The sequence below is a fragment of the Streptomyces deserti genome, from assembly GCF_054782695.1.
Map to the genome: position 1 here is coordinate 168,579 of NZ_BAAGRZ010000008.1, position 55,886 is coordinate 224,464.

A 55,886-nucleotide genomic window follows, 5' to 3' on the forward strand; every position below is an offset into this window, starting at 1 on the left:
TGGCCGAGGCCCTCGCCCTGCCCGAGTCGTACTTCACCGCCTTCCGCGCGGATATGCGGGCCAGGCGGGACCTGCTCGCGGCGGGCCTGGCGGAGGCCGGCTTCTCGGTGTTCCGCCCGGCGGGCACGTACTTCATCACGACCGACATCCGTCCCCTCGGGGAGTCGGACGGCGTCGCCTTCTGCCGCTCCCTGCCGGAGCGGGCAGGAGTCGTCGCCATCCCCAACGCGGTCTTCTACGACCACCGGGAGGCGGGCGCCCCGTTCGTGCGGTTCGCCTTCTGCAAGCAGACCGGGGTCCTGGAGGAGGCGGTGCGGCGGCTCAAGGGGGTCCGCGGCGCCTGAAAGGCGTACGGCGCGTACAGCGCGTACCTCTCGTACGCGCCGACGCGCCGCTGCGGGGCCCCGGGGGGCCTACTCGTCGTCCTCGGGCTTCTCCGCGTCGTTGATCTCCTGCTCCAGGCCGAGCTGCTCGACGAGCCACTTGTCGAACTCGATGGCGGCCCGCACCCAGCTGACCGTCGAGGAGACGAAGTGCTCCAGGCTGACGCCCATGCCGATCAGCATCTGCGCCTCGCCGATCAGGCGGACCGTGCCGTCGTCGTGGGTGTGGCTGTAGACCTTGGGCCACAGGGTCCGCCGGTTCCAGTCGTCGATGGACTCCAGCAGCTGCGGCTTCTCGTCGATCTGGTGGGGCCGGTCGTAGAACGTCCGCACCGAGAAGACCTGCTGGTCGCCCTCACCGCGGAACATGAAGTAGGTGCGGAACTGCTCCCACGGCGCCGCGAGGTCACCCTCGTCGTCGACGACGTACTTGAGCTCCATCTGGTCGAGGAGCTGCTTCACGAGATCCTGATCCGGGACGACGGGGCCCGCCGGTCCTTGGGGCTGCGGCTCGGGCTGGCCCCCGAAGTTCGGAATCGAGGACGGGTCGATGGTCACCGTGATTTTCCCTTCGTACGGATCCCGCCATCCTCCCTCATGCGGGGAGGGGGGTGGCAAGCCCAGCCGGATCCTGTCAGCCCTCGGCTGACAGGATCCGGCCGGTCGGGGGAGCGAGCGGCCCGTCCCGTCACGCGGCGCTCACCCGGTCAGAGGGTCTTCTCCGCCGTCGCGGGACCCACGATCAGCCCGTCCCCGAAACGGTCGACGCGGACCGTGTCGCCGTCCCGGACCTCGCCGGAGAGGATCTCCTTGGCGAGGCGGTCGCCGATGGCGGTCTGGACGAGGCGGCGCAGCGGGCGGGCGCCGTAGGCCGGGTCCAGGCCCTCCTCCGCGAGCCAGGCCAGGGCCTCGGGGGTGATGTCCAGGGTGAGGCGCCGCTCGGCGAGCCGCTGGGCCAGGCGGTCGAGCTGGAGCTTGGCGATCCGCTCCAGCTCGTGCTTGGTCAGCGCCGAGAACACCACGAAGTCGTCCAGGCGGTTGAGGAACTCCGGCTTGAAGGAGGCGCGGACCACCTCCAGGACCTGTTCCTTCTTCTGCTCCTCGCTGGTCAGCGGGTCCATCAGGAACTGGCTGCCCAGGTTCGAGGTCAGCACCAGGATCGTGTTGCGGAAGTCGACCGTGCGGCCCTGGCCGTCCGTGAGGCGGCCGTCGTCCAGCACCTGGAGCAGGATGTCGAAGACCTCGGGGTGGGCCTTCTCCACCTCGTCCAGGAGGACGACGCTGTACGGGCGCCGCCGCACGGCCTCGGTGAGCTGGCCGCCCTCCTCGTAGCCGACGTAGCCGGGCGGGGCGCCGACCAGCCGGGCCACGCTGTGCTTCTCGCTGTACTCCGACATGTCGATGCGGACCATGGCCCGCTCGTCGTCGAAGAGGAAGTCGGCCAGGGCCTTGGCCAGCTCGGTCTTGCCGACACCGGTCGGGCCGAGGAAGAGGAACGAGCCGGTGGGCCGGTCGGGGTCCGAGATGCCCGCGCGGGACCGCCGTACGGCGTCGGACACGGCCCGCACCGCCTCGCTCTGGCCGATGAGGCGCTTGCCGATCTCCTCCTCCATGCGCAGCAGCTTCTGCGTCTCGCCCTCCAGCAGGCGGCCGGCGGGGATGCCGGTCCAGGAGGCGACGACGTCCGCGATGTCGTCGGGGCCGACCTCCTCCTTGACCATGGTGTCCCTGGCGACCTCCTCCTCGGCCTCGGAGGCGGCCTCCAGCTCCTTCTCCAGGGCCGGGATCTCGCCGTAGAGCAGCTTGGAGGCGGTGTCGAAGTCGCCGTCGCGCTGGGCGCGTTCGGCCTGGCCGCGCAGGTCGTCGAGCTTCTCCTTCAGCTCACCGACGCGGTTGAGGGACTGCTTCTCCTTCTCCCAGCGGGCGGTCAGGCCGCGCAGCTCCTCCTCCTTGTCGGCGAGGTCGCGGCGCAGCTTCTCCAGGCGCTCGCGGGAGGCCGGGTCGGTCTCCTTCTCCAGCGCCAGCTCCTCCATCTTCAGCCGGTCGACGGCGCGCTGAAGTTCGTCGATCTCGACGGGGGACGAGTCGATCTCCATGCGCAGGCGGGAGGCCGCCTCGTCGACCAGGTCGATGGCCTTGTCGGGCAGGAAGCGGGAGGTGATGTAGCGGTCGGAGAGGGCGGCCGCGGCCACCAGCGCCGAGTCCGCGATCTGCACCTTGTGGTGGGCCTCGTACCGGCCCTTGAGGCCGCGCAGGATCGCGATGGTGTCCTCGACGCTCGGCTCGCCGACGAAGACCTGCTGGAAGCGGCGCTCCAGCGCCGGGTCCTTCTCGATGCGCTCGCGGTACTCGTCGAGGGTCGTCGCGCCGATCATGCGCAGTTCGCCGCGCGCCAGCATCGGCTTGAGCATGTTGCCCGCGTCCATGGCGGAGTCGCCGCCGGCGCCCGCGCCGACGACGGTGTGCAGCTCGTCGATGAAGGTGACGATCTGCCCGTCCGAGTCCTTGATCTCGGCGAGTACGGTCTTCAGCCGCTCCTCGAACTCACCGCGGTACTTGGCGCCCGCGACCATCGCGCTGATGTCCAGCGAAACCAGCCGCTTGTCCTTCAGCGACTCGGGCACGTCCCCCTTGACGATCCGCTGGGCGAGCCCCTCCACGACGGCGGTCTTGCCGACGCCGGGCTCACCGATGAGGACGGGGTTGTTCTTCGTACGGCGGGACAGCACCTGCACCACGCGCCGGATCTCCTGGTCCCGCCCGATGACCGGGTCGAGCTTGCCCTCGCGGGCGGCGGCGGTGAAGTCGGTCCCGAACTTCTCCAGGGCCTTGTACTGGCCCTCGGGGTCGGGGGTGGTCACCCGGCGCCCTCCCCTCGTCTTCTGGAAGGCCTCCAGCAGCTTCTTCGCGTCGGCCCCCTGCCGCTCCAGCACCTCGCCGGCCGCGCCGCCCTTCGCGGCGATGCCGATGAGCAGGTGCTCGGTGGAGAGGTACTCGTCGCCCAGCTCCTTCGCCCGGGCCTGCGCGTCCGCGATCACGGCGAGCAGCTCACGGTTGGGCTGCGGGGGCGCGACGGTGGACCCGGTCACGCTGGGCAGACCGGCGAGGATCTTCTCGGCACCGGCGCGCACGGCCGCCAGGTCGGCCTCGACCGAGACGAGCAGGTCGGTGATGTTCTCGTTGTCCTGCCCCTGGAGCAGAGCGAGGAGCAGGTGGGCGGGGGTGAGGTCCGGGTGGCCCTCGGTCACGGCCCGGTTGCTGGCCGCGTTGATCGCGTCCCGGCTCCGGTTGGTCAGCTCGGCGTCCACGTTCCCTGTCTCCTCCTTGCGTCAGCCGTCGTCCGCACTGACTAGAGCAACGTACATAAAGTTGAGTCTATTCCACTCAAGGTCGGCGTGGGAGCCGTACGGCAGCTAAGTTCCGGACCCATGGCCACGTACCCCCAGGACCCGGGCGCACCCGACGCGCCGTACCTCACCTTCTGGCACGAGCGGCACCTGTGCACGCTGACGACCCCACGTCCGGACGGCACGCCGCACGTCGTGCCCGTCGGCGTCACATACGACCCCGCGGCGCGACTGGCTCGGGTGATCGCGAACAAGTCGAGCACGAAGGTGAGGAACGTCCTGGCCGCCGGACCGGAGGGGGCGGCGGTCGCCGTGTGCCAGGTGGACGGCCGGCGGTGGGCGACGCTGGAGGGCCGGGCCTTCGTGCGGGCCGAACGGGACCGGGTGGCGGAGGCGGAGCGGCGGTACGCCGAGCGCTACGGACGGCAGCCGTCGCCGAACCCGTCGCGCGTGGTGATCGAGATCGAACTGACGCGGGCGATGGGGCGGGGCTGAGCGCGAGCGGGAATCCGTACCGAAGATCGACTGTTTCCGGCCACGGCACGGCCCGCCCATGTCGCGAAATGTCCCCCAAACTGCAGCGGCGTCACCGTGTTCAGGTCACGGTGACGCCGCTGCGGGGGGAAGCACCTGAGCGATCTGTTACGACGGGGGAATCGCGTCAGGCACTGCGGGGGGTGGCCGAGATAGTCCGTAGGTCGGAGGGCCGGCCCTCCGGGGAGTCCACCTGCCGGTGGTCCCGCTGGTCGAGGTTCACAAAGATCATTCCGTATCGGATGGCACACCTTACCGGCTGCGGCGCCCCCCGAGGCCGCCGCAGACACCGGTACGCCCGTACGTCCCCGTCCTCGTCCCGCGTGACGACGACCGGCTCACCGAAGACGGTCACCATCAGCGAGTCACCGCTGTGGGGAAGCGCGGTGACCAGGTCGATGAAGTGCCAGCCGGAGCGGTACGCGGAGGCCATCTCACGGCGGAAGGAGCGGTCGTCCGGTGGAGTCGTCACATCAACCCCCCGTGCCGTCCGCCGTGTCCACGGGTGCAGAGTCCACGACCACGCCAGGCCACTTACTGTCTGCCCGAATGTCGCCCTTCGTGCCGGAGGGGCCACTCAGCGCGCCGAGGGCCACAACGGCGGAGAAGGTGGCGACAAGTATCGAGCGAAGCACTCTCTTACCCATAGTCGGCTTCGTCCTCACTTGAAGGTCCCCTCTTCCCCCGTCGAGTACGACGATGGCTCATTCGGGCACGTCATGGCCACACGATCGGTGCATCATGTTCCTGCACGTTCAGGACCCTGGGGGGTGGAGATTTGGTGACGAACCGGGCTAATGCGACACATCCCCATGCGGTGACGGAGATGTGCGAGGAAGGTGGCCGACTCTATGCGAACGCTCTGCGAGCCGGACGCATCGCTCGCGAGGACGTGGAGCCGGCTCCCTGCCTCATGGAACTGGCCCTGCTCCACCCCGATCCGGACGATCCGGACTGGCTGCGCCCGGTTCCCCCGGCCCTGGCCCTCGCTCAACGGCTCACCCCGCTCGAGCGTGAAATAGCCGAGCGCCGGCGCTGGTCAATCGAACTGTCCGATGCTTTCGAGCCTTTCATGGCGCTCAGCACGCAGACGGCCTCGGCCACGCACTCCATCACGGTGCTGGAGGGCAGCGACCGGATCAACGCCGCACTCGACCTGGCCACGGCCCAGTGCCAGAACGAGATGCTCACCGTCCAGCCGAGCAATCGGTTCACCGAGCGCACCATCCGGCAGGGACTGGAGCGCGACCAGGCGCTGATCGAGCGAGGAGTGCGCATCCGGACCCTGTATCAGCACACGGTCCGCTACAACCTGGGGCAGCTGGCGTACGTCGCTCAGTTCGCCAACGGCAAGGTGGAGTACCGCACCATCGACGAGCTGGTCGAGCGTCTGATCATCTGCGACGAGGCCGTCGCCTTCATCCCGGCCCGCGACGACCAGAAGGTGGCCCTGGAACTGCGCCACCCGGGCCTCGTCCGCTACCTGATCAAGGTCTTCGAGTTCATGTGGAACCGCGCGGTCTCGCTGAGCGCCGGCGCCCCCTACGAAGCCGCTCCCGACGGCATCACGGAGATCCAGCACTCCATCGCCAAGCTTCTGGTGGAGGGCCACGTCGACGAGGCCATAGCCCGCCGCCTGGGCATGAACGTCCGCACCTGCCGGGCCCACATAGCCAAGCTGGCCTCGGCCCTGGGCAGCGGCAGCCGGGCCCAACTCGGCTACCTCATCGCGCAGTCGGGGATCCTGGAGAAGAATCACTGAAACCTGCCGCCCCTGCGGTGGCCTTGCACTCCCGCGGACCCCGGGCGCACCCCGGGTTTCTCATCGGGCGGTCGGGGATTCCCGGCCGGGAACGCCGAGCGAGCCGGCCGCGGTGCGCGGCGGGCCGTCCAGGCCGGCCTGGGCGATGCGGACGCCGAGCTGGGTACGGCTGGCGGCGCCCAGGGTCTCCGACAGGCGGGCGATGTGGGCCCGGCAGGTGCGCACGCTGATCCCCAGCCGCTCGGCGATGACCGCGTCCTGGTGGCCCTCGGCCAGCAGGGCGGCGATCGACTGCTCGCGGTGGGAGATGCCCTCGATGCCGGTGTCCGGGAGCGGGGCCGTCAGCGGGATCGCCAGGCGCCACAGGCGTTCGAAGACCGTGACCAGGTACTCCACCAGCGCCGGATGCCGCAGCTCCAGCGCCATCGTGCGGTCGGCGTTCGCGGGGATGAAGGCCACCGTCCGGTCGAACAGGATCAGCCGGTCGATCACCTCGTCCAGCGTCCGCGCCTCCACCGCGTCGCCCATGAGCTCCAGGTAGTTCAAGAGCCCCTGACCATGTCGGGCCACGTGCGTGTACAGGTCCCGCATCCGCACCCCGCGGCCGCGCAGCGCCAGCGCACGGTGCAGTCCCTCGGAGAGTTCGTGCTCGCGGCGGATGCCGCCGGGCTGCACGGTGAGCACCTCCGTCGTGCAGGCCTCGGTCGCCTCGTCCATCGCGGCCTGGATCCGGGCGAGCCCGTCCAGGACGCGGATCGCGGAGCCCTCCGACGCGGTCGGCGCGGGCGCGAGATGGCGGCCGAGACCGGCGTACCACTCGAAGGCCGCGACCGCGGAGCCCACCCGCCGCTGGCTCGCGCTGATCTCGTCGTACATCCCGCGCAGCAGCCGGGTCATGACCTCCTGCGGAGAGGTCGGCACCAGCCAGTCCATGTCGTCGGGGTCGGGATGCAGCAGGGCGAGTTCCAGCAGGCAGGGCACCGGTTCGGCGTCCCGGCGCGGCACGCGGCCCCGCCGTACGGCCCGGGAATACACGCGATCCCCGGCCTCGCACAGTCGGTCAGCACCGTGTGGATGCTCGTCCGTCCCGTGCCCGGCCATCGCCCATCCCACCCCCGATTGCACGCCTCTTTCCGCAGCGCAACTATGCGCGGAGCGGTCCTGCTCCGCAACACGGCTCTCCGCGCCGCGACCGCCGGAAACCACCGGTACGCACCGGTATGGTCCCGCCGCCGCCCGTGCCGTCGCGGTGAACCGCCGGAGCCCGTCGGAACCCGTCGGAACCCGTCGGGCGCGCCCTGAGAGCGCTTCCCGCCAGGTGCCGGACGGGTCCTCCTCCCGTGCCCCGGCGTTGAAGGAGCCATTCCTCACGTCAACTTCCGGAAATCGCCGAGTGATCGGCGCGTCACGTACCGCACTTGACGTCAGGCCATGGCGGACATGTGTGACGCGTACGCGTTGTCCGACGCGTGGGACGAGATGCTTGTGCGGCCGGGTGAGACCAGGGCCGCCTATGAGCCGGTACCGGCGGCACTTCAGCCGATCGAGCCGAGCGAACTGCGCTTCCGGGCCGACCAGATGGCCCGGGCGTTCACCGACCGGGGCGCGACCTACGCGTTCGCGGGCGAGGAGCGGCCCTGGTCGGGCGGGCCGCCGGAGGTGACGGTCGAGTCCACGCGGGTGGCATGACGGAGGGACACATTCCACCCCTGCGCCACATCTTTCACGGAAAACCCTTACAACCAACCAGTAACTCCACAGGTCATGAACGTCAGCGGCCCTGCCCTGGGCCGGCGACGATCAGGACCGAGGAATCATGAATCCAGCCAGACGGACGACCGCCGCGTTCGCCACCGGCGTCGTGCTCGCCACCGCGGGCGGACTGCTCACCGTGACCGCGGCCCCCGCCTCCGCGGCCGTGAACTGCGCCTCCCCGGTGTTCAAGCGGCAGTTCTACGCGAACACCACCTTCTCCGGCACGCCGAAGAAGACGGACTGCGACTCGAAGATCAGCCAGGACTGGGGCACGGGAGCCCCCGCCACGGGTCTGCCGAAGGACAACTTCGGCGTGCGGTGGACCGTGACCCGCGACTTCGGCTCGGGCGGCCCCTTCTCCTTCGCGGTCGCGGCCCGCGACGGCGTCCGGGTCTACCTGGACGGCGACCGCGAGATCGACATCTGGAAGAACGTCTCGACGACCCAGAAGAAGACGGTCCACGTCACCATCCCGCCCGGCAAGCACACCATCCGTGTCGACTACGTCAACTGGACCGGCGCGGCCGATGTCGCCTTCAACTACTACCCGCGCAACGGCTCGACGGTCGACAAGGTCAAACCGCTGGCGTCGACGGGTGTGTCGGTGACGTACGACAAGGCCACCGGCAAGGCCACGGTGAAGTGGGCGAAGAACAAGGAGATGGACCTCCTGGGCTACCGCGTCTACAAGCGGCTGCCGTGGCAGGACTTCCCCCGCGACTACCGGACGCAGACGACCGCGACGTCGTACACGGAGCAGCTGGAGAAGACGGGCACGGCCTACGTCTACGAGGTCCGGGCGATCGACAAGTCGGGCAACGAGTCGAAGGGCTCCGCCGACGTGTCCGTCACCACGGTCGACGAACTGCCGCCGGAGCGGCCGAACATCATCTGGACGGACCCGAGCAACAAGGCCGTCGAGGTGCGCTGGACGGCCAGTCACGGGGCGGACGGGTACGAGGTGTACCGCGCGCCGGCCCAGCAGGGCCCGTACACGCTCGTCTCCCAGCCCACCGCGAACGCCTACGACGACATCTCCGTAGAACCCAACGTGACGCACTACTACCGGGTGCGGGCGGTCGACGCCGCCGGGAACGTGTCGGGCTACTCGTACACCCGCGGAGAGTGGGACACCCTCGCGCCGCTCGTCCCGCAGAACCTCGCGGTCACCGAGGAGGACACGGGCGGGGTCACGCTGACGTGGACCCCCGTGGGCGCGCCGAAGTACCACGTCTACCGGTCCATGTCGCCCGCGTCGTACGGCGAGCTGATCGCCACGACGTCGACCGTGACCGCGGCCTACCGGGACACCACCGGTGAGCCCGGGCAGCCCTACTGGTACCGGGTGACCTCCGCGGACCTGGCCGGCAACGAGTCGGCCGCGGACGTGGTCACCGCGATGCGGCAGCCGGCTCCGGCCGAGTGAGCCGAAGGGCGTGGCCGGTCTCCCCGGCCACGCCCGTCAGGCCCGCTCTGTGCGAGCTACTCCAGGCCGGCCGCCGTGCACGCCGCCCGGTACTTCGCGGTGCAGATGTCGGACACCTTGTAGATGCCGTCGGCGACGACCGTGTCATCGATGTTGGACTTCGTCAGGGCGACCACCGGGACGAGCTGGGCGGGGATGCCCTTGTGCGTGGGGCTGTCGACCCGGTCGCGGGCGAGCGCGTCGAACTGGATGTCCCGGCCCTGGACCTTCGCCACGGCCAGCTCCGCGGCGTTCTCGGCCTCCTCCGGGTACGACTTGTACACGCTCATGTACTGCTCGCCGACCAGGATCCGCTGCACCGCCTCCAGCTCCGCGTCCTGGCCGGTGATCGGCGGCAGGTCGGTCACGCCGGCGGCCTTGAGGGCCTTGACGATGCCGCCCGCCATGCCGTCGTTGGCGGAGTACACGGCGGCGATCTCGTCCTTGCCGATCGCGGTGATCGCCTCGGTCATGTTGGCCTGGGCGTTCTCCGGCTTCCAGTCCTTGGTGTCGAAGGACTTGGCGATGGTCACCTTGCCGTTGAGCTCGGAGAGGGCACCGGCCTTGAACTGCTTGGCGTTCGGGTCGGTGGGCGAGCCGTTCATCATGACGATCTTGGGGGAGGCGCCGCCGCGGTCCCCGAGGGCCTCCAGGAGGGTGCGGCCCTGGACCTCGCCGACCAGCTCGTTGTCGAAGGAGACGTACGCGTCGATCGGGCCCTCGGCCAGCCGGTCGTAGGCGATGACGGGGATGCCGGCGTCCTTCGCCTTCTTGACGCCGTCGGCGATGGCGTGCGCGTCGACGGCGTCCAGGAGGATCACGTCGACGCGGTCGTCGATCATCTGCTGCAGCTGCTCGGCCTGCTTGCCGGCGTCCGCCTCGGCGTTGGCGTACTCGACCCGGCCCTGGTTGCGGGTGAGGGACTCGACCTTCTTCTTGATGATGGGGTAGTCGAAGTTCTCGTACCGGGTGTTGGCCTTCTCCGGGAGCAGCAGCCCGACGGTGATGTCGTTGCCCTTGGTCGGACTCGCCTCGTCGCTGCTCCCGGTCGCGTTGAGCACGCCGCAGCCTGCGAGCGTGACGGACATGGTGGCGGCGGCCACGGATATGGCGATACGACGCATTCAGGGACTCACTTCAGGTGCGTTCCGGACGTGGGCGCGTCATTGCGGCCCATGTGACTGAAAAGCCAACGCGGCAGCGGTCCCCTGAGTCAAGCGGAACCACTTAACGAGATGACAACACCACGCTCCGCAGCGCCGGTGAAGACAAGGCGGAACCCTCTCCAAGCACTCTCTACGGGCCCTCCACCCCACGGAAACCCTGCGGCGGCGACGAACCGTACAACCCATGCCTTTCCTCACGAGTCGCGCCCACGAGGGCCCTTCTCCGCCGTCCTGATTCGAGCAGAGGACCGAACGATCCCAGCCAGACGCACACTTCGCCGGAGTTCTTCGTCGGCCGCGGATCCTCCCAAGCAACGGAGAAGGGCCCGGGGTTCACACGAACCCCGGGCCCTCGATGACGCCGACGCAGTCGTCTCAGTCCGACTGCTGCTTGCGCTTGGGCGGCCGCCACACCACCAGCGCGCTGGTCTGCTGGACCTCCTGGTACGGCACCAGGTCGCGGCGGTACGACGCGTGCACCGCCGCCTCGCGCTGGCGCATCGCCGCCGCCGCGCCGTCCAGGGCGTCCTCCAGTTCGGCCACGCGGGCCTGGAGGGCGGCGACCTGGTTCTCCAGTTCGATGATGCGCTTGATGCCGGCCAGGTTGATGCCCTCGTCCTGCGACAACTGCTGCACCTGCCGGAGCAGTTCGATGTCACGGGCCGAGTAGCGGCGGCCCCGGCCCGCGGTGCGGTCCGGCGACACGAGCCCCAGGCGGTCGTACTGACGCAGCGTCTGCGGGTGCAGACCGGAGAGCTGGGCCGCCACCGAGATGACGTAGACCGGGGTCTCCTCGGTCAGTTCATACGGGTTGCGTCGACGGCCGTCCATCTCATCAAGCTCCCTTCGCGGCCTGGAACAGCTCCGCCCGCGGGTCCTCACCCGCGGTTGCCTCGCGATACGCCTCGAGCGCGTCACGAGCCTTCCCCGTCAGATCCTTCGGGACACTCACCTCGACGGTGACCAGGAGGTCGCCGCGGGTGCCGTCCTTGCGGACCGCGCCCTTGCCCCGGGCGCGCATCGTACGGCCGTTCGGCGTGCCGGGTGGCAGCTTCAGCGTGACGGGCGGGCCGCCCAGGGTCGGGACCCGGACCTCGCCGCCGAGGGCCGCCTCGGCGAACGTGACCGGCACGGTGACGGTGAGGTTGTCGCCCTTGCGGCCGAAGACGGGGTGTTCCTTGACGTGCACCACCACGTACAGGTCGCCCGCCGGGCCGCCCCGCTCGCCGGGTGCGCCCTTGCCGCGCAGCCGGATGCGCTGCCCGTCGGAGACGCCGGCCGGGATGCGGACCTGCATCGTCCGGGAGGACTTCGCCCGTCCGCTGCCCTTGCAGATGTCGCAGGGGTGCTCCGCGATCAGGCCGCGGCCCTTGCAGTCCGGGCAGGGGTCGGTGAGGGAGAAGCCACCGCCGGAACCGCGCGCGACCTGGCCGGTGCCGACGCAGGTCGGGCACACGCGCGGTGTGCCGTTCTTGTCGCCGGTGCCCGAACAGGCCTTGCAGGGCTGCTGGGACGACATCCGCAGCGGGACCGTCGCGCCCTCGATGGCCTCCGTGAAGCTGAGCGTGACCTCGGACTCGATGTCCTGGCCGCGCCGCGGCTGCGTACGCGTCCCCGCGCCCGCGCCGCCGCGGTTGAACAGGCCCCCGAAGACGTCACCGAGCCCGCCGCCGAAGCCGCCGCCGGCTCCGGCTCCGCCGGGCTGTCCCCCGAACAGGTCGCTCAGGTCGAAGTTGAACGAGCCGCCGCCCGCGCCGGGCCCCGGGCGGAAGCCGCCGTTGCCGAAGAGGGCGCGCGCCTCGTCGTACTCCTTGCGCTTCTTGGGGTCGCCGAGGACGTCGTTCGCCTCGGAGATCTCCTTGAAGCGCTCCTCCGCCTTGGCGTTGCCCTTGTTGGCGTCCGGGTGGTACTCGCGGGCGAGCTTCCGGTACGCCTTCTTGATCTCGGCCTCGGTGGCGTCCTTGGGGACGCCGAGGACCTTGTAGTAGTCCTTCTCGATGAAGTCCTTGGTGCTCATCCTCGACGCCCCTCCTCTCCTCTTTCGGTTTTGACGTCAGCCCTCCTCCGGGCCACCGTTCTCCTTGCTCTCCGCGGAGTCCGCCTTCGCCTCGGTCTGCCCGTCCTCTTCGGCCGGCTTGACCGTCTGCGCGCCCGGCTGGGGTTCGGCCACCGCCACCCGCGCGGGGCGGATGGTGCGCTCGCCGATGCGATACCCGGGCTGCAGAATCGCCACGCACGTCGTCTCGGTGACGTCCGGCGCGTAACTGTGCATCAGGGCCTCGTGGATCGTCGGGTCGAAGGGCTCGCCCTCCTTGCCGAACTGCTGCAGGCCCATCTTCGCGACGGTGGTCTCCAGCGACTCCGCGACGGACTTGAAGCCGCCGACGAGCTCGCCGTGTTCCCGCGCGCGGCCGATGTCGTCGAGCACGGGCAGGAGCTCGCTCAGGAGGTTCGCCACGGCGATCTCCTTGACCGCGATCCGGTCGCGCTCGACCCGGCGGCGGTAGTTCTGGAACTCGGCCTGGAGGCGCTGAAGGTCCGCGGTGCGCTCGCCCAGCGCCGTACGGGCCTGGTCCAGCTGGGCCACCAGGGCCGCGTTCTGGCCCGTGTCCCCGGCCGGGGCCGCCCCCTCCTCCTGCGCGGGAGCGGAGGCGGCCTTCGGCTCGGCGTCGTCGGAGGTGGCGCCGGAGGGGACGTCGGGCTGCTGCGGCTGAGCAGGCTGCTGCTGGCCCTGCTGCTGAGCCTGCTGCTGCTCGTCGAAGCCCGGGGTCTCCTCCGTCACGCGGCACCGTCCTTCCGCTCGTCGTCGACGATCTCGGCGTCGACGACGTCGTCGTCGGCCTTGGCGTCGGAGGCACCGGCGGAGGCGCCGCCGGCGGCCTGGGCGCCGGCGTCGGCGTACATGGCCTGGCCGAGCTTCTGGGAGACGGCCGCGACCTTCTCCGTGGCGGAGCGGATCTCGGCGGTGTCCTCGCCCTTGAGCTTCTCCTTCAGCTCGGCGACGGCGGCCTCGACCTCGGTCTTGATCTCGCCGGGGACCTTGTCCTCGTTGTCCTTGAGGAACTTCTCGGTCTGGTAGGCGAGCTGCTCGCCCTGGTTGCGGGCCTCGGCGGCCTCGCGGCGCTTGTGGTCCTCCTCCGCGTAGCGCTCGGCCTCCTCGCGCATGCGGTCGACCTCTTCCTTCGGGAGCGAGGAGCCGCCGGTGACGGTCATCTTCTGCTCCTTGCCGGTGCCGAGGTCCTTCGCCGTGACGTGCATGATGCCGTTGGCGTCGATGTCGAAGGACACCTCGATCTGCGGGACGCCGCGCGGCGCCGGGGGCAGACCGGTCAGCTCGAACATCCCGAGCTTCTTGTTGTACGCCGCGATCTCGCGCTCGCCCTGGTAGACCTGGATCTGCACCGACGGCTGGTTGTCCTCGGCCGTGGTGAAGATCTCCGACCGCTTGGTCGGGATGGTCGTGTTCCGCTCGATGAGCTTGGTCATGATGCCGCCCTTGGTCTCGATACCGAGGGACAGCGGGGTGACGTCCAGGAGCAGGACGTCCTTGACCTCGCCCTTGAGGACACCGGCCTGGAGCGAGGCGCCGACGGCGACGACCTCGTCCGGGTTCACGCCCTTGTTGGCCTCCTTGCCGCCGGTCAGCTCCTTGACGAGCTCGGCGACGGCCGGCATACGGGTCGAGCCACCGACGAGGACGACGTGGTCGATCTCGTTGATGGAGACGCCGGCGTCCTTGATGACGTTGTGGAACGGCACCTTGCAGCGCTCCAGCAGGTCGCTGGTGAGCTGCTGGAACTGGGCGCGGGTGAGCTTCTCGTCCAGGTGCAGCGGGCCCTCGGCGGACGCCGTGATGTAGGGCAGGTTGATCGAGGTCTCGGTGGACGAGGACAGCTCGATCTTCGCCTTCTCGGCGGCCTCGCGCAGACGCTGCAGCGCCATCTTGTCCTTGGACAGGTCCACGCCGTGGCCGGACTGGAACTGCTTGACCAGGTAGTCGACGATGCGCTGGTCCCAGTCGTCACCACCGAGGTGGTTGTCACCGTTGGTGGCCTTCACCTCGACGACACCGTCGCCGATCTCCAGCAGCGAGACGTCGAACGTACCGCCACCGAGGTCGAAGACCAGGATGGTCTGGTCCTCCTTCTCCAGGCCGTACGCCAGCGCCGCCGCGGTGGGCTCGTTGACGATGCGCAGCACGTTCAGGCCGGCGATCTCGCCGGCCTCCTTGGTGGCCTGGCGCTCGGCGTCGTTGAAGTACGCCGGGACGGTGATGACCGCGTCGGTCACCTTCTCGCCCAGGTAGGCCTCGGCGTCCCGCTTCAGCTTCTGCAGGATGAACGCGGAGATCTGCTGCGGGTTGAAGGGCTTGCCGTCGAGCTCGATCTTCCAGTCGGTGCCCATGTGGCGCTTGACGGACCGGATGGTCCGGTCCACGTTGGTGACCGCCTGGCGCTTGGCCACCTCACCCACGAGCACTTCGCCGTTCTTGGCAAAGGCGACGACGGACGGCGTGGTCCTGGCGCCCTCGGCGTTGGTGATGACGGTGGGCTCGCCGCCCTCAAGAACGCTGACGACGGAGTTAGTCGTGCCCAGGTCGATGCCGACCGCACGTGCCATTGTGATTCCTCCAGCTGACTTGAGTGGAACGGACTCAAGTGTGCCTGACGCCCAGCGTGGGGTCAACAGAGCTGAGTCGACCGGGCTCAACTCTTATCCGTTCCTTACACGCAACTGGGGCCTGACCTGGGAAGACACGGATCGGCGCACTCCACGGACACCGCGCATCCGGCCGCCGTACACCGGCACCCGCAGCAGCGCGAGCACCGCGACCGACGCCACCGCCGCCACCCACAGCGGCGCACTCCCCCCTGCCCATCCGGTGTGCGCGAGCACCCCGACGAGTACCCCGGAGAACGCCCCGACGCCGAGGAGCACGGTCGCGCCGAGCGGGGTCAGCCCCAGCCGCCGCAGCCGGTGCCCGGCATGGTCGGGGCCGCTGCGGAGCACGGGCCGCCCGGCCAGCCGACGGGAGAGCACCACGAGCACGGCGTCGGCGCACGCCACGGCGGTGAGCGCGAACAGCACGCCCGCGCCGGACCCGATCCCCTGCCCGGACTGCGTGAAGACGGCCGCCGCGGCCAGCACGAACCCGGCGAAGAGCGACCCGCAGACACCGAGCGCGACCCGCGCGGGCGGCCAGTTGTGCATGAGGAACCCGGTCAGCGCGGCGGCCAGCACGCCCATCAGCACCGCGATCCCGTCCATCACCTCGACCGCGGCACACGCCCCCACCCCGAAGGCGGTCACGACCCCCACCGTGCCCGTGAGCCCGTCGGTGTGGTCGAGCCCGAGGAAGGCGCAGGCGACGCACACGATCCACGCCACGGCGAGCACCCCGCCCAGCACCCCGGTCTCCTCGTACGGCACGACGAGCGCGGCGGCGACGGCCGTACCGGCCACCGGCACCCGCCGCCGCAGCCGCCACACGTCGGCGGCCAGCCCGAGCCCGGCGACCACCGCCCCCGCCACCAGCAGCGCGCCGACCTCGCGGCCGAGCGGCACGACCCCGGTCCAGTCCCCCGCCCACGCGACCAGCCCGGTGACGAGCACCACGGCCACGCCCCCGAACAGCGGCACGTCCCGCGGCCGCCTCCGGTCGAGCACCCCCAGCCGCAGGGCGGGGGCCCGGAGCACGGCCGTGAGCACGGCGGAGAGGAGGAATGCGGTGGCGGCTGCAGCGATCCCGTAGAGCACGGTTATAAATTAGGGCCAGATATGACAATTTCGTACGAATAACACGGCCGGTTCTCGACGGATTCTCGACCGATCGTCGATCGGTTCCCGGCCGGCTCCGGGCCTGCCCCGGGCCGCCCCTCAGGCAACCCTCAGCGACTCAGATCACCCCGCGCCCGGCTACAGTGCGACGGAAGATGGGGGTAGTCTCAGACCGAACTCATAAGTTACCGCTTAGTAATCTCGGGGTACCTCTTCAGGAGTCCCCCGACGAGACCCCTCGCAGGCCCGAGGAGCCCCTCATGCAACTCGCCGCGATCATCGTGTCGCTGGTCCTGACCGTGGTCGGCGTTGCGCTGCTCGCACGCGCGATCGGCCAGTTCGTCCGGTACTTCAGGCTGGGCCAGCCGGTCCCGGCCGGCAGCCGGACCGACAACCCCTACCAGCGCAGCGTGACGCTGGTGAAGGAGTTCCTCGGCCACACGCGCATGAACCGCTGGGGCATCGTCGGTATCGCCCACTGGTTCGTGGCGATCGGCTTCCTGACGCTGCCGCCCACGATCGTCACCGCGTACGGCCAGCTCTTCCAGGCGGACTGGACGCTCCCGGTGCTCGGCGGCTTCCTGCCGTACGAGATGTACATCGAGTTCATCGGCGCGATGACCACGCTGGGCATCGCCGTGCTGATCGTGATCCGTCTGCTGAGCCTGCCCTCGCGGCCGGGCCGCAAGTCGCGCTTCGCAGGCTCGAAGATGGGCCAGGCGTACTTCGTCGAGTACGTCATCCTCACCATCGGCCTGGCCATCTACGTGCTGCGCGGCCTGGAGGGCGCCCTGCACCACGTGGACCACTACGAGGCCTCGTACTTCGCCTCGTACCCGCTGGTCCTCGCCTTCAAGGGCCTGTCCGTCGCCACGCTGCAGAACCTGGTCTACCTGTTCGCGATGATCAAGCTGAGCACGACCATGATCTGGATGATCACGGTCTCGCTCAACACGAACATGGGTGTGGCCTGGCACCGCTTCCTCGCCTTCCCGAACATCTGGTTCAAGCGCAACGCGGACGGCTCCACCGCCCTCGGCGCGCTCCAGCCCATGACGTCCGGCGGCAAGCCGATCGACTTCACCGACCCGGGCGAGGACGACGTCTTCGGTGTCTCGCAGGTCGAGCAGTTCTCCTGGAAGGGCCTGCTGGACTTCTCCACCTGCACCGAGTGCGGGCGTTGCCAGTCGCAGTGCCCCGCCTGGAACACCGGCAAGCCGCTCTCCCCCAAGCTCCTGATCATGTCCCTGCGGGACCACGCCCACGCCAAGGCGCCGTACCTGCTCGCGGGCGGCGGCAAGACGATGGAGGGCGAGGAGAAGGCGTCCGAGGAGCAGCTGAAGGACGTCCCCGCCTCCGCCCTCGCCGAGGCCGAGCGCCCGCTGATCGGCACGGCCGAGGAGAACGGCGTCATCGACCCGGACGTCCTGTGGTCCTGCACCACCTGCGGCGCCTGCGTCGAGCAGTGCCCGGTGGACATCGAGCACGTCGACCACATCGTCGACATGCGCCGCTACCAGGTGATGATCGAGTCCAGCTTCCCCTCCGAGGCGGGCACGATGCTCAAGAACCTGGAGAAGAAGGGCAACCCCTGGGGCCTGGCGAAGAAGCAGCGCCTGGAGTGGACCAAGGAGGTCGACTTCGAGGTCCCGGTCGTCGGCAAGGACATCGAGGACCTGTCCGAGGTCGAGTACCTGTACTGGGTCGGCTGCGCGGGCGCGCTGGAAGACCGCGCGAAGAAGACCACCAAGGCCTTCGCCGAGCTCCTCCACATCGCGGGCGTGAAGTTCGCGATCATGGGCGGCGACGAGAAGTGCACCGGTGACTCCGCCCGCCGTCTCGGCAACGAGCCCCTCTTCCAGGAGCTCGGCATGGAGAACGTCATGGCCCTGAACACGGCGTTCGGCGAGGAGCTGGACGACGAGGGCAAGGTCACCCCGGAGTCGAGGAAGCCGAAGTCGGCGAAGAAGATCGTCGCCACCTGCCCGCACTGCCTCAACACGCTCGGCAACGAGTACCCGCAGCTCGGCGGCGACTACGAGGTCATCCACCACACCCAGCTGCTCCAGCACCTCGTCGACGAGGGCAAGCTGATCCCGGTCACCCCGGTCGAGGGCATCATCACGTACCACGACCCGTGCTACCTGGGCCGCCACAACAAGATCTACACGCCCCCGCGCGAGATCATCGGCAAGGTCCCGGGCCTGCGCAACGAGGAGATGCACCGCCACAAGGAGCGCGGCTTCTGCTGCGGCGCCGGCGGCGCCCGGATGTGGATGGAGGAGCGCATCGGCAAGCGCATCAACAACGAGCGCGTCGACGAGGCCCTCTCCCTCAACCCGGACATCGTCTCGACGGCCTGCCCGTTCTGCCTGGTCATGCTGACCGACTCCGTCAACGGCAAGAAGAACGACGGCAAGGCCAAGGAGTCCATCCAGGTCGTCGACGTCGCCCAGCTGCTGCTGGACTCCGTCAAGACCCCGGCCCAGGACGAGGACGAGCCCCCGGCGGGCGCGGCCGAGTCGGAGAACGAGCCGGAACCGGAGCCGGTGAAGTAACCGGTCGCCACCGCGGCTTCCGACGCCCCCTGCCCCCGACCGGGCAGGGGGCGTCAGGCGTTGTACGTGAGCCCCAGGAATTCACCGACTCACGTACAACCCTTACGCCCCACCACAGGTCTCCTGATCGCCAACCGCCCGTGAACCCTCGGAGAACCCCCGGAGAACCCCCCGGCGAACACGGACGGCCCGGCACCTCATCGTCTGCGGATGCCCGCCAGGCATCCCCGCATGCCGCAGGAGAACCCCGCATGCACCAGCACAAGCGCCCGCACGGGTCCCCGTCCACGCGCCCGTACGGGCGCCCGCACCTGCGACTCGCCCTCGCGACGGCCACCGCTGCCGCGCTGACGGGCGGTCTGCTCACGTTCGCGTCCGCGCCGGCGACGGCCGCGGACTCCACCCGCGTCGCGCAGGCCGACTTCAACGGCGACGGCAAGGGCGACGTGGCCCTCTCGGCCCAGGCCGCCTACGTCGGCGGCAAGAGGGAGGCCGGCCAGCTCGTCGTCCTCTACGGCACCGCCACCGGCGTCTCCTCCGCCAAACGCCACACCATCAGCCAGAACACCACCGGCACGCCGGGCACCGCCGAGACCGACGACGCCTTCGGCTCGGACTCCGCCTACGCCGACTTCAACGGCGACGGCTACGACGACATCGCCGTGGCCGCCCCCCTGGAGGACGTCGGCGGCGACACGGACGGCGGCGGCGTCGCCATCCTGTGGGGCTCGGCCTCCGGCATCACCGGCAAGGGCGTCACCGTCGCCGACCCGGCACCCTCCTCCCACGACTACTGGGGCAAGGTCCTGGCCGCGGGCGACTTCGACGGCGACGGCAGGGCCGACCTGGCGGTGGGGAACTCCTCCGCCACCGTCCACGTCTTCAAGGGCGGCTTCACCACCTCCGGCACACCGGGCGGCCGCTACACCGTCAAGCCCCCGATCAGGGGCACCGACGCCCTCGGCCCGCGCAACCTCACCGCCGGCGACATCAACGGCGACGGCCGCACCGATCTGGTCGTCGACGGCCACGAGACCGAGACCGACTACGGCTGGAACCGCAACTACTACGTGCCCGGCACCGCGAGCGGCCTCAGCGTCGCGGGCGTCAAGGAGCTCAAGCCCGGCGTCATCACCGCGATCGGCGACATCGACAAGGACGGCTACGGCGACATCGTCACCGGCGCCTACTGGAACGCCACCACGGAGGACGGCACCCCCGTCCCCGACGCCGCCAAGGGCGGCAAGGTGTGGGTCACCCGCGGCTCCGCCGACGGCCCCGGCTCGGTCACCGGCATCACCCAGGACACCGGCAACGTGCCCGGCACCTCCGAGAACAACGACTACTTCGGCTACGAGCTCGACCTCGGTGACATCAACGGCGACGGCTACCTCGACCTCGCGGTCGGCGTCGCCGGCGAGAACATCGGCAGCGCCACGGACACCGGCGCCGTCACGGTCATCTACGGCACGGCGAACGGCCTGAACACCGCCTCCGGCGCCCAGTCCTTCGCCCAGAGCACCGCGGGCGTCCCCGGCGGCGACGAGGACGGCGACAGGCTCGGCATGGACGTCAAGCTCGACGATGTCACCGGCGACGGCAAGGCCGACCTGGTCGCGGGCTCCGCCGAGAACGACGGCAACGGCGCGCTGCTCTACCTGCCCTCCAACGGCACACAGCTCACCACGTCCGGCTCTCGCACCGTCTCCCCGAGCACCTCGGGCGTCTCGACGACCGGCACGCCGTACTTCGGCGCCAACTTCGCCGACTGAACCGCCGTACATCCCTCCTTCGAGGCCGAACCTTCGGGCCCGTCCCCTTCCCCGTTCCCGTCCCCTTCCCCGTTCCCGTCGCCTTCCCCGTTCGCGTCCCCTTCCCCGTCTCGGAGTCCCTCCTTGCGCAAGCGCACCCTCCTCCTGGCCGCGGCCCTGACCACCGGCCTGCTCACCGCCCTGCCCACCACCAGTGCCTCCGCCGCGCCCTCCGGGCCGGTCGGCGACTTCAACGGCGACGGATACCGCGATGTCGCCCTCGGGGCTCCCCTCGCCAAGGTCGCCGGCAAGGGGCACGCCGGCTACGTCGCCGTCGTCTACGGCACCGCGAGCGGCCTCGACACCACCAAGCGCCAGATCATCAGCCAGGACACCACCGGCATCCCCGGCGTCCCGGAGACCGGTGACAACTTCGGCGAGCGCCTCACCACCGGGGACCTGGACGGCGACGGCTACACGGACATCGTCGTCGGCGTGCACGGCGAGCGGATCGGCTCGACCGACGACTTCGGCACGCTGACGGTGCTCTGGGGCGGGGCGCGCGGCATCAAGAGCGGGACCGACATCAGCTCGCCGCTGCCCGAGTTCCGCAACGAGCTCGGCTGGAGCGTGGCCACCGGCGACTTCGACGGCGACGGCGACACCGACCTGGCCGCCCTGAACAACGCCGCCCCGGGGCTGCACATCTTCCAGGGCCCGTTCACCCGCACCGGCAAGGCGACCGGGCTCACCAGCGTCGACCCCGACGAGCAGACCGGCATCCACCCCGACCAGATCGTCACGGGCGACGTCACCGGCGACGGCGCGACGGACCTGCTGGTCCTGGGTCTGGAGGAGATCACCGGCGGCTTCCGCACCCGCGGCGTCCTCTACAAGGGATCTGCGGGCGGCCTGACGCCCGGCAGCAAGCTCGCGGGCGGCTACGCGGCCGTCATCGCGGACGTGAACAAGGACGGCTACGGCGACATCGTCACCGGCAACTTCATGGAGAAGTCGGCGGACGAGCCGAACGGCGGCCTCGGCGGCGCGGTCACGGTCACCTACGGCGCCTCCACCGGCCTGTCCACCCGCACCCCGGTCCGGATCACCCAGGACACGACGGGCGTGCCGGGAGCGTCGGAGAGGAACGACGCCTTCGGCTGGAGCCTCGCCGCCGGTGACACGAACGGCGACGGCTACGCCGACATCGCGGTCGGCGTCGCGAACGAGGACCTGAACGGCAGGACGGACGCCGGCTCGGTCGTGGTCCTGCGCGGTTCGTCCTCCGGCCTGACGGGCAGCGGCGCCAAGTCCTTCTCGCAGGACACCGGCGGTGTGCCCGGCGACGCCGAGTCCTACGACTACTTCGGCCACTCGGTCTTCCTCACCGACGCCGACAAGGACGGCCGCGCGGAACTGATCGCGTCCGCCCGCGGCGAGAACAACGGCGCGGGCTGGGCCTGGGCCCTGCGCGGCACGTCCACCGGCATCACGGCCACCGGCGCCAAGTCCTTCGGCAGCACGACACTGGGCGGCCCCTCGGGTCTCGCGTACTTCGGCGACGTCCTGGCGGGCTGATCCCACCGCCCTGCCCTCCTCTCAGGAGGACCACCTCTCATAGCGCAGACGCACCGCGGGGCCCCGCCCCCCAGGGCCCCGCGACCGTCAAGGACCCTCCCGTACGGCACAACCCTGACACCCCACCGGGACAAGGCGATTGGCCCCCTTAGGGGATGTCACAGCTCGGCCGCAAAGCCGGGCCCGGACGCCCGGGCCCGGCACGTGACTCTCCGGGACCAGGTACGTTCGAAGACGTGGCTGGATTCAGGATCGGACGCGGCCGGAACAACGGCGCTCCTCACGCGCGACCGCAGCAACCCCCGTACGGACAGCAGACGCCGCAGGGGCCGTCGTACGGCTACCCGCCGGCGCCGCAGCCGTACCCGCAGCAGCCGCCGTACGGCACCGGCGGCGGCCCCGGCCCGTGGCCGCAGTCGAACGGCGGGCACGGCGGCGGTTACGGCGCCCCGGACGGGCCGGAGTACTTCGGCGACGGCGCGTACCCCCCGGGCCCGCCCGGCGGCCCCCAGGCCCCGCACGATCCGTACGCGGCCAACAACCCGGGCCACACCCAGGCCTTCGCGATCGGCGAGGACCCCTACAGCCAGGGCGAGACCTACCGCGCGGGCTCGGCCCCGCCGCCCGGCCCGATCGGCCCGCGCCTGCACTGGAAGGAACTGCTGAAGGGGATCGTCCTGTCCCCCAAGCAGACCTTCCTCCAGATGCGCGACTACACGATGTGGGGCCCGGCCCTCATCGTGACCTTCCTCTACGGCCTGCTCGCGGTCTTCGGCTTCGACGGCGCACGGGAGGACGCGATCAGCGCGACCCTCTCGAACGCGGTCCCGATCGTCCTGACGACGGCCGTCGCGATGGTGCTGAGCGCCTTCGTCCTGGGCGTGGTCACCCACACCCTGGCCCGCCAGCTCGGCGGCGACGGCGCCTGGCAGCCCACGGTCGGCCTGTCCATGCTGATCATGTCGATCACGGACGCACCCCGCCTGGTCGTCGCGATGTTCCTGGGCGGCGACGCGACCTTCGTCCAGCTGCTCGGCTGGGCCACCTGGGTCGCGGCCGGCGCCCTGCTGACCCTCATGGTCACCCGCTCCCACGACCTGCCGTGGCCGAAGGCGCTGGGCGCGTCGGCGATCCAGCTGATCGCACTGGTGTCGATCGTGAAGCTGGGCACGTTCTAGGCGTCACCGCACGAAGACGCACCGTACGGAGACGTCACCGCACGGAGAAGGGCCCCGGCTGCCGCCGGGGCCCTTCTCCGTGTCCGTGGCATCAGGCGTCGAGCACCTGCCCGGCCCGCCGGACGACGGGGGGCTGGACGGACCACGGGAAATTGATCCACTCATCGGTCCGCTTCCACACGTACTCGCACTTCACGAGCGACTGCGACTTCTCGTAGATCACGGCGGACCGCACCTCGGCCACATGCTCGACGCAGAAGTCGTGGACGAGCTTGAGCGTCTTGCCGGTGTCGGCGACGTCGTCCGCGATCAGCACCTTCTTGTCGGTGAAGTCGATGACGTTGGGAACGGGCGCGAGCATGACGGGCATCTCGAGGGTCGTCCCCACACCCGTATAGAACTCCACGTTCACGAGATGAATGTTCTTGCAGTCCAGGGCGTAGGCGAGCCCCCCGGCGACGAACACACCACCCCGGGCGATGGACAGCACGATGTCGGGCCGGTACCCGTCGTCGGCGATGGCCTGCGCGAGCTCGCGCACGGCGACCCCGAACTGCTCGTAGGACAGATTCTCGCGGACGTCACTCATGGAACTCATTCAGGAACACGTCCAGGGAACTGACGGAAGACTCGCGGAAGGCCTGTCGCCCGTCACACCTGGGTCCGATGGAAGTTGAGGTAGGACCGGGAGGCGGTCGGCCCCCGCTGCCCCTGGTACCGCGACCCGTACCGCTCACTCCCGTACGGGTGCTCGGCCGGCGAGCTGAGCCGGAACATGCACAGCTGCCCGATCTTCATGCCCGGCCACAGCTTGATCGGCAGCGTCGCCAGATTCGACAGCTCGAGCGTGACATGCCCCGAGAACCCGGGGTCGATGAACCCGGCGGTGGAGTGCGTCACGAGCCCGAGCCGCCCCAGCGAGCTCTTGCCCTCCAGCCGGGAGGCAAGATCATCAGGCAGCGTGATGACCTCGTAGGTACTGGCGAGAACGAACTCCCCGGGATGCAGGATGAACGGTTCGTCCCCCTCCGGCTCCACGAGCCGCGTGAGATCCGGCTGCTCGATGGACGGGTCGATGTGGGGGTACCGGTGATTCTCGAACACCCGGAAGAACCGGTCGAGGCGCACGTCGATACTCGACGGCTGCACCATGGAGTCGTCGTACGGATCGATCCGCACCCGCCCGGCGTCGATCTCGGCCCGGATGTCCTTGTCAGAGAGAAGCACGCCCCGAGGATACGCAAGGCGCGTGGAGCAGCCACAATCGGACGGCTCCACGCGCCTGGGCAACCCGGTGAGGCGTCTTTCTGCTGCCTCTTCCGCTTCTCCTGCCCCTACTGCTTCTCGAGGCTCACCGGCACGACACTGCGGAGCCGCGCACATCGCGGACACCGGACGAGCCGACCAGGACCGAGCCGCTCGGCCTGCTGCATCGGGAACGAAGCGGTGGTGAACACGTGCCCATCGGCACAGCGGACGACGGTGCGCTCCATCAAGTCCTCTAAGTCCCTTCCCCAAGAGCCGCGTCTGGCTGCTGCTTGCCTGACGACAAAAGCCACACTACGGGATCAAAGGGACGACCCTCCAGGCGGCACTCCGGCCCCGCCGGGACCCTCTCCCACCCCTCCACCGTACGCCCCAACTCCGGCCCCCCGCAGCCACATCACTCCACTGAAACGACCTCAGGCCCCACGGCTTGAACACCGGGAGCCTGACATGAGGTAAAGTAGCGAGCGCTCGGACACCGACTCCAGTCGGCGTCTTACGCGGGTGTAGTTTAATGGTAGAACATCAGCTTCCCAAGCTGAGAGCGCGAGTTCGATTCTCGTCACCCGCTCCACGAAGAAGGCCCAGGTCAGAGACCTGGGCCCTTTTGCTGTCCGCTGTGATCACTGGCCGCGTGCCAGATTCGTGCCAGAACGCTTCTCGGCGGCCTTCCGGGCAGCCTCTTCCCGGGCCTTCTGGACTGTGGCATCGAGGCCGGCGGCGACCTCCTCCTGTCGCTCCTCGTCGGAGTGCTGATAGATCAGCGCGGCCTTCTCGGACGACTGCCCGGCGCGCACCATCGTGTCCTTCAGGGTGGCGCCCGACCTGGTGGAGAGCGTGTGCCCGGTGTGCCGCAGGTCGTAGAACCGGAAGCCCTCCGGCATGCCGACGACCTCCCGGGCCTTGCGCCACTTCCGGGCCCGGCTCGGCGTAAGACTCCAGATGCCAGCGGAGCTCTCGACGGAGGAAGGCGGGAAGAATCACAGTCCGGGTGCCTGGTGATCTCGTCTAAGTCCAAGTCGGCGAAGGCAAACAAGTGCTTGTCGAGGAGGTAGCGGTAGAGGTCCTGCGTCAGCGGCGCGAGTTCCCGTTCCTCCACCCACTTCTCCGCGTAGGCCCGGAAGCTCACCGCGCCCGCATCGGGGTCATGCCACTCGCCACGGCGGATCTCGGTCTGTTTCTCGGCGAGCCAGTCATCCGCGTCCGCCGTCGTCTCAAACGTGAACGGCGCCGGGCGCATCATCCCGTCGGGCCCCGGATAGCGCGCCTGGTACCGGCCGGAGGGGAGCTTTCTGATCGCGCCGAAGCGGCGACGCCTGCCCCTGTTGTTGGCCATCAGGCAGCCCTTCCGTAGCGCGGCCGGGGGCGCTTCAGCGGCTCCCACCGTGCGGGACCGGATGAACTCCTCCACCGCGCTTTCCGGGATGCGCACATGCCGGCCGAGCTTCACGTATCGGATGCGCCGTTCCTCGACGAGCCGCCGGGGGAAGCGGGGAGTCGTACCGAGCAACTCGGCGACCTGGTCGACGGACAGGTAGCGGTCGTTCATGTGGTGGGCTCTCCTTCCGTTCCGGGGGCGGGTTCGAGGGATGCGGCCAGCCATTGCTCACCGGTGCTGAGGCCGGTTCCGGCGAAGACCCAGTGGGCGAGGACGAGCGTGGTTTCGCCGTCCTGGGGAGCGGCCGTGGCAGCTTGGGCGCGGCGCCATTCGGCGCGGGCGTCGCGGAGGGCGCCGAGGGTGGTGGAGTAGCGGCGGGACTTGGTGGAGAAGTGGCCGCGGAAGCCGAGCATGTGGGCCCAGGCGCGCAGGCGGAGGTGTTCGAGGTCTTTGCGTGCGCCGAGGGTCCAGGCCGTCCGGATCATGCGTCGGGCGTGGTCGGTGATCCGGGTCTGTGCCAGTTCGGCGAGGAAGCGGATCGGCCGGTCCAGGGTGCCGGTCGCTGTCTCGGCGCCTTTCGTGGCGTACTTGGCGATGTACGCCGCTACGGCCCGTTCGGTCAGCTCCTGGCCGCCGTCGAAGTCGGCGGAGCGGATGGTTCGCACGTCGAGCTGACGGCCGAAAGCGAAGGTGTGGACGCGGCCGTCGACGTGCGGTCCGTTGACGCGTGTGGCGGTGACGGCGGCCTGGATTGCGTCGGTCAGCAGCTCGGGGGATGCCCAGGCCGGAGGGGCCGTGTCGCCGCCCTCCGGGCCGTCGAGGCGGATGACCGCGTGGAAGTGGACGGCGCCCCGCTTCTGGTACTCGGCGACCTTAGCGAAGGAGACACGTGCGTGGTCCCGAAATGTGCGCTGGGTGAGTCCGGCGCGCTTGGCGATCTCACGGCGCAGGTAGATCGAGAAGCGCCGCCAGAGGGCTCCGGCGTGGGCATTCCAGAGCACGGCCGCTTCGTAGTTGTATGCGTCCGGGTCGAGGGGCGTACCGAGGGCCGGGTCTGTGTCGTCGTGCCGGGCACCGCAGCGGCAGGGCCGCCCGCTGGAGGGGCGGTTGTGGACCGGGCCGAAGCTCGGTGCGGTGAGGGTGGCGAAGACGCGCGGGTGTGTGCCGACCTGTTCGGCGGTGCCCTTGCCGCCACGGAGTCCGGCGGTGATCAGGTGGAAGGTGTCTCGGCGGTAGACCTCCGCACAGGCCGCGCAGCGGGTGGCACGGCGGTTGTTGCAGCGGACGAGGAGACTTCCGGCGGGCAGGGAGGACGAGTCGAGGTGGTGGAGGACGCGCCCGATCTCTCCGGTCGTCCGGTCGACCGCGTACTCGGTTCGGTGGCCGTCGAGGCGCACGGGGTTCGTGCAGCCGCCCAGGCCGGAGAGTTGGCGGGCCAGCTCGGGCATGGTGCCGAGGGAGGCCAGCATGGAGAGTTCCGCCAGCGGGGGCGGAGTCTGCCGGGTGATGATGGGTCTTCCTTTCGGCTGTTTCGGCGGTTGGGAGGGACGGCCCCGGGGCGGCGGGATGCTTGGCGGCGTTTGCCGCCCCGGCGGCCGGTCAGCGCTTGTTCGCGCCGGTGACGAGGGAGCGCAGGACCACGGCGGCGATGGCCACGGACACGGCCGAGACGGCGACCGCCGCCAGGAGCGCGGTGAGGACGACGCCGATGACCACTACGGCGGCGACCGCACCGGCGCCGACCCCGACGAACGGGGCGACGGAGCGGCCGGCGGAGGGAGCCGGGGCGTGGTCCTGCGGGATGTGGGTGGTGATGCTCGGGACGTGCGGGGTGTCGGGCAGCTTGGGGCGGAACATCGCGGGACTCCTTGTCGGTCGGGGTGTCATTCGTGGGTGCCGTTGACGACGTCGACTCCGGAGCGGGTGCCGGACTCGATGGCCGGGGCGAGGGTGGTGTGCGAGAGCCAGAAGCCGAACAGCGCGATCACGACGGCGACCCAGAGGCGGATGCCGAGGAACTTGATCGCGGCCCAGGCGATGACGCCCAGGACGAAGACGAGCGGCAGCGAGACGGTCACGGGAGCTCCTCAGCGGACGCGGCAGCGGTGGGTGCGCGCGGCCAGCTCGGCGGCGGCGCGGCTGTCGTAGTCGGTGGAGAAGCCGCAGCGCGGAGCGGTGCAGGCGGCGGTGTGCTTCTCGCGGCCCCGGCCGTCGTAGTAGGTGGCGACCTGGACGGGGCCGATGCGGACGACGCGGCGGAAACGGCGGTTGGCGGACATCAGGGCATCTCCTTGTCGGTCTCGCCGGTGAAGTCGGTGACGTGGTCGGCCAGCCAGCGCAAGATCTCGTCGCCCTCGTAGCTGTCGGCGGCGAGGATCACCGGTTCGGCGATCAGCACGGCTTCGGTCAGGCGGTTCTGTCGGGTCAGCTCGGCGGCGCGCTTCAGCGCGCGGAGCGTGGACGGGCGCAAGGGGGAGATTCCTCCGGGTCAGGTGAGTTGGGTGGTGATGGCTTCGGCGAGCGGCATCGGGACACCGAGCCGGGCGCGAAGGGTCGAGGTTTCGATGTCGGTTCCGGTCCGGGCGCGGTGTTCGTCGGCGACCTTGCGGGCGAGAGTGACGAGCGCGGGCGGCACCGGGGACGGAGGCGGTGAAGCTGACTCCGGGGCGACGGCCGGTAGTTCGGGGGCACCCGTGGGCGGCTCGACGTCTGCGGCGGTCGATTCCGGCGCCTGTGCCGTCGAAGGCGGTTCCGGTGCCGTCGCCGGGTCCGCGCTGGGGTGCACTGCTCCGTGAGCGAGCAGCGTGCCGCCGAGGAAGGCGACCGCGGGCCATCCGGCGACGAGGATGCGGAGCCAGGCCGGTATGTCCTCCAAGTCGAGCAGTCCGGCGGTGGCGACATTGGCGCCCAGGGACGCCGTCAGTGCGACGAGAAACCAGCACCACCCGGCCGCTTTCGACTCACCGGAGCGCAGGCGCCGCCAGGCCGCCACCAACAGCAGGTCGACGGAGACCGGATAGGCCCACGCCTTCCAGCCGTCCTGTCCGGCAGCGAGCGCCAGGTCATGCAGGTGGGCGAAGGACAGCGCGGCGGCGATCACCGCTTGCACGAGCACGGCGTCCACACGGACGGGCAGGGCGCGCACGGCCACTCCTTCCAGTTCCGGGCATGGGTGGGGTAGGGACTTGGCGCGGGACGGCCGCGCCAACCGTGGGAGCGGGTCGGTTACTCGGGAATCGGCCGAGGAGTGGCCAAAGGGCCGCACTCCTTCACCGGCACGGGCGGAACGTGGGGCCGGAACGGCGCGAGCGCCGGAACGTCCGGGGCGAGGTGCGCCGTCTCGCGGCAGGTGGCCGCAGCGTCGGCGAGGGACAGGTGAGGGGTGCGGATGCGGGACCAGCCGCCGGAGGTGTCGCCGACGACGGCGAGACCGGGCAACTCTGCGGCGATGGCACAGGAGGCCGAGACAGCCTCAGGGGCGATGTCACCGAGCGCCATCTTCGCGGACGCTTCGTCGTTCACCCGATGGCAGACCCGGCCGGTGAGCTGAGCCCGAAGCATGGTCGCCCCCTTACCTAGCTCGGCCCCGAAGCGCTGCCCGCACACCTCCAGGTAGATGCCGGCCGCACGGCCAAGCTGGGCGAGCCGGATGAGCTGGGTGACCATCTCGTCCCGTCGCTCCTCCTCCTTCCTCGTGGCGACGAGAAAGAGTTCTGCCACTTCGTCGACGAACAGCACGATGGGAGCCGGGCGTTCGTCCTCCGGCAGGCCCCAGACGTCCGAGGTGATCAGCTCATCCGGTGTGCCGGGCGCGATGCCCTGCCGCGCTTTGATCAGGTCGTATCGGTCCTCCATTTCTTTGACGAGCACGGGCAGCAGCTCGGCCGCCTGCTCCGGGTCGGTCGCCAGCGCCGAGAGCCGGGGAGCGAACGGCGCCAGCTCCACGCCGCGCTTGCAGTCGATCCCGACCAGGACCACCGGCTGAGCGGCCAGTCCGGCGAGCAGGTTCCGCAGGAACATGGACTTGCCGGACAGCGTGGCGCCGAGCACGAGTTCGTGGGGTACGGCCCGGTAGTCCCGTACGAAGGCGGTTGCGTCCTCCCGCAGAGCCACCGGCACGCGGAGCGAACCGGCGTCGGTCCGGCGAGGCATCCGCACCTTCCGCAGGACGTCGAAGCCGACGAGCCGCAGTTCCACGACACCGGGCTTGACGTCCCGCACGTACACGGCGTGAACGCCCCAGGCGTGCCGGAGCCGTTCGGCCGAGGCCGCCACGTCCGCTGGTTCCTGGCCCGGAGCCAGCCGTAGCCGGAGCCGCAGACCGGTCGAGGTGGGCCGGATCATGCCCCGGCGGGGAGGCACGGGCCGGACCTCACGGCGAGTCGTAGCCTTGACAGCCAAGGCCCGCCACCGAGGCGGCTCCACCGTCAGGCCGCACGCGTCCATCGTGGAGGTGTACGAGGCCAGTAACCTGGCCACCGACATGGGAAGTCCGACCGTGGACCAGTACGCCGCCGGATGAGCATGCCGGGCGTAGGCCGCGACGCCTATCGCAGCAAGCGACCCGCCCAGCTCAGCCCATGTCGCGAGGTCGGTCACGACGATCAGCCCGCATGCTCCATCGGGAAGGCGCCAGGAGCAACGGCGGTCGCCCGGTAGGCGATGCCGTGCCGCTGCTGCCCGTTGAACACGCTCTCCCACGGCCGGGCGATGAGCCCCGGCAGCGAGACCGGGGCCCCCACGGTCAGGCCGTCCGTCACACCGCTCTCGGGGATGGTGACCTGGATCAGCGACGACTCGCCCTCGTCGATGTAGACGACGCCGACCGTCATCAGCGCCTCACCGCTCACGGCGTCCTTGGCGATCTCACCGGTCTGCCGGTCGCGCACCTTCGGCGCCGGAGCTTCGGTGAGCAGGATCGTTGCGGTCGAGGCATCAATACGGATTACACGCACAGAGATTTCTCCTTCTGAGTTGATCAACCTGCCGCCTGACAAGTTGACTTGGCAAGTTCGAAGTTAAAGATGACAGGTTGACTTATCAAGTGTGAATCGAGATAGGAGTCGATAGTGAACTTCCCTTAAGGCGAGCTCAGTTCAGGCGGTAGGTGTCTTCCAGTTCCTGCCGGTCGGCAGGGAGCAGCACGTCGGAGACTTGCAGCGCCTGCCCGGAAGCGTCGCACGCGATGACCAGGACGCTGAGGACCGGAACCCCGTCAGGGAGATCCAGAAGCTCCGCTTCGGCGCGCTCGGGCAGGCGGGCCGAGACCCGTTCCGTCACATGGTCGAAGCGGACCTTCTTGCGCGTCTCCAGGTGTGCGCGGATGCCGCCCGTCAGCGCTTCGGCGCTCTCCAGCTCCGTGCCTTCGACCAGGCCGGCGGGGAAGTAGGACGACACCAGCTCCACCGGTTCGCCGTCCTCCTCCACGAGGAAGCGGCGCATGAGAGTCTTGGCCCGCTTGGGCAGCCCGAGAGCGGAGGCGACCCGCACTGGAACGGGGACGTAGCCGACTTCGACCAACCGCCCTGCCGCTTGCGACTCGTCACGCGTGAGCGTCTCATTCCCCCGGCGGTCCTTCTGCTCGACGACAGCCTGGCGACCTCGCACGATCGTGCCGTACCCCTGCCGGGACTCCACCCAGCCGTCCCGCTTCAGCAGCTCCAGCGCCCGGACAACGGTCGGCCGGGACATCCCGAAAGCCTGCACTAGTTGGTTCTCACTGGGCACCCGCGTGCCAGGCGGATACGTGCCATCCTCGATGCGGCGCTGGATCGTCTGCGCGAGGCGCACGTACTTCGGTGGCTCCACTTCATACGCCATGAACGCCGCCCGTCGAGATTGGCCAAGTCAACTGGTCAACCAGACTAGCGAATCTTCGGTTGCCAAAGGAGAAGCGGAGCGAACTCTTACCTTCCGGGCCAGGCATCGGCCACCACGAAGGAGACGACGGTTCCGCCGAAACGACTCGGCGCCGCGTGCCACGACTCGGCCAGCGAATCGACCAGGAGCAGCCCACGTCCGTGGGAGTCATCAGCGTCGGGGTGCCTCAGCTGCACGTTCGCCGGAAAGCCGGGGTTGTGCACGTCGACCCGAAGCGAAGTCCCCTCGCGGAACCATTCGACCCGGACCAGCCAAGGATCGTCCGACCGGCCGTACGAGATGGCGTTGGTCACCAGCTCCGAGATCATCAGCGCACAGTCGTCGACGGAGCAGGCCGGGTTGTACGGGGCGATGAACTTGCGGAACCAGCGCCGAGCCCGCGGTACGGACTCAGCGACAGGGTGCAAGGTCATCGCACCGAGACGAGGTGACTCCTCAGACGGGTAACGGTCGATCATGTAGGCCATCGGGTGCTCACTTCCTGCCGCTACCGTCGCAGTCGAGGCAGCGCCGCTTTGATGTGGCGCGGGTGCGATCGGCGGCGGTGGCAAGCGCCAAGGTGGTCCGCGAGCCGACGCGCTTCCAACCGCGCCCCCGGCAACCCCGGCAAGGTAAGTGCGTGCCCTGATCCGGCCGCTGACTCGTCACACCGCGCCTCCTCCCAGTGAAGTGGCCTTAGCCACTTTCTGGATAGTGGCATTAGCCACCTGGGAGGCGCAAGCGATTCGCCACAACTGGCCCCCTCAGGTGAGCGGGTAGCCCTGCTCAAACGCCCAGCGATGCGGCGGGTAGGTGGCCTCAGCGAACTCCAACGGCCGGTCCTGGAGGTCGAAGACGACGTGGTGCACGATCAGCACGGCGGAGCCGGCCGCAAGTTGCAGGTCCTCGGCCTCTTCCTCCGTCGCCTCACGCGCGCACATGCGGTCTTCCGCGTAACTCCCCTGCCGTCCGGTCATGTTCTCGACGTACAGCAGCGTCCCCTCTTGGATCCGCTCCGGCTCCAGAAGCTTCGGCGCACGCTGACCGACATCCGGAGCGAACCACGAGGTGGACAGTGTGATCGGCCCGTCCTGGTTGTTGGTCACCCGCCGCCGGTGCACCGCCCGACGGTCCCTGACCAGGCCCAGCGCCTCAGCCACGTGATCCGGCGCTTCCAGCCAACCGGCAGAGGTGATCACGGCGTACTCGCCAGGCGTGTAGATTTTCCCCGTCTGCCGAGCGCGACCGTACAGCTCACGGGCCCGCCGGTTGACTTCGAGGCTCCGGACGTACGTGCCCGATCCCTGACGCTTCTCAACGAGCCCTTGATGGCTCAGCGCCTCCAACGACCGTGCGGCCGTGGGCCGGGACACCTTCCAGTCCGCCGCCAACTGCCGCTCCGACGGCACCTCGTCTCCCGGTCGCAGGTCCCCCCGAAGAATCTGATCACGGATGTAGTGCGCGATCTGGAGATACTTTGGCTGAGCCTCCTCGATCTGCGGCATCAGTCCTCCTCACCCAAGGCGAGCCCCAGGCGAGTAGTCGGGCACCCCGCTACCGAGCTGAGGCCTGCTTCTCGATACAAGTGGCTATGGCCTCTAGCCACTATAGGGTGAGTGGTCAACCCCCCACCCCGTAGGCTGAACCGCATGACGCGGTTGATCGTCGCAGCAGGAGGAGGGGGCGACGCAGTCGCCGCCGCAATGATTCACGCCGCCCTTTACGGCGACGAGGACCAGGCGGTGATCCTCACGTACGCGTGGGACCGCCTCCTGATCGACCCGGTTCCCGGTCCCCGAGGACCGAACAACTTCACCGGTCTCCAGCCCCTCACCCCAGCGGTCTGGGCAGTGCCGGCCGAAGCTCGCCCGATCGCGCCGGCGGGCTCGACTCTCCCCCGACTCGCAGCAGAGCTCCGGCACACGTTCGCGCTGATCGATCCGCGCCACGGGGTCGAAGGCGTCACCCGCCAACTCGAAGAGCTGGTGGACCACTTGTCACCAGAGTCGATCGACCTCCTGGACGTGGGCGGCGACATCCTCGCCCGCGGCGATGAGTCAACGTTGAAGAGCCCGCTTGCCGATGCCGTCACCCTCGCCGCGTGCTGCCTGGTGAACGCTCCTGTTCGCCTCCTGGTGGCGGGCCCCGGCCTCGACGGGGAACTCCCCCTCGACGAACTGCGCGGCATGCTCGGCCCGCTCATCCACACCCTCACCACGAAGAACGTCGAGCCCATCAGCTCGGTCCTGGAGTGGCACCCCTCCGAGGCAACCGGGATGCTCGCGGCGACAGCCCGAGGCGTACGCGGCACCTGCGAGATGCGAGACGCTGGCCTTCCTGTGCCGCTCAGTGGCGAGGGACCGACGGTCCATGAGGTCGACCTGGACGAGGCACTGACCCGCAACCAGTTGGCCCGCGCCATCCTGACGACCGTCAACCTGGACGAGGTTGAGGCACACAGCCGCGAAATCTGCGGCTACTCGGAGATCGACTACGAGCGCAACAAGGCCGCATGGCTCAAGGACCAGCCGTCGGCACCGCTCGACCGTGAGGCCGTACTGTCTCACCTCGACCAGTTCGAAGCCGAGGCCCGGAACCGCGGAGTCACCCACACGACGTTTCGCCGCATCACCGAGGCCCTGAACCTCAACGGCTCCTTGCGCGAGGACCTGCGCCAGCTGCTCATCAACAGCCGTCCGAAGCAGTACGACGCTCCCTTGTGGCGCATCACAGCCACTTCTGAGTAACAACTTTCTTCACGGGTTCAAGGCCCGCGCACGGCGCGGGCGCGCGCCGCCTCTGCGGCGCGGCCTGCCTCCTGTCTCCGCCCCGGCTGGCCGCGCCCGGCGGCGCGCTCGGCGGCTGCAGGCATGAAGGTGGGAGAAACCCTCTATGGCTGGGGCGGTCGGCTCCACGGCTTTAGGCAGCCACTTTGGGGCGAGCCTCGAAGATCATGGCCCCAACGTCGTGCTTTAACGGGCAGGTCCACAGACTGCCCGACGCGCCGGAAGCTTACGGGGCCATGATCACTCGCCCCAAAGCAGCTCCAGCCCAAAGCCGCTCCGCCGCCCTGTGGCGCACGTGTCAGCGGTAGATCGCGAGAATATTCAGTGTCAGAGCCGGGCCGACCAATGTGGTGTCGTCCGACTGTTCTTGTCGAGCAGCTTCCCTGCGCTGCTTTCGGCTCATCAAGGATGCACCAGGAATCGCTAGGAGGGAGTGGGTTTCGCCGTGCTTCAACCGCTTGGCAACCTTCCCCAGGATGAAAACCTCGCCTTCAATCGCGTCTCGAACGTAATCCTTGTTCAGCTTGCCTGTGATTTGAGGGCCGCCGTCTTCCTGGTCGCCAACGATGACCACGTCTGACTTCATCGCTTTGCCGAAATCGCTGAAAGCCTTCGTCTCCTTCTTTCCAGGAAGCCCTTCGAGATCCTGCCCCAGCATGGGAGCCATTGCTCGAAATGCCTCAATCATGTTCACCATGTCATCCAACTGATCTGGCTGACTAAGCATGCGAATGAAGGGGGGAATCTCCACTTCGCACTGTACCTGCACGATGTCTGCTACATTGACGCTTTCGAATTCATCCCCCAGGTCCTCGATGTCACGGTATCGCCACTGAGCAGACGCTACGTCGAGTGCAGTGACCAGGCGGATGAAGCGCTGGCTAGCCGTTTCGCGGACTACTCGCTCTTCCTCGGAGGTGGACTCACCGTCTGCTGGTTGTCCGAGCCCGGCGGACGTGACTTGCCCTCCACTTGACAAGCGCCGCGCCTTTGCTTCATCGGAGAGTCCTTGCTCTACTACGGAGAGATACTCGCCTAGTCCTTTCTCGTCCAAGTAGAGGAAGCGAGGGAGGGACGGAATGGGCATTTGTAATCCAATCCAAATATCGATGGTGGGCCTGGATCAAGCTGGGTTTGAATTATCTGCGGATCTCAATCCTTCGAGGGTGGCGGCGGCTTTAGCGCGGTCGCCCTCGGTGATTTCTGCGGGCTCATTACTGTAGGCAATGTAAGCCGTAGGAGTGGCCATGTTCCCTAGCTGGATAGGGAAAACGAGGAGATCGCCCCAGTGCTTCTTGTGGCCGAGTTTGCACTGGACTGCGGCCTGATATTCTCGGAGCTCCGGAATGAAGTTCGGAAATGGCGTGCTAAATTCCGCAAACACCTGTACGGCGGACCGGCCTGCCACAACGAAGACGCTGGGAAGCCGGGGGTCGTCATCCTTCTCGGGTCGGATCCGATCGCGAGTGGTGCTCCAGGGAAGAGTGACTGTGCCTTTCGTTGTGCCTGGAAGGGTCAACCGCAAATTCTGCACGATAATTGGCTTCGGGCCGGTGTTGAAGAGAATCAGAGGGATCCGGATAAACGTCTTACTGCTTGTCGTAGCAGCGGCGAAGGAGTGAGGAGTGTAGGACTTAAGGGCCCCTTGGCGAGCGTTAAGCCACCAGAAGGAAGCGATGGTAAACAGGAGGGCACAGGCTGCTACCACGGCGGCAGCCGGAAGGGCTCCTGCGCTGTTCGTGTTCGTTGCTGCTAGCACGATCGGATTATGGCAGCCAGTCCGGGCATATGCGGCAGTTTCAAAATTTCTGGGCGAACTATCGGAGGCAGCATCGCCGCAGCGAAGCACCCTGGGCCGTCCTTAGGCCGTGCGAGGCCGACCAACGTTGACAGACGGCACCCACGGGTGACCGCCCCCACCCCCGCTCCGGCCTGGGCACCCGCAGTTGATCTGCCACACTGGAATGATTTTGCCTGCACCCGGAGAACTAGCGTCGTGAGTCGGGACGCCCGGAACGGCTGCCCGCCCACGCGGCCGGCTGCCACTCAATCTCTCGTTCCTTGGACAGGGGATTTCCTTCTGCTGACCTCCTGCTGCTCCGGTTCGTCGCCGACCGGCATGCTCAGCTTGAGGTCACGCAGACCCGCAACGCGTGCTCGGGTTGCCTGGCCGGTGTCGTACGTAAGCACCGTCACTTCGCGCCCCGACAAGGGCTTGACCGCCAGCGCCCTGTCCACAATCTCGTCATCGTTGATTGGCAGCCGCACATGACCCGGCGGATCGAACAAGAGCTGCACAGTCACTTCGCCACGTCGCAGCCCGGTGGTTCGCAGTTCCTCGGCGTCAGCCTCACGGAGCAGGGCCTGCTCCGTGCTCTTCTGGAAGAGTCGATCCAGAACAGCAAGTGTGTACCGTGCCCGCCATCGCGCCTGCGGGGCCTTGCTCTCCTTGAGTTGGTCGAGTTCATCGACCACGACCATCGGCACCATGAGGTGTACGAACGCCCCTTGCGTACCTAGCAGACCAGAAAAGTCCGTGTCTTCCAGCTTGTCTGGATGATGGATGTAGAAGCTGCTGTCAGCCACCACAGGAAGCCCGCGGAGCTGCCACTGCTGCAACTCCTGCCCGAGCGTCTGAGTAGCAGCCGTGAATGCCGTCGTCCGCTGCCGGAGTTCGGCACTCACCAGTTGGTTCACGAGGCGCTGAGTCGTCCCGACGGTAAAACTGTCCAGTCCGGCGAGCAACTGGTCGTGCCGCTTGGTAAGAACAAGCCGGTCAAGGTCAGCGCTGCTGATGAGAGCCTCCAGTCGATCAACGGCATACGCCGCCCAATCTAGGTAGGCCAAGAGCCGTTCGTAGTACTCGTGCGGACCGCTGGTGTGGAGGTTCGAGACCTTCTGGCACACCTCGCTGAGCGTCTTGTACAGGTGCTTCCGGTCAACGCCGGGCAGTGGACTCACAAGCATCCCCGTACTGTGGCAGCTTACGGATACTGCCCGCACGTGAAAGTTTCGTACTCCTGATGCTGAACGGCGCCAAAGCAGTACCGCGGCCCGAGCCAAGGGCCAGGTCAGTCTCTGGTTGGCAACGGCTCGTGACGGTGCCAGATCAGGTACCGGTCCTCGCGGCGCAGCTCCGCTGACCCCCACTCAATGCGCATGACACCCTTCTCCATGGAGCAGGCGTAGGCGACGAGGACGAGCTGCACGTCGTCGGGAAGCAGCTCCAGATCTGGATGCACTTCGGAGTCGTCAAGTTCTCCCCAGTCCAGGTCGAATGCCTGCTGCCTGGGAGGTGGGCCGTGGCGGCGGATCAGGTCAGCTCGGAAGCCTGTGGCCCGACGGAGACGAGCGGCCGTGACAGGCACGTCTTTCTTGGCGTAGCGGAGGGGGTAGATCAAGTGGCCGCGGACGAGCATCAGCGTTCGCCCTTGTAGACGCACAGCTTCCCCAAGCCCGGAGATGCCGGCGGCCAGTTCTTCGTATTGCACCGCGTAGAGGCCATGTCCGTAGGCCTCGAGCGTCTGAGTGTGAACGCCCTCGTGCCCGGTCCGGGCGCGGTCATGAGCCCGTAGGAGGCAAGCCGGGATGATGTCGGCCAGCTCACCGGCTATGTCCCCGAAGGTCTCACGTGCCCATTGACTGGCTGAACCCACGACGTACCGCCCCTCCCTGATGGTCCTGCGGCACAGCACCGAGCAGCATCCACCTCAACCGTGCTGGGCCCAGGCGAGTCACACAAGGTCGCAACCAGCGCACGAAGGGAGCGCACACCGCCTGAACAGGGTTCACCGCACGTACCGCTCGCCTGCCAACCACAGCAGACATTCGCCCGGCCCGATCGCTAGCGGTGACGGCAATCCTGACGGCAACGACGGCGAACGGCAGCGACCCCCAGCAGCCCACCACGGTGCCGGTGTAGGCCGATCGGGTCGAATCACCAAGGCTTGCGCGCATCTTCTAATCGCTTGGCCGCAGGTTCGAGTCCTGCCTGGCGCCCCGTCGCTTCCCTCCTTGGAAAGCTTTTGCTGTGCCGCCGACGCCAGCACCGTTGACTGCCCACTCCACACCAAAGACCCGCGCAAAACGGTGCAGAATGTGACGGTTCAGGTGGTCGGCTGCCACAACCTCAACCGTCCGCCGGGACCGTCGCCGGAGGCGGGGTCTCCCCGGTGTCGTCGGGCTTGGCCGCCTCGTCCGGCTCCTCCCTGAGGTGCTTCCACGCGTCGCGCGCACGGCGGAACGAGTCGAAGACGTCGGGGAGCTGATCAAGGATGCCCTTGATCGCGAAAAGCAGCACAGAGGCCACGCCAGCGATGGCGAGAATGATGATGATGGCGGTGCCGTCCACCGATCCTTACCTTCCCTGTCATGGGCCGGATCGGGTGCGCAGGCAGCCTCGATCCGAACCCTTCGGTTCGGGTCGAGACACCCACGCTGACGCTCACGCGAATGTTCTCGGTCGGGCCTACTCTTCGGCCCGTACTCACTTCGGTACGTCTACTAGCCCCGCGCCATCAGTGCTACTGACCTGCGTCGCGGTGGATGTGTGACTACCCGTCCACCAGGCCAGCGCTGCCGATGAGTCCCACACCCCAGTTCGCAGCAAGGATGCGGGCAATGACGAGTCGACTATCAACTCGCCACATCCAGAGTAGCGCAAGGCCGTGCGCGGTACCCGGGAACAAGTGATCCTCGCCCTCGTGCAGTTGGGCCAGGCTGACGGAACGTCGGGCCAGCGGGCCGGCTCATGCCGACGAGGGCGGGGAGAGCCGGCAGCGCGAAACCGCCACTGCCGTTCAGGACTTAGGGTTGATGCACCGCGTAGAGCTCGGAACAGACGCTCTTCGGCTTGCTCCCATTCCCGGGCTCTGTGTTCGGCCAGAGCCCAGGCTGCTTCGATGAGTTCCTGCACCTTCCGGCTCTGATGAGTGGGCCAGCCTGTCGACTTCATGCTGACGGCTGGCCAGGGCGACAACGAAGCCGATTATGATCTTGTCCCACTCCTTATGAGCTTCAGGGACCGCGCGAGGGGCGTAGAGAGCCACTTTCGTTTTAAGCAGACGTACCGGCTCCTCAGGCCGACCGGGGTCCCACTCGTCCGGCAGCCGTCTGCTGTGCACGACAACGGCGCGTGCTCGGCTGCGGGCCAAGGTGAATCGGTGGATCTCCTCCAGTGCATCGGCCCGGCGCGCTGAGCGGGTCGCATTCCTCTCCCGCGCAGTCGCAATCAAGTTCCACCGGCTCCGTCTCGGGATCAACCTCATCCTGGCTGGCGTCTGCCTGCTATGTGCCGCAACTGCGCTGGCCTTGGTTCTGTAAGGCCACGACCGAAGACGAATCGCCGTGCCAGACTCGTGCCAGGTCGTGCGGGGCACCACGGGGAATGGCGGGGACAACGCTGCCGACCGGTCCGACCTCGCTAGCAGTTCCGCCGCTGGTCAGCCCAGCAATCGCCTGTAGAAGACCCAAGCTTCCCAAGCTGAGAGCGCGAGTTCGATTCTCGTCACCCGCTCCAGAGTGAAACCCCAGGTCCATGGCCTGGGATTTGCGTTTTCCCGAAGGTTGTCCAGCAAGTTCCGGCCCGTCAGGCGCACGAAGATCGGGCACGCGGAGGGCACCGGTTGCGGACGGCAGCCGTACATGCAACGCCGCAGCTTGCGACTCGGGTTCTCTGTCGCAGCCTCGGCCCACCTACCGCTCACGGACTCGTAGCGGTCAGGTCCCCAGCGAGTGCGACGTGCGGACACGCCGCGATCGCCGACTCTGCGTGCGGGGATCTTCCGCGGCTTGTACCCGTGGGCGCCGCGCCGTCCGTACACGGGCCGGCCAACCGGCTCGGCAAGGTCATTCGTCTTGAACCGATGTTAAGATCCGCCCGCTTGTTCGGGGGGATGGGGCCCTCCGTCGGGGAGGGGAAGCAAGTGGCTCGTCCTACCTTCATGCGTGGCTCCCTTGTCACGCTCATCGGGTTGGCGCTCTCTGTGTCCGCCGTCCCGCTGGTGGTGCCCGCGCACGCGGAGACCGCACCGGAGATCATCGTTCCGGCCACCATGCGCACGACTCCGCGTACGGCGTATCTGCAGAGCGCGGGGGCTTCCGGCTTCCTTGAGTACCGCTCCACCGCCGAGGGGTCCGGCCTCTGGTGGACCAGCTACGACGGCAGCCGAAAGCCGGTGGAAGGCGGCGAGGGACTCGGGCCGCGCACCGCGGGTGCGTACGGCACCGGTTCGGACGTCGTCGCCCTTCGCCCGTCCCAGAGCAGTGGTGGGCAAGTCCTGCTCCGGGACATGGGAACCGGTACGACGGAGACCGTGGCCATCCCGGCGGGCCAGAGCTATCTGCAGACGTACGGACGTACTGTCCTGACCAGCATGTCGACAGGTGGGGAACGAACTGGGCTGTTCCTGCTGCGCGACGAGAACGGCAGCACGGTGCAGAAGCCTGTCACCGGGCTCCCGGACGGGGTGGTCTTCCCCTTCTTTCCCAGGGGTTCGGCCTCCGGCATCCTCGTCAACTACTACGGCCCGGACCGGGTCTTCCAGTACGCCTGGGTGGACGCGGAGACCGGTGCCGCCACGATCTTGCCGCCGCTGGTGGCGAGCACGGACACCGTGGTGGGATCCGACTACCTGGTCAGCTGGTACGGCACGTCCCGGGTGCGGGTGTACGCCCAGGGTGCCTACGAAGCGCCCACGCACGAGGTCGCGTTCCCCCGCACCTCGGAGAACAAGATCCTCGGCGTCGTCGGTGACGCGCTCGTGGTCGCGCGGCGCAGCGACTCCTCCGTCTGGAGTGTGTCAGCACTGCCCTTCGACGGCTCCGCGGAGCTGCCCCTGTTCAAGCGGTCCGATCCCGCTGCCGTCACGACCCCCGACGGCGGCCTGGTCCTCGCCGGCGGAGAGTCCTCTCTGGACTATGGCATCGCCAAGATCCAAGCGGGGGCCGACGGGCTGCCCCGGGTCCGCCGGGTCGTGGACCTTCCGCCCGTGCCCTTCGGGATCGAGTCGCTCGATCTGAGCGGCGGTGAGCTGATGACCTACGAGTCCGGCGACGGGGCGACGCACCTGTACAGCCGCTCGCTGACCACGGCGGAGGCTCTGACGGTGGGCACGCGCACGGACCGGGGAACGACCGGGAGGTGCGGGGTCATGGCCGGGGACCACGGGAGCTGTCCCCGTCTGATGGGAACGGGTGACGGCCGGGCGGTCATGGCGAACACGGCCGGGGAGGTGTCCGTCCTGGACCGGGGACAGCCCCTTCCCGGCACCGTGGTGACCTCCGGTCTCCAGGACAACCATGGCCTCGTGGACGTCGCGGGCCGGTACGCGGCCTGGCATGGGCCCACGCCCGCGGGAGAAGGCCTGGCCGTGGCGGATCTGGACGCACAGAAGGTCGTGCTCACCCGTACGGGCGCGGCCGACGTGAGCCCCTCCGCCCTGTGGGGGGAGACGCTGTGGGCGGCGGCCCAGGACGGCACCGTCACGGCCAGCGAGGTGCGTTCGGGCAACACGATCACGTCATTCCGGGTGGTCGGCAGCGGCTGCCAGGTGGGCGACTTCCAGGCGGTGGGACGCTGGGTGTACTGGTCCGGCTCGTGCGCTCTTACCCAAGGCAGCGTGGACAAGGCCTTCGTGTACGACACCCGCAAGAAGACGCTCATCGCCGTGCCCGCCGGCCGGGAGACGCGCCTGAGCGACGGCTTCCTGATCAGGCGTGACCCCACATCTGGAGCGCTGACCCTCACGGACGTCACGAGCGGCTCCGCGGTGAGCCGGACCCTGGCGGTCAAGGCCGGAAAGTGGGACGTCGATCCGTACACCGGCCTGGTCGGCTACGTGGACCCGGCCTCCCAGGACATCCACGTCCTCCGGAGTGGCGTCCCCACCACGGACATCGCGGTCCTGGGAGCGAGAACGGAACCTTCGGTCAGTCTGGTGGACTCGTCGTCCTCGTGGGACGGCACGTGGTGGCTGTCGAAGCCGGCCGCCTCGTGGACGCTGGCACTCAGGAACAAGGCGACCGGGGCCACCGTGCGCACCCTGTCCGGTGGCGCCGCGTACGACGCGGTCCGTACGTCCTGGAACGGCAGGACGTCGACGGGCGCGTATGTGCCGAACGGCACGTACAGCTGGACTCTGACGGCGGCCCCGGCCGACCAGCACGGTGCGTCGGCGACGGCGTCCGGCACACTGAAGCTGACCGGCGGTGCCGCGGTGAGACGCGACCATGTCGGTTCCGACGGCATCGGTGACCTGCTCACGCTCACCTCCCAAGGCGCACTCTCCTTCCATCGGGCCGACGGCGCCGGGAAGTTCACGACGAAGACCTCGGCTTCGGGATGGCCGGCCTCGATCACGGTGGTGCCGTTCGGCGACCTGAACGGCGACCGCTGCAATGACGTGCTCGTGCGGTTCAGCAGCGGTGCACTGCGGGCTTACCGCCCCGGGTGCGGCAAGGCCCTGACGACCTCCACGTCGTACACCACACTGGGAACGTCGGGCTGGAACCAGTACAACGTGCTGACCTCACCGGGCGACATCACCGGTGATGGCCGGGCGGACCTGATCGCCCGCCAGGCGTCCACCGGTGACATCTACCTGTACAAGGCCACGAGCAGCGGAACGCTCTCGGCACGGGTGAAGATCTACTCCAAGTGGTCCGGTTACAAGAAGATCATCGGCGTCGGCGACCTCAACGGTGACGGGTACGGAGACCTGCTGGCGCAGGACACGTCGAACGAGCTGTGGCGGTATGTGGGCACGGCGACCGGCGGCTTCAGGGCGCGGGTCAAGGTGGCCGACAACTGGGGTGCCTCCTACAACGTCGTGGTGGGCGCCGACGACATCACCGGGGACGGGCGGGCGGACATCGTCTCCCGCGACACCTCCGGCAAGCTGTGGCGCAACAACGGCGACGGCAAGGGCTCCTTCGGTCCTCGCACCGGGATCGCCACTGGGTGGCAGGGCTACAAGGCCCTGTACTGACCGCCCGTGACAGGTGAGAGCGCGACCCGCTCCAGCCTGCCCGGCGCCCGTGCTGCGCGCACACCAATCAGCCGCATGCCCTCAGGGAGCGCGCGCCTCGAAGATCACGGCGCCCCAACGTCGTGCTTTACCGAGCAGGTTCAGCCCAAAGCCGTTCCACCAACCTCGTGCCGGCTAGACGCGGTCCTGGAAGACGCAGCCCCACACGTGTGTGCCCGCGACGCTGCCGTCGGCGCGCACGGCCTCCAGCGTGTAGAAGTGCGTGGTCCCCCGCGCGGCCGTGGTGTCCGTGTAGGCACGGGTCTCCGCCGACAGCAGTCCGGCGTGCAGCGGCCCGTACGCCTTCGTGGACGCGTTCCACCGGCTGATCCGGTAGCCCGCGACGGTGTCGCAGTCAGGCGTCTTGTCGCACCGCCAGTTGACGGACGGCCCGTCCTCGTCGGGTCCGCCGATCACGGTGCCGTGGCCTATGCTGCCGAGCTCCCAGTCCCGGGTGACCGTCACGGACGGCCGGACGTCCAGCTCGGTGGCTTCGACGACCGTGACCTTGGGGTCGCTCGGGGGCAGTGCGTTGCCCCAGCGGTCCCTGGCAATGACCGCGTACACGTAGGTCTCGCCGTCCGGCAGGTCGCCGCAGAGGACCGCGAGCGGGTCGCTCGTGCCCTCCCGGCAGTCGCTGGCGCCGAGCCACTTGACCGTGCCGTCGGCCTGCCGGGCGCCGGTCCAGGCCCAGTAGCGCTCGACGTCGTCCTCGGCCGAGGCCGCCCAGCTCATCAGCACGCCGTCGGCGCGCGGTGTGGCCTGCACGCCGGTGACCGGGCCGGGCGCGACGCGGTCGCCGGTGCGGACGACGAGCGGGGCGGACAGCGCCGACTCGTTGCCGGCCGGGTCCACCGCCGCGACCGCGTACGTCACGTACGTGCCCGCAGGCATGTCCAGGTCGTGGCAGACGCCGCCGGTGCTGGTCTGGCCGCTGCTCTCCTCGGCGCAGGTCACGCGGGTGAGCGCGGCCGGGTCGAGGGTCTTGCCGGGCGAGCGGTAGACGCGGTAGGTCCCGCCGTTGGTGAAGTCCTCGTCGAAGCCGTCGGGCTGCTTCCAGTACACGTCGGTGTAGCCGACTTCGGCGACGGAGCCGAGGGAGGTCGGGGACTTCGGCGGTGTCCGGTCGACGCCGTCGCCGGTGACGGTGGCGTACGCCGACGGGTTGCCGAGCGCGTCGAGGGCGCGGACCCGGTAGTACCGGGCGGTGTTCACGGGCGCGTCGGTGCGGTACGACGTCGAGGTCGTCGTGCCAGCAGCTCGAACGGGCCGGTGCCGCGGAGGCGGCGTACACCTCGTACGTCGCGGCGTCGGCGACCCCCTGCCAGGCCAGGGTGGCCCACCACGCGTCGCTGGTGACCGTGAGACCGTTCGGCGCCGCCGGTCCCGTGCGGTCCACGGTCACAGCGGTGGCGTCGGAGCTGCCGGCGGACTCGCGGCCCGCCTTGTCGACGGCGCGGACCTCGTACAGGAAGGTCTGGCCCGTGGCAGGCGTCGCGTCCACGAAGGTAGGGGAGGTGAGCAGCGACGAGCCGCTGACCTTCGCCCACTGGGTGGTGCCCAGCCGGCGGTACACGCGGTAACCGGCGAGGTCCATCTCCTTGTTCGCGGTCCAGCGCAGGGTGGTCTTCGTGGTGTCCCGGTTGTATGCGGCGGTGAGGCCGGTCGGGGCGAGCGGCTTGACGGTGTCGACGGCGGCCTCGGTGCGCGGGGCGTACGTGAACCCGGCGTTGGCGAGGCCGGTCCATGCGACGTAGTCCACGCGGAGCGTGTGCTTGCCGGCCGGGATGGTCAGGTCGACGGTCTTGCGGGCGGTGGTGGAGACGTTCTTCCACAGGTCGATCTTCCGCACGCCGTCGACGTAGACGCGCATGCCGTCCTGCGTTGCGGCGGAGAGCCGGAAGGGGCCGCCAGAGCCGAAGTCCCGGGTGAGGGACCAGCGGACGGAGAAGTTGTCTTTGGGCAGCGTGACGCCGGGCGGGTCGCCGTACCCGTAGTTCTCGGCGATGACGGAGTCGCAGGCGGTCAGCTTCGGCGTACCACTGAAGGTGGAGTTGCCGTAGTACTGCGCCCTCCAGACGGGAGAGGTGCAGGTGACGGCCGCGGAGGCAGAGGTGGCGGTGATCAGGCCGCCGGTCGCGGCTAGGGCAGCCGTCGCTGCCAGCACTGTCAACCGAATGCGAGTCATCACTGAGAGTGGGGCCCTTCTGGACCTTTGGAAACATGAGAAACAGTGACGCCTGTGTGACCTATGAGGCGGGGGCAGGGTTGCCCGTCCACTCCCCTTTTTCACGGACGTTCGGCACGCGTCGGCCGTACCCGTGCCCTCGGCCAGACGGTAGGACCCCGGCCCACTCCCGGGGGTGCTGCCGCGTTGGGCAGCACCCTGTGGCCGGCATCCGGGAGCAGTCCGGCGACGCGAATGGGTGGGCGTCATCGTCCAGCCTGGCGGGTCCGCTTGGCTCAACGTCTGGGCGAGGCCGGCTCAGGACAGACCGGCGAGCAGGCCGAAAACCAAGTGACGTGAATTGAAAGGAATTTGACTCCTTCCAACGGGCACGGTTCCGACCTCTTGGACACCGACCAAACCATGCCTCTACGGCAGCGCCTCGTGCCGCAGGCTCCCAGGCCAGACATGTGCTGCCGCAACGCCGTATCGGGCGCACCCTGGCGCCACCGTCCGGACGAGTCATCCAGGGGTCCCGGGCACGCCGGACAACCCTCCCTGGAGCTGCGTGCCCATAGCGTGCCCGTAAGGACGGAAAACAGCGGTCAACAACAGTACAAACAGCACCACCGCCGCCACCCGAGGAGGGGCGTTAGCCCAGGTCAGAGGAGCAACACCCGCCCAAGCGCCGTCGCTTCCCAAGCTGAGAGGGCGAGTTCGATTCTCGTCACCCGCTCCATGAAGCAGGCCCAGGTCAGAGACCTGGGCCGTTTTGTTGTCCGTTGTGATCACTCGCCGCGTGCCAGATGCGTGCCAAAAGGCTTCTCGGCGACCTTCTGGGCCGGAGGTCGTAGAACCGGCAGCCCTCGGGCATGCCGACGATCTCTCGTGCCTTCCGCCGCTTCCGCCCGAAGGTGCTCCGCCGGAAGGGAGCCCCTTTCTCCCCGATGAAGACCAGACCATCAGGACCCGGCTCGGCGTACAGGAAGGGCAACAGGTCGACGATCTCGGACCACAACGCGTACTACGGCAAGTGAGGCCGCGGTTCGCCAAGCGGGATCGCTGAGTGGGGCGGTCTGCCGGAAGGCGGAATCCGGCAGACCGCCCCTGTTCGGTGGGTCGACTCTCCGCAGTGTCGGACTTCACGGCACGCACGTTTTCCCGCGTCCCGGCAGCATCGGGGGCGCCGCAACCGTCGACCTCGTGGTGACCGCCACGGCCGCGGGGGGCTTACTCTCCCGCGACGTGGCCGGGACTCCGGGTGCATCGCCGCCGTCACCGGCCAGCCACTCCAGTGAGCGCACCCGCGAATGCTCCCCGAACTCGACGACCGAACCAGCGGGGCTGACCCGACAAGCCTCGGCGCATTGGGGAGCAGTGAGCGCTTCCGCCTTCTGGAGTTCGAGGACGTGATCCTGGACCGCGAGGCGATCTGGCCGGAGCGCGACGGGACGTTGACGGACTTGGGCTGGGGATTCCTGGGGGAGATCAAGAAACACGTCAGGAGACGCGTCGACACACTGATGCACTGTGAGAAACATCTGTCATGCGACGACTTCATCGTCTTCGTGGCCGCCCTCGACTCGGGACCCACGACCACCACTTCCGTAGGCACAGCGATCTGATGCAGCGCATCGGCCCCGGCGCCGGACGCGGTCGCCTCAAACCTGGAGACGACGGGAAAGACGCTGCTGAACGCCCCCTGGGAACTGGGCGCCGAGGTTCTCGACTGGTTCGCCTGGAATCCCATCCTGAGACTGCCTCCTCGCCTCCGGCATGCTGAAGCACCCCGAGGCAATCCCAGGCTCTACGGCGGTCAAGGCGGCTGGTGATGTCATGCCGCTGGTCAGCTCGCCCCGGAACAGAGGCCGCGTGTTCGCAGAGCGCCCCCACCCACGGCCTGTCGGGCGACAAACCACCTCAGGTGATGTCGTGGACGTTGTGCTCGACCAGGTCGGACGCGTGCCGGGCAGTGGCCCGGTAGTCGGCATCGTCGTGGAGGACAGCCAGCCCGTGGTGGGCCGCGGTGGCGGCGATGACGAGGTCCACCGCCGAGGCACTGCGATGCTCCCCAGCCTGGGCCATACGGTGTTGCACCGCGCCAATCCAGCGCCCCGCGTTCTTCGGCACCGACACGTCGGGATAAAGGTCCGTGAACATCTCGACGATCTCGTCGTACTCGCGTCCGTTCCGAGCACTGTGGAGGAACTCGGTGCGTTGCACGTAGCAGGAGGCGACGGTTCCGGCATCAATTGCGTCGTACCAGGCCGACTGCAGTTTGGGATCGCGGAGCAGCCGGACCAGGCCGGACGTGTCGAGCAAGTAGATCACCGGCTGTGCTTCTCCGCCCGGTGCAGCCGTTCGGCATCCTCGACGGCGCCCCACTCACGCGCACGCTCGAAGTGACGGCTGATGCGCGCCGCACGCTCCTGCTGCTCGGCGTAGAAGCGCAGAGCGAGATTGACCGCCTCCTTCTTGGTCCTGACCTTGGACAGAGCCATGGCGCGTTCCAGGGCATCGTCGTCGATGTCGATCTGGGTCACAGACATACTGCACCTCCCACAATGTTGATGATGTACATAGGAGAATACGTCACCAACATTCACGGAGCCACGTCTGAGTGTCACATCCCGGCATGTGCAGTCGTGACGGAACTCCGGTCAGCCCGAGAGGCGATGCGGTCCGTCGGCACAAGCGTCACGCGCACGTATGGCCCGGCTGCTGGCAGCGCCCGTGCCCAAAGCGTGCCCGTAAGAACGGAACAACCTCGGTCAACAGCGGTGCGACCGAATCCGCGCGACGGCGTCGGCACGACGAGCCACATCCAGGCGCCCCTCGCGGAGTTCGTGCACGACCTCGACACTCGACCGGGCTTCGAAGCACCGAAATGCGCCCGCGGCCGTCACCGGTGACTGAGGCGACCGTCAGCCGTGTGCAGTCGCGACGGCCCCACACCGACCGTTCCGGGGTCGCACGCTCCACAGGTTCGAAGTCAGGCTCCGGTCCGTCGGCCCTCTCGTCGCGTGGCGGCGATCACGGCGGAAACGGCGGCGGTCACGGCGAAGCTCCCCGTCATGACCATCCCCACGCCGATCATGAAGAGGCCGCTGGCATCGTCCGACCAGTCGTAGAAGGAGGCCACGGTCAGGCCGGCCGTGGTGCCGAGCACGGCGCCCGCGAAGTAGCGCCGGGACGCCGCCCAGTACACCGGTACCAGCAGGGTCAGCACGAGCCCGATCACCTGCCACGCCTCGTACGGGCCGGTCGTCGTGCCGTCGGGCCGCACGTCACGATGCTGGTCCCAGCCGAGCCAGGCAGCCCACACCGCCGGCGATATCCCGGCCAGCACGAGGATCGGCAGAAGGTGCAGAACGGGTTTCGGTAGTCCTTGGCGCATGTACGAAGGGTTCCGGCCGGCCCCGTCACCGACCAGAGCGCACGTACTCAGTTCCACCTCAGCTCCACGCGAGTACACGAGCCGGTGGGCTGGCTCCGGGGAAGAGTGGCCTGTCGGCCGTACACGTCCCTCGCGGTCGGTCCCGCGCGTTCTGGAAGAGTTGGTGTGTCCGCCGCGTGGTCCTGGTGGGTGTGGGTACCCGTTGCGCGCACTCGGGGATCAGGCACCTCGGAGGTGACAGGAATGACTACCTCTCCCCAGTCGTCCATGGAGACCCATCCCGACATCCTCGACATGCGCTCCCGCCACGAGATGGCCGAGCGTGCGGCGACCACCCCTCAGGCCCAGGCCGTGGAGACCCTGGCCGTCCTCACGGGTCTGTACCTGGCGGCGTCGCCGTGGATCGCGGGGTTCAACGGCTTCACCACGCTGGCCGTCAACAACCTGATCGTCGGTATCGCGTACGCCCTTCTGATGAGCGGCGGCTTCGGCCGTGCCTACGAGCGCACCCACAGCATGGCGTGGGCGGCGTGCGCCCTGGGCGTGTGGACGATCTTCGCTCCCTGGGTCGTCGCGGGTGATGTCAGCACCACGAGGACCATCGTCAACAACATCATCGTGGGTGCCGTCGCCCTGCTGCTGGGTCTGGCAGCCAGCGCCGCCGCCGCCCGAGCGGACCGGTCCGCCGGTGCGAAGGCCGGCAGGAGGGGCGGTATGCCCGCCGGCGGTATGTCCGCCGGGAACCGTGGTACGACCGCTCCCTAGCGGCCGGCCGGAGCCGACTCGGATTCAGGAACGCAGGAACAGGACACGAACAGCAACCCCTGTGCCCCTCTCCGCGCGTCGCAGGCGGGCGGAGAGGGGCACGCGCGGCTCATCCGTGCAGGCGAGGAGGTCAGGGTATGCGCGTGCGTGAGCGAGTGGTGGTGGTGACCGGGGCGTCCAGCGGGATCGGGCGCGCCACGGCCGAGGCGTTCGCCCGGAAGGGCTGCGCGGTCGTACTGGCGGCGCGCCGGCCGGAGGCGCTGGAGGCGGCCGCGCGGGACTGCGAGAAGCATCGCGGCGCGCGTGCCCTGGCCGTACCGACCGACGTCACCGACGTGAAGCAGGTCGAGGAGCTCGCCCAGCGGGCGGTGGAGCGCTTCGGCCGGATCGACGTGTGGGTGAACGCCGCCGCCGTGACCGTCTTCGGCCCCTTCCAGGAGGTGCCGCTGGAGGACTTCCGCAAGGTCCTCGACGTCAACGTCCTGGGATACGTCCACGGCGCCCGCGCCGCCCTGCGGGTCATGCGGGAACAGGGCAGCGGCACGCTGATCAACGTGTCCTCGATCGTCGGGGTGGTCAGCCAGCCCTACACCCACGCCTACGGCATGTCGAAACACGCGGTCCGGGCCCTCAGCGCCAGTCTGCGCCAGGAGTTGCTGCTGGAGGGCGTGAAGGACATCCACGTCTGCACGGTGCTGCCCGCCACCGTCGACACCCCGCTCTTCGAGCACGCGGCGAACTACACCGGGCGCAAGGCGGTGGCCATGCCGCCGGTGTACTCCCCGGAGCGGGTGGCCCGCACCGTCATGGACCTGGTGCGGGTGCCGCGCCGCGAGGTGGTGGTCGGTCCCACGGGCCGCTCCATGGTGCTGGAGTCCCGGATGGCCCCGGGCCTGGTCGAGCGCATGATGGCCCGCCAGTTCGACAGGACCCACCTGTCCCGCCAGGAGCCCGCCCCGGCGACCCACGGCAACCTGCACGTTCCCGCGCCCGGCGAGGGCGCGGCCCACGGCGGCTGGGGCGGCCGTCGGCGCACCGCCGTACGCCGGCTGGGGACGGCCGCCGCGCTGGCGGGCGCCGCCGCGGGCGCACGCCGGCTCATCCGCACCCCGTGACCGGCCGGGACACCCGCAGCCGCCGTCCCTGAGCCCCCGCCCCGAGCGGCCGGCCGGTCAGCGGGCGAGCAGGCCCGCCAGCGTGCTCACCCCGCCCGCGCAGGCGAGGACGGCGCAGGCGCAGGCGGCGTGGCGCTTGAGGAGGTCGTGCCGGAGGGTGGCGTAGCGGTCCTCGTACTCCTGCCGCAGTTCGTCGGCCCGCCGGGCCGTGTCGAGCAGCATCCGGCGGGTGAGGTCGATGCGTCGGCGGACGTAGTGGCGGGTGAGTTCCTCGACTTGGGTTGCGGTCAGCCACGGCATCGCGGCGCAGAGCTCTTCGGCCTCGCGGCGCGCCTGGTCGTGGTGGAGGTGGGCGAGCAGGTAGCCCTCGGCCTCGTCGGCCAGCGTGCGGGCCCCGTTGCCGTACCGGCCGTGCTGCGTGGTGCTGTCCCGGTCACCGTGGGCGCCGCGACGCGCGGTGCTGTCGTCGCCGTCGCCGTACGTGCCGCCCCGCGCGGTGCTGCCCCCGCCCCCGTCGCCGTACGCACCGCCGCCCCGCCCGGCACGATCCCCGTCGCCGTGCGGGCCGTCATGGGCCGTGCGCGTCATGGGCGTTCGCCCTTGTGGGAAGTGGCGTCGAGGACGTCGCGCTTGCCCACGTTCTCGCGTTCGTCGAGCTCGGCCACGTCGGGGTGGTGCAGGTCGAAGGCGGGCGATTCGGAGCGGATCCGCGGCATGGTGAGGAAGTTGTGGCGCGGCGGCGGGCAGGAGGTGGCCCATTCCAGGGAACGCCCGTATCCCCAGGGGTCGTCGACCTCGACCCGCTTGCCCTGCTGGGCGGTTTTCCACACGTTGTAGAGGAAGGGCAGCGTGGACAGACCGAGGAGGAACGCCCCGATGGAGGAGGCGGTGTTGAGGGCGGTGAAGCCGTCGGCGGCGAGGTAGTCGGCGTAGCGGCGGGGCATGCCCTCGGCGCCGAGCCAGTGCTGGACGAGGAAGGTGGTGTGGAAGCCGGTGAACAGGGTCCAGAAGTGGATCTTCTCCAGGCGCGTGTCGAGCATCGTGCCGGTCATCTTCGGCCACCAGAAGCTGAAGCCGCCGAACATCGCGAAGACGATCGTGCCGAAGAGCACGTAGTGGAAGTGCGCGACGACGAAGTAGGTGTCGGTGACGTGCCAGTCCAGGGGCGGGGAGCCGAGGATGACGCCGGTCAGGCCGCCGAAGAGGAAGGTGACCAGGAAGCCGGCCGCCCACAGCATGGGGGGTTCGAAGGACAGTGAGCCCTTCCACATGGTGCCGATCCAGTTGAAGAACTTCACGCCGGTGGGGACGGCGATCAGATAGGTCATGAAGGAGAAGAACGGCAGCAGGACCGCGCCGGTGGCGAACATGTGGTGGGCCCAGACGGTGGCCGACAGCCCGGCGATGGCGATGGTGGCGCCGATGAGACCCGTGTAGCCGAAGATCGGTTTGCGGGCGAAGACGGGGATGATCTCGCTGATCACGCCGAAGAACGGCAGCGCCAGGATGTAGACCTCCGGGTGGCCGAAGAACCAGAACAGGTGCTGCCACAGGATCGCCCCGCCGTTCTGCGGGTCGAACACCTGCGCCCCGAAGCGCCGGTCGGCCTCCAGCACCAGCAGCGCCGCCGCCAGCACCGGGAAGGCCAGGAGCACGAGCACCGAGGTGAGCAGCACGTTCCAGGTGAAGATCGGCATCCGGAACATGGTCATGCCGGGGGCGCGCATGCAGATGATGGTGGTGATGAAGTTGACCGCACCGAGGATCGTGCCGAACCCGGACAGCGCCAGCCCCATGATCCACAGGTCGCCGCCGACGTATCCGCTGCGGATGGGGCCGCTGAGCGGGGTGTAGGCGGTCCAGCCGAAGTCGGCGGCGCCCTGGGGCGTGAGGAAGCTGCCCATCACGATCAGGCCGCCGAAGAGGAACAGCCAGTACGACAGCATGTTCAGCCGGGGGAAGGCCACGTCCGGGGAACCGATCTGCAACGGCATGACCGCGTTGGCGAATCCGGCGAACGTGGGCGTCGCGAACAGCAGCAGCATGATCGTGCCGTGCATGGTGAACGCCTGGTTGTACTGCTCGTTCGACAGCATCTGCAGGCCCGGCCGGGCCAGCTCCGCCCGGATCGCCATCGCCAGTGCCCCGGCGATCAGGAAGAAGATGAACGACGTGATCAGGTAGAGGTGCCCGATCTTCTTGTGGTCCGTCGTCGTCAGCCAGGTGACGATGACCTGACCCGTGCGGTGGCGCTCCCCCGCCGGTACCGGAGCAACCGGTTCAGTATGTGTCGCCATCAGGTCCCCAGATCGGCAGCAGTCGGTGCGCGGACACGTGCCAGTGCGTGACCGGCCCAGCGGAAATTAGTCCCGCCGCTGGGGCACCGCCGTCTCGCGGCGACTGTTGTTGGGCTGAATGGCCCGCTGATTCACCCGCCCGGGTGGCAGCCGTACGGGGCTACTCGCCGGGCCCCTCCTCGGACTTCCCGGCCTTCTCGGCCTGCCCGGCCTTCTCCGCCTGCCCGGCTTCCTCGGCCTCCTGGCCCTCGCGGTCCCCCTCCGCCTGCGAAGGAGTCGTGCGCGGCACATCGCGACGACCGGCCTGTTCCTGCTCCGGCCGCTGCTCCGGCGCGGTGGCCTCCTGCCGTTCGCCTTCCGCCTGGGACGGGGTCTGCTCGCTCATCGTCATCGGTCTCCGGTGCGCATGCCGTGGAGTGTCAGGGTGTGCCGGCTGTGCCGGGCGTGCTCGGCGTGCCGGAGCGCAGCCACGCGGCGATCCATCCGGTCTGCATCGCGGCGTCGAGGAGGTACGTGGGCCGGATCCGCCGCTTGGGGACGTAGATCAGGTCGACGGCCAGCAGGGTGACGGCGGTGCCCAGTCCGATGCGGCGGGCGTGGGACGGGCCCTGGGGGGCCGGGGCCGCCGCGAGCTGGGCGACGCCGGCGGAGACCAGGAGTCCGCCCGTCGTCATCTGCAGCCAGTCGTCGGTCTTCGGGCCGAACACCCACTCGAAGCTGCGCAGATGCAGCAGCGGCCACAGGCCGCCGAGGAGGTTGAAGACGCCGTGCGCGACCGCGACGGTGTCCGCGGGATCCGGGGTTTTCGCCGCCCTGCCCATGCGCTGTCCCTTCGCTGCCCCTTCGGTCCCGCCGATCGCTTCGCGGAGTCTGCCGGGTACCCGTGCCGCCCGGCGGAAAAACGGTGCTCACCGGTCGGCCGGCGCGACCGTCGTCGTGACCCGGGTGAGGGCGGGTGTGCGGGGCACGGAACCGAACCCGAAGCGTACGGGCGGTTCCACGGGGGCCAGGGCGCCCAGGTCGTCGCCCTCGTAGGCCGCCGACAGCGCGGCGATCGGCCGCAGTCCCCGGGCGCCGTACCACTCGTGACGGCCGGGGACGGCGCTGCCGCGGGTCCGCACGCCGCGCAGCAGCAGGCGGGCGGGGCGGTCCGTCAGCGCGGCCCAGGCCGGACGGCGGGCGAGCGGGGCGGGCACGGCCCGCAGGACGAGCCCCAGGAGGCCTGGGCGGCCGACCGTGAAGCGCAGGTCGAGCGGCCCCGCGGTGACCGTCCAGGTGTCGTCCGCGACGCGTACGTCGACCGGTGCGACGCGCACGGTGTCGAAGGTGTAGGTGCCGCTCACGAAGTCCGCCGTCCGGCGGGTGGGGGCCAGCAACAGCCGTTCCCCGTCGGCCCGTTCGATCATCACGTCGCTGAACGGCCCGAACGGTGACCGCTGCCAGTGCCCCAGCACGACGCGCGTCCCGGAGGAGGTGCCCAGGCCCGCGATCCAGCCGTCGAAGCGCAGCCGCGGACGCCGGGCGGCGGCACGGCGCCTGCCGCTCACGCCCGCTCCCGCGCCGGGGTCAGGAAGCGCCCGGCTCCGGTACGCAGGGCCGGGAGGGCCCGAGCCGGACATGCCTGACTCCTTCCGAGTAGTGCACGACGGGCTCGCCGGCGGGCGGGGGCAGGCCCGCCGCGGTGGTCAGGGTCTGCGCGAGCACCTCGACGGCGGCGTCCCTCAACGGCCAGGGCTCGTGCTCGACCGGCGTCTCCCAGAGCAGGCCGAACCGGCGTGTGTACGCCCGCCAGCGCGAGGTCAGCCAGACGTCGCGCTCCCTGGGCGCGAGCCGCTCACCGGGGCGGACGACCAGACGGTACGAGGCGCTGCCTCCCCAACGGGAGCCCTTGTAGCGGACGCTGCCGCCGTCCTCGGAGACGCTCAGCGTTCCCGGGTAGTACGGCGCCCCGATCACGCGCGCCGCCAGCATCAGCGGGGAGGACACCTCCAGGGAGAAGAACCAGAGCCCGTCCCGCCCGTTCCGGTGGCGGACGTAGGTCCGCAGGTTGGTCTCGGCGAAGGTGCGCAGCCCGGGCAGGAGGGACGGCACACCGGGAGGGCGTACGTCCGCCATGACGAAGGGCGTCAGCCCCACCCAGGCCGCGCCCTCGTACTCGTCCACGGTCAGGTCTCCGGGCAGCAGCGCCTGGACCTCGTCGGGTGGGAAGGCCCAGTGGACGAACGCCTGCGTCAGCCAGCCGGCCCGCAGTGCCGGGACACGCACCCGCTGCTCGGCTCCGTATGCCACCACGTACGCCGGGTCCCCCGTCGTGGCCAGCGGAAACGTGGGGCGGGCTGTCCAGCTGCCGTCCGTCGGCGTCCGCCTCGGCCGGGGTGGCGGACGCCGACGGGGAGGTCAGCCGGGCCAGGTTCCCGTCAGGCGGCGGGCGGCGACGGCGCCGCCGCGGTCGACGGCGGCCTTGACGCCGGCGAAGATCGCGCCCTGGAGGACGGCCGCCGGCAGGACCTCGCGCCACGTGCGCTGCTCGTCGGTGGCGTCGGGGGCGTCCTCGTCACGCCCGAGCTTCTTCCAG

52 protein-coding genes, 1 tRNA gene and 5 pseudogenes (2 of these 58 cut by a window edge) are annotated in these 55,886 nt (G+C 69.1%); 15 read left to right on the forward strand and 43 right to left on the reverse strand.

Going from position 1 to position 55,886, the window contains the following annotated elements:
* Positions 1 to 344: the 3' portion of a pyridoxal phosphate-dependent aminotransferase gene (locus tag ACYVMZ_RS16970; RefSeq protein WP_461080351.1), read on the forward strand. The gene continues 850 nt to the left of window position 1, outside the view; the window shows 344 of its 1,194 coding nt (coding positions 851–1,194); its start codon lies off the left edge, out of view; the stop codon is at positions 342 to 344.
* A gap of 69 nt (positions 345 to 413) precedes the next feature.
* Here the strand turns inward: ACYVMZ_RS16970 and ACYVMZ_RS16975 are convergent, their stop codons facing one another.
* Together ACYVMZ_RS16975 and clpB are read right to left on the reverse strand one after the other, a co-directional pair.
* Positions 414 to 941, reverse strand: a complete 528-nt coding sequence (locus ACYVMZ_RS16975) for a YbjN domain-containing protein (protein ID WP_461080353.1) — start codon at positions 939 to 941, stop codon at positions 414 to 416.
* Between the two features lie 149 nt (positions 942 to 1,090).
* Complete coding sequence (gene clpB, locus ACYVMZ_RS16980; protein WP_461080355.1) at positions 1,091 to 3,691, reverse strand: ATP-dependent chaperone ClpB; 2,601 nt, start codon at positions 3,689 to 3,691, stop codon at positions 1,091 to 1,093.
* Positions 3,692 to 3,811: 120 nt separating this feature from the next.
* Here clpB and ACYVMZ_RS16985 point away from each other — a divergent pair, with 120 nt between their 5' ends.
* Entirely contained in the window at positions 3,812 to 4,225 is a 414-nt protein-coding gene (locus tag ACYVMZ_RS16985; RefSeq protein ID WP_461080357.1) for a pyridoxamine 5'-phosphate oxidase family protein, read from the forward strand.
* Positions 4,226 to 4,391: 166 nt separating this feature from the next.
* Here ACYVMZ_RS16985 and ACYVMZ_RS16990 read toward each other — a convergent pair whose 3' ends face one another.
* Positions 4,392 to 4,736 (reverse strand): hypothetical protein, encoded by a 345-nt coding sequence (locus ACYVMZ_RS16990; RefSeq protein WP_461080359.1) that lies wholly within the window; start codon positions 4,734 to 4,736, stop codon positions 4,392 to 4,394.
* Between the two features lie 306 nt (positions 4,737 to 5,042).
* On the opposite strand from ACYVMZ_RS16990, the gene ACYVMZ_RS16995 reads away from it, so the two are divergent.
* Positions 5,043 to 6,026, forward strand: a complete 984-nt coding sequence (locus ACYVMZ_RS16995; RefSeq protein ID WP_461080361.1) for a helix-turn-helix transcriptional regulator — start codon at positions 5,043 to 5,045, stop codon at positions 6,024 to 6,026.
* 60 nt (positions 6,027 to 6,086) lie between these two features.
* On the opposite strand, the gene ACYVMZ_RS17000 is transcribed toward ACYVMZ_RS16995, so the two are convergent.
* A complete protein-coding gene (locus ACYVMZ_RS17000; protein ID WP_461080363.1) occupies positions 6,087 to 7,127 on the reverse strand; it encodes a helix-turn-helix transcriptional regulator in 1,041 nt (346 codons plus the stop codon).
* Between the two features lie 330 nt (positions 7,128 to 7,457).
* Between ACYVMZ_RS17000 and ACYVMZ_RS17005 the strand changes: the two are divergent.
* Together ACYVMZ_RS17005 and ACYVMZ_RS17010 are read left to right on the forward strand one after the other, a co-directional pair.
* Positions 7,458 to 7,667 (forward strand): annotated as a pseudogene (locus tag ACYVMZ_RS17005) (circularly permuted type 2 ATP-grasp protein); the annotation flags it as partial.
* Positions 7,668 to 7,842: 175 nt separating this feature from the next.
* Positions 7,843 to 9,207, forward strand: a complete 1,365-nt coding sequence (locus ACYVMZ_RS17010) for a PA14 domain-containing protein (protein WP_461080365.1) — start codon at positions 7,843 to 7,845, stop codon at positions 9,205 to 9,207.
* 56 nt (positions 9,208 to 9,263) lie between these two features.
* Here ACYVMZ_RS17010 and ACYVMZ_RS17015 read toward each other — a convergent pair whose 3' ends face one another.
* From ACYVMZ_RS17015 to ACYVMZ_RS17040, 6 genes are all read right to left on the reverse strand, one after another.
* The gene (locus tag ACYVMZ_RS17015) at positions 9,264 to 10,370 is read right to left on the reverse strand and encodes a sugar ABC transporter substrate-binding protein (protein WP_461080367.1); all 1,107 of its coding nucleotides are present in this window, start codon (positions 10,368 to 10,370) and stop codon (positions 9,264 to 9,266) included.
* 417 nt (positions 10,371 to 10,787) lie between these two features.
* Entirely contained in the window at positions 10,788 to 11,243 is a 456-nt protein-coding gene (locus ACYVMZ_RS17020; RefSeq protein WP_461080369.1) for a heat shock protein transcriptional repressor HspR, read from the reverse strand.
* Positions 11,244 to 11,247: 4 nt separating this feature from the next.
* A complete protein-coding gene (dnaJ, locus tag ACYVMZ_RS17025) occupies positions 11,248 to 12,429 on the reverse strand; it encodes a molecular chaperone DnaJ (RefSeq protein ID WP_461080371.1) in 1,182 nt (393 codons plus the stop codon).
* Between the two features lie 36 nt (positions 12,430 to 12,465).
* Positions 12,466 to 13,194 carry a nucleotide exchange factor GrpE gene (grpE, locus tag ACYVMZ_RS17030; protein WP_461080373.1) on the reverse strand — a complete coding sequence of 243 codons (729 nt, stop codon included), beginning with the start codon at positions 13,192 to 13,194 and terminating at the stop codon, positions 12,466 to 12,468.
* Entirely contained in the window at positions 13,191 to 15,032 is a 1,842-nt protein-coding gene (gene dnaK / locus ACYVMZ_RS17035) for a molecular chaperone DnaK (RefSeq protein WP_461080375.1), read from the reverse strand. Before dnaK ends, grpE begins: the two co-directional genes overlap by 4 nt.
* Before the next feature lie 93 nt (positions 15,033 to 15,125).
* Complete coding sequence (locus ACYVMZ_RS17040; protein ID WP_461080377.1) at positions 15,126 to 16,169, reverse strand: MraY family glycosyltransferase; 1,044 nt, start codon at positions 16,167 to 16,169, stop codon at positions 15,126 to 15,128.
* A gap of 281 nt (positions 16,170 to 16,450) precedes the next feature.
* Between ACYVMZ_RS17040 and ACYVMZ_RS17045 the strand changes: the two genes are divergently transcribed.
* From ACYVMZ_RS17045 to ACYVMZ_RS17060, 4 genes are all read left to right on the forward strand, one after another.
* Positions 16,451 to 18,748 carry a (Fe-S)-binding protein gene (locus ACYVMZ_RS17045; protein ID WP_461080379.1) on the forward strand — a complete coding sequence of 766 codons (2,298 nt, stop codon included), beginning with the start codon at positions 16,451 to 16,453 and terminating at the stop codon, positions 18,746 to 18,748.
* A 251-nt stretch (positions 18,749 to 18,999) separates the two neighbouring features.
* Entirely contained in the window at positions 19,000 to 20,520 is a 1,521-nt protein-coding gene (locus tag ACYVMZ_RS17050; RefSeq protein ID WP_461080381.1) for a VCBS repeat-containing protein, read from the forward strand.
* A 123-nt stretch (positions 20,521 to 20,643) separates the two neighbouring features.
* Positions 20,644 to 22,077, forward strand: a complete 1,434-nt coding sequence (locus ACYVMZ_RS17055; protein WP_461080383.1) for an FG-GAP-like repeat-containing protein — start codon at positions 20,644 to 20,646, stop codon at positions 22,075 to 22,077.
* Positions 22,078 to 22,232: 155 nt separating this feature from the next.
* Entirely contained in the window at positions 22,233 to 23,255 is a 1,023-nt protein-coding gene (locus ACYVMZ_RS17060; protein ID WP_461080385.1) for a Yip1 family protein, read from the forward strand.
* Positions 23,256 to 23,346: 91 nt separating this feature from the next.
* Here the strand turns inward: ACYVMZ_RS17060 and ACYVMZ_RS17065 are convergent, their stop codons facing one another.
* Both ACYVMZ_RS17065 and dcd read right to left on the reverse strand, forming a co-directional pair.
* On the reverse strand, positions 23,347 to 23,844 hold the full coding sequence (locus ACYVMZ_RS17065; RefSeq protein ID WP_461080387.1) for a phosphoribosyltransferase: 498 nt from the start codon (positions 23,842 to 23,844) through the stop codon (positions 23,347 to 23,349).
* A 62-nt stretch (positions 23,845 to 23,906) separates the two neighbouring features.
* On the reverse strand, positions 23,907 to 24,482 hold the full coding sequence (dcd, locus tag ACYVMZ_RS17070; RefSeq protein ID WP_461080389.1) for a dCTP deaminase: 576 nt from the start codon (positions 24,480 to 24,482) through the stop codon (positions 23,907 to 23,909).
* A 539-nt stretch (positions 24,483 to 25,021) separates the two neighbouring features.
* On the opposite strand from dcd, the gene ACYVMZ_RS17075 reads away from it, so the two are divergent.
* Positions 25,022 to 25,095 (forward strand) — tRNA-Gly (locus ACYVMZ_RS17075).
* Between the two features lie 49 nt (positions 25,096 to 25,144).
* Here the strand turns inward: ACYVMZ_RS17075 and ACYVMZ_RS17080 are convergent.
* From ACYVMZ_RS17080 to ACYVMZ_RS17140, 13 genes and pseudogenes are all read right to left on the reverse strand, one after another.
* Positions 25,145 to 25,857: pseudogene (locus ACYVMZ_RS17080) on the reverse strand (hypothetical protein).
* Positions 25,858 to 25,968: 111 nt separating this feature from the next.
* Positions 25,969 to 26,124, reverse strand: a pseudogene (locus ACYVMZ_RS17085) (excisionase family DNA-binding protein); the annotation flags it as partial.
* On the reverse strand, positions 26,067 to 27,368 hold the full coding sequence (locus ACYVMZ_RS17090) for a replication initiator (protein WP_461080391.1): 1,302 nt from the start codon (positions 27,366 to 27,368) through the stop codon (positions 26,067 to 26,069). The pseudogene ACYVMZ_RS17085 and the gene ACYVMZ_RS17090, both read right to left, overlap by 58 nt.
* Before the next feature lie 130 nt (positions 27,369 to 27,498).
* Entirely contained in the window at positions 27,499 to 27,756 is a 258-nt protein-coding gene (locus ACYVMZ_RS17095; protein WP_391090317.1) for a SpdD protein, read from the reverse strand.
* A gap of 26 nt (positions 27,757 to 27,782) precedes the next feature.
* Positions 27,783 to 27,977, reverse strand: coding sequence for a hypothetical protein (locus ACYVMZ_RS17100; protein ID WP_461080393.1), 195 nt, complete (start codon positions 27,975 to 27,977; stop codon positions 27,783 to 27,785).
* Between the two features lie 9 nt (positions 27,978 to 27,986).
* Positions 27,987 to 28,178 carry a mobile element transfer protein gene (locus tag ACYVMZ_RS17105; protein ID WP_030868218.1) on the reverse strand — a complete coding sequence of 64 codons (192 nt, stop codon included), beginning with the start codon at positions 28,176 to 28,178 and terminating at the stop codon, positions 27,987 to 27,989.
* On the reverse strand, positions 28,178 to 28,369 hold the full coding sequence (locus tag ACYVMZ_RS17110) for an RING finger protein (protein WP_104783024.1): 192 nt from the start codon (positions 28,367 to 28,369) through the stop codon (positions 28,178 to 28,180). The genes ACYVMZ_RS17105 and ACYVMZ_RS17110 overlap by 1 nt, the downstream gene beginning before the upstream one ends.
* Before the next feature lie 18 nt (positions 28,370 to 28,387).
* Positions 28,388 to 29,044: a DUF2637 domain-containing protein gene (locus ACYVMZ_RS17115; protein ID WP_461080396.1), complete on the reverse strand. Its 657-nt coding sequence runs from the start codon at positions 29,042 to 29,044 to the stop codon at positions 28,388 to 28,390.
* An 80-nt stretch (positions 29,045 to 29,124) separates the two neighbouring features.
* Positions 29,125 to 30,498, reverse strand: coding sequence for an FtsK/SpoIIIE domain-containing protein (locus ACYVMZ_RS17120; RefSeq protein WP_461080398.1), 1,374 nt, complete (start codon positions 30,496 to 30,498; stop codon positions 29,125 to 29,127).
* A gap of 5 nt (positions 30,499 to 30,503) precedes the next feature.
* The gene (locus ACYVMZ_RS17125; protein WP_461080400.1) at positions 30,504 to 30,854 is read right to left on the reverse strand and encodes an SCO3933 family regulatory protein; all 351 of its coding nucleotides are present in this window, start codon (positions 30,852 to 30,854) and stop codon (positions 30,504 to 30,506) included.
* 136 nt (positions 30,855 to 30,990) lie between these two features.
* On the reverse strand, positions 30,991 to 31,719 hold the full coding sequence (locus tag ACYVMZ_RS17130; protein WP_461080402.1) for a GntR family transcriptional regulator: 729 nt from the start codon (positions 31,717 to 31,719) through the stop codon (positions 30,991 to 30,993).
* An 86-nt stretch (positions 31,720 to 31,805) separates the two neighbouring features.
* Positions 31,806 to 32,246, reverse strand: coding sequence for an ATP-binding protein (locus ACYVMZ_RS17135; RefSeq protein WP_461080404.1), 441 nt, complete (start codon positions 32,244 to 32,246; stop codon positions 31,806 to 31,808).
* Positions 32,247 to 32,522: 276 nt separating this feature from the next.
* A complete protein-coding gene (locus tag ACYVMZ_RS17140; protein ID WP_461080406.1) occupies positions 32,523 to 33,263 on the reverse strand; it encodes a GntR family transcriptional regulator in 741 nt (246 codons plus the stop codon).
* 144 nt (positions 33,264 to 33,407) lie between these two features.
* Between ACYVMZ_RS17140 and ACYVMZ_RS17145 the strand changes: the two genes are divergently transcribed.
* The gene (locus ACYVMZ_RS17145; protein ID WP_461080408.1) at positions 33,408 to 34,505 is read left to right on the forward strand and encodes a DUF1152 domain-containing protein; all 1,098 of its coding nucleotides are present in this window, start codon (positions 33,408 to 33,410) and stop codon (positions 34,503 to 34,505) included.
* A gap of 337 nt (positions 34,506 to 34,842) precedes the next feature.
* On the opposite strand, the gene ACYVMZ_RS17150 is transcribed toward ACYVMZ_RS17145, so the two are convergent.
* The 5 genes from ACYVMZ_RS17150 to ACYVMZ_RS17170 all read right to left on the reverse strand — a co-directional run bounded on the left by ACYVMZ_RS17150 (position 34,843) and on the right by ACYVMZ_RS17170 (position 38,895).
* Positions 34,843 to 35,631 carry a DUF6414 family protein gene (locus tag ACYVMZ_RS17150; protein ID WP_461080410.1) on the reverse strand — a complete coding sequence of 263 codons (789 nt, stop codon included), beginning with the start codon at positions 35,629 to 35,631 and terminating at the stop codon, positions 34,843 to 34,845.
* 36 nt (positions 35,632 to 35,667) lie between these two features.
* Complete coding sequence (locus ACYVMZ_RS17155) at positions 35,668 to 36,303, reverse strand: hypothetical protein (RefSeq protein ID WP_461080412.1); 636 nt, start codon at positions 36,301 to 36,303, stop codon at positions 35,668 to 35,670.
* A 287-nt stretch (positions 36,304 to 36,590) separates the two neighbouring features.
* On the reverse strand, positions 36,591 to 37,511 hold the full coding sequence (locus ACYVMZ_RS17160; protein WP_461080414.1) for a PIN domain-containing protein: 921 nt from the start codon (positions 37,509 to 37,511) through the stop codon (positions 36,591 to 36,593).
* 104 nt (positions 37,512 to 37,615) lie between these two features.
* Positions 37,616 to 38,200: a hypothetical protein gene (locus ACYVMZ_RS17165; protein ID WP_358967462.1), complete on the reverse strand. Its 585-nt coding sequence runs from the start codon at positions 38,198 to 38,200 to the stop codon at positions 37,616 to 37,618.
* Between the two features lie 473 nt (positions 38,201 to 38,673).
* Positions 38,674 to 38,895 (reverse strand): hypothetical protein, encoded by a 222-nt coding sequence (locus ACYVMZ_RS17170; RefSeq protein ID WP_461080416.1) that lies wholly within the window; start codon positions 38,893 to 38,895, stop codon positions 38,674 to 38,676.
* A gap of 1,621 nt (positions 38,896 to 40,516) precedes the next feature.
* Between ACYVMZ_RS17170 and ACYVMZ_RS17175 the strand changes: the two genes are divergently transcribed.
* On the forward strand, positions 40,517 to 43,531 hold the full coding sequence (locus ACYVMZ_RS17175; RefSeq protein WP_461080418.1) for an FG-GAP repeat domain-containing protein: 3,015 nt from the start codon (positions 40,517 to 40,519) through the stop codon (positions 43,529 to 43,531).
* Between the two features lie 174 nt (positions 43,532 to 43,705).
* Here the strand turns inward: ACYVMZ_RS17175 and ACYVMZ_RS17180 are convergent, their stop codons facing one another.
* The 3 genes and pseudogenes from ACYVMZ_RS17180 to ACYVMZ_RS17190 all read right to left on the reverse strand — a co-directional run.
* Positions 43,706 to 44,785: a fibronectin type III domain-containing protein gene (locus ACYVMZ_RS17180; RefSeq protein WP_461080420.1), complete on the reverse strand. Its 1,080-nt coding sequence runs from the start codon at positions 44,783 to 44,785 to the stop codon at positions 43,706 to 43,708.
* 547 nt (positions 44,786 to 45,332) lie between these two features.
* Positions 45,333 to 46,007: pseudogene (locus ACYVMZ_RS17185) on the reverse strand (PA14 domain-containing protein); the annotation flags it as partial.
* A gap of 571 nt (positions 46,008 to 46,578) precedes the next feature.
* A pseudogene (locus tag ACYVMZ_RS17190) lies at positions 46,579 to 46,719 on the reverse strand (tyrosine-type recombinase/integrase); the annotation flags it as partial.
* Positions 46,720 to 47,047: 328 nt separating this feature from the next.
* Between ACYVMZ_RS17190 and ACYVMZ_RS17195 the strand changes: the two are divergent.
* Complete coding sequence (locus ACYVMZ_RS17195; RefSeq protein WP_461080422.1) at positions 47,048 to 47,362, forward strand: hypothetical protein; 315 nt, start codon at positions 47,048 to 47,050, stop codon at positions 47,360 to 47,362.
* Positions 47,363 to 47,657: 295 nt separating this feature from the next.
* Here ACYVMZ_RS17195 and ACYVMZ_RS17200 read toward each other — a convergent pair whose 3' ends face one another.
* The 3 genes from ACYVMZ_RS17200 to ACYVMZ_RS17210 form a co-directional block, all read right to left on the reverse strand.
* Positions 47,658 to 48,068 (reverse strand): PIN domain-containing protein, encoded by a 411-nt coding sequence (locus ACYVMZ_RS17200; protein WP_461080424.1) that lies wholly within the window; start codon positions 48,066 to 48,068, stop codon positions 47,658 to 47,660.
* Complete coding sequence (locus ACYVMZ_RS17205; RefSeq protein ID WP_105973854.1) at positions 48,065 to 48,286, reverse strand: type II toxin-antitoxin system VapB family antitoxin; 222 nt, start codon at positions 48,284 to 48,286, stop codon at positions 48,065 to 48,067. Before ACYVMZ_RS17205 ends, ACYVMZ_RS17200 begins: the two co-directional genes overlap by 4 nt.
* Before the next feature lie 443 nt (positions 48,287 to 48,729).
* Positions 48,730 to 49,134, reverse strand: coding sequence for a hypothetical protein (locus ACYVMZ_RS17210; RefSeq protein ID WP_461080426.1), 405 nt, complete (start codon positions 49,132 to 49,134; stop codon positions 48,730 to 48,732).
* Positions 49,135 to 49,377: 243 nt separating this feature from the next.
* Between ACYVMZ_RS17210 and ACYVMZ_RS17215 the strand changes: the two genes are divergently transcribed.
* On the forward strand, positions 49,378 to 49,899 hold the full coding sequence (locus ACYVMZ_RS17215; RefSeq protein ID WP_461080428.1) for an SPW repeat protein: 522 nt from the start codon (positions 49,378 to 49,380) through the stop codon (positions 49,897 to 49,899).
* 137 nt (positions 49,900 to 50,036) lie between these two features.
* Positions 50,037 to 51,014, forward strand: a complete 978-nt coding sequence (locus ACYVMZ_RS17220) for an SDR family oxidoreductase (RefSeq protein ID WP_461080430.1) — start codon at positions 50,037 to 50,039, stop codon at positions 51,012 to 51,014.
* Between the two features lie 57 nt (positions 51,015 to 51,071).
* Here the strand turns inward: ACYVMZ_RS17220 and ACYVMZ_RS17225 are convergent, their stop codons facing one another.
* From ACYVMZ_RS17225 to ACYVMZ_RS17255, 7 genes are all read right to left on the reverse strand, one after another.
* Complete coding sequence (locus ACYVMZ_RS17225) at positions 51,072 to 51,602, reverse strand: hypothetical protein (protein WP_461080432.1); 531 nt, start codon at positions 51,600 to 51,602, stop codon at positions 51,072 to 51,074.
* On the reverse strand, positions 51,599 to 53,311 hold the full coding sequence (gene ctaD / locus ACYVMZ_RS17230; protein ID WP_461080434.1) for an aa3-type cytochrome oxidase subunit I: 1,713 nt from the start codon (positions 53,309 to 53,311) through the stop codon (positions 51,599 to 51,601). Before ctaD ends, ACYVMZ_RS17225 begins: the two co-directional genes overlap by 4 nt.
* A 160-nt stretch (positions 53,312 to 53,471) precedes the next feature.
* Positions 53,472 to 53,696, reverse strand: coding sequence for a hypothetical protein (locus ACYVMZ_RS17235; protein ID WP_461080436.1), 225 nt, complete (start codon positions 53,694 to 53,696; stop codon positions 53,472 to 53,474).
* 34 nt (positions 53,697 to 53,730) lie between these two features.
* Positions 53,731 to 54,132 (reverse strand): hypothetical protein, encoded by a 402-nt coding sequence (locus tag ACYVMZ_RS17240; protein ID WP_461080438.1) that lies wholly within the window; start codon positions 54,130 to 54,132, stop codon positions 53,731 to 53,733.
* A gap of 87 nt (positions 54,133 to 54,219) precedes the next feature.
* Positions 54,220 to 54,858, reverse strand: coding sequence for a hypothetical protein (locus ACYVMZ_RS17245; protein ID WP_461080440.1), 639 nt, complete (start codon positions 54,856 to 54,858; stop codon positions 54,220 to 54,222).
* A gap of 19 nt (positions 54,859 to 54,877) precedes the next feature.
* Entirely contained in the window at positions 54,878 to 55,603 is a 726-nt protein-coding gene (locus ACYVMZ_RS17250; protein WP_461080442.1) for a YqjF family protein, read from the reverse strand.
* A 105-nt stretch (positions 55,604 to 55,708) separates the two neighbouring features.
* Positions 55,709 to 55,886, reverse strand: the 3' portion of a protein-coding gene (locus ACYVMZ_RS17255; RefSeq protein WP_461080444.1) for a DUF4235 domain-containing protein. Its footprint extends 89 nt past the window's final position; 178 of the gene's 267 nt are visible here — the last part of the coding sequence; its start codon lies off the right edge, out of view — the gene reads right to left on this strand; it ends in the stop codon at positions 55,709 to 55,711.

Excerpts from the sequence above, each read along its gene's own strand:
- ACYVMZ_RS17135 (WP_461080404.1), bottom strand. The coding sequence starts at position 32,246 with ATGGCCTACATGATCGACCGTTACCCGTCTGAGGAGTCACCTCGTCTC.
- ACYVMZ_RS17235 (WP_461080436.1), bottom strand. The coding sequence starts at position 53,696 with ATGAGCGAGCAGACCCCGTCCCAGGCGGAAGGCGAACGGCAGGAGGCC.
- ACYVMZ_RS17010 (WP_461080365.1), top strand. The coding sequence starts at position 7,843 with ATGAATCCAGCCAGACGGACGACCGCCGCGTTCGCCACCGGCGTCGTG.
- ACYVMZ_RS17210 (WP_461080426.1), bottom strand. The coding sequence starts at position 49,134 with ATGCGCCAAGGACTACCGAAACCCGTTCTGCACCTTCTGCCGATCCTC.
- ACYVMZ_RS16985 (WP_461080357.1), top strand. The coding sequence starts at position 3,812 with ATGGCCACGTACCCCCAGGACCCGGGCGCACCCGACGCGCCGTACCTC.
- ACYVMZ_RS17145 (WP_461080408.1), top strand. The coding sequence starts at position 33,408 with ATGACGCGGTTGATCGTCGCAGCAGGAGGAGGGGGCGACGCAGTCGCC.
- ACYVMZ_RS17225 (WP_461080432.1), bottom strand. The coding sequence starts at position 51,602 with ATGACGCGCACGGCCCATGACGGCCCGCACGGCGACGGGGATCGTGCC.
- ACYVMZ_RS17015 (WP_461080367.1), bottom strand. The coding sequence starts at position 10,370 with ATGCGTCGTATCGCCATATCCGTGGCCGCCGCCACCATGTCCGTCACG.
- ACYVMZ_RS17140 (WP_461080406.1), bottom strand. The coding sequence starts at position 33,263 with ATGCCGCAGATCGAGGAGGCTCAGCCAAAGTATCTCCAGATCGCGCAC.
- ACYVMZ_RS17205 (WP_105973854.1), bottom strand. The coding sequence starts at position 48,286 with ATGTCTGTGACCCAGATCGACATCGACGACGATGCCCTGGAACGCGCC.
- ACYVMZ_RS17105 (WP_030868218.1), bottom strand. The coding sequence starts at position 28,178 with ATGTCCGCCAACCGCCGTTTCCGCCGCGTCGTCCGCATCGGCCCCGTC.
- ACYVMZ_RS17150 (WP_461080410.1), bottom strand. The coding sequence starts at position 35,631 with ATGCCCATTCCGTCCCTCCCTCGCTTCCTCTACTTGGACGAGAAAGGA.
- ACYVMZ_RS17130 (WP_461080402.1), bottom strand. The coding sequence starts at position 31,719 with ATGGCGTATGAAGTGGAGCCACCGAAGTACGTGCGCCTCGCGCAGACG.
- ACYVMZ_RS17000 (WP_461080363.1), bottom strand. The coding sequence starts at position 7,127 with ATGGCCGGGCACGGGACGGACGAGCATCCACACGGTGCTGACCGACTG.
- ACYVMZ_RS17195 (WP_461080422.1), top strand. The coding sequence starts at position 47,048 with ATGCTCCCCGAACTCGACGACCGAACCAGCGGGGCTGACCCGACAAGC.
- ACYVMZ_RS17220 (WP_461080430.1), top strand. The coding sequence starts at position 50,037 with ATGCGCGTGCGTGAGCGAGTGGTGGTGGTGACCGGGGCGTCCAGCGGG.
- dnaK (WP_461080375.1), bottom strand. The coding sequence starts at position 15,032 with ATGGCACGTGCGGTCGGCATCGACCTGGGCACGACTAACTCCGTCGTC.
- ACYVMZ_RS17060 (WP_461080385.1), top strand. The coding sequence starts at position 22,233 with ATGTCACAGCTCGGCCGCAAAGCCGGGCCCGGACGCCCGGGCCCGGCA.
- ACYVMZ_RS17065 (WP_461080387.1), bottom strand. The coding sequence starts at position 23,844 with ATGAGTGACGTCCGCGAGAATCTGTCCTACGAGCAGTTCGGGGTCGCC.
- dnaJ (WP_461080371.1), bottom strand. The coding sequence starts at position 12,429 with ATGAGCACCAAGGACTTCATCGAGAAGGACTACTACAAGGTCCTCGGC.
- ACYVMZ_RS17045 (WP_461080379.1), top strand. The coding sequence starts at position 16,451 with ATGCAACTCGCCGCGATCATCGTGTCGCTGGTCCTGACCGTGGTCGGC.
- ACYVMZ_RS17050 (WP_461080381.1), top strand. The coding sequence starts at position 19,000 with ATGCACCAGCACAAGCGCCCGCACGGGTCCCCGTCCACGCGCCCGTAC.
- ctaD (WP_461080434.1), bottom strand. The coding sequence starts at position 53,311 with ATGGCGACACATACTGAACCGGTTGCTCCGGTACCGGCGGGGGAGCGC.
- ACYVMZ_RS17215 (WP_461080428.1), top strand. The coding sequence starts at position 49,378 with ATGACTACCTCTCCCCAGTCGTCCATGGAGACCCATCCCGACATCCTC.
- ACYVMZ_RS17020 (WP_461080369.1), bottom strand. The coding sequence starts at position 11,243 with ATGGACGGCCGTCGACGCAACCCGTATGAACTGACCGAGGAGACCCCG.
- ACYVMZ_RS17240 (WP_461080438.1), bottom strand. The coding sequence starts at position 54,132 with ATGGGCAGGGCGGCGAAAACCCCGGATCCCGCGGACACCGTCGCGGTC.
- ACYVMZ_RS17090 (WP_461080391.1), bottom strand. The coding sequence starts at position 27,368 with ATGCTGGCCTCCCTCGGCACCATGCCCGAGCTGGCCCGCCAACTCTCC.
- ACYVMZ_RS17095 (WP_391090317.1), bottom strand. The coding sequence starts at position 27,756 with ATGTTCCGCCCCAAGCTGCCCGACACCCCGCACGTCCCGAGCATCACC.
- ACYVMZ_RS17160 (WP_461080414.1), bottom strand. The coding sequence starts at position 37,511 with ATGCTTGTGAGTCCACTGCCCGGCGTTGACCGGAAGCACCTGTACAAG.